The following is a 57289-nucleotide window of genomic DNA, read 5'->3' on the forward strand; positions in this document are numbered from 1 at the left end:
GAGTAGGACGCCGCCGAACACCCGCCCTTTTAGCTCAGTCGGTAGAGCGTCTCCATGGTAAGGAGAAGGTCAACGGTTCGATTCCGTTAAAGGGCTCCGAAGTAAGAAGGCCCCCGCCTCTGGCGGGGGCCTTCTTGCGTTTCCGGGGCCGGGCGGGACGAAGGGACGGACGGACGGCGATCCCCCTGGGGGGATCGCCGGCGTCGTCAGCGGTCGTCCGGTTCGCGGAGGCGCATGGCCAGGATGGCCATGTCGTCGGAGGCAGGGGCCTGGGCGAAGCGTTCCACCGCGCGGAGCACCCGGGAGGCGACCGCACCGGCCGTCAGTCCCGTACAGGTCTTGAGGACTTCGGCGAGGCCGTCGTCGCCCAGCATGCGGGTGCCCTCGCGGCGTTCCGTCACGCCGTCCGTGACGCAGAGGAGGACGTCGCCCGGGTCGAGCGTGATGGTCTCCTCGTACAGTTCGAGGTCTTCCATCACACCGAGGAGGGGCTGCGGCTCGGCCGCGGAGGTGACCGTGCCGTCCGGGCGGAGGCGCAGGGGGAGCGGGTGGCCGGCGCAGACGACCTTGAGGATCGCGGAGCCGTCCTCCTGGGGGCGCATCTCGCCGTACAGGAGGGTGAGGAAGCGGCTGCGGGCGCCCTCGTCGAGGATCGCCGCGTTCAGGCGTTCCAGGACGGCCGGGCCGCCGAAGCCCTCGCGGGCCAGCAGACGGAGGGCGTGGCGGGCCAGGCCGGTGACGGCGGCCGCCTCGGGTCCCGTACCGCAGACGTCGCCGATGGCGAAGCCGTAGGCGCCGTCGCGGATCGGGAAGAGGTCGTAGAAGTCGCCTCCGACCTCGTTGCCCTCGCCGGCCGCGCGGTAGATGACGTCGACCTCGACCCCGGGGATGTGGGGGAGGCCGGGCGGGAGGAGGCTGCGCTGCAGGGACTGGCTGATCGCCACGCGCTCCGAGTACAGCCGGGCGTTGTCCAGGGCCAGGGCGGCCCGGCGCGAGAGGTCCTCGGCGAGCTCCAGGATCTCCTGGCGGAAGTGGTCCTCCGAGGGACGGCCCAGGGTCAGCATGCCGATGACCCGGTTGCGGGCGACCAGCGGCAGGACGACCGTCTCGCCCGCGACCGCGCTCGCGGTCGCCAGGGTGGTGTCGATGCCGGAGGAGAGCGGGCTCGTGGGGTGGTCGAGGGCGCGGACCGAGGCGCTCAAGGCCGCGCGGTGGGCGGCGTCGCCCGGTGCGGTCCAGACGCGGGCGCCGGGGGTCGGCACCGGGTCGGGCGGGGAGATGGAGGACAGCAGGTCCTTGAGGCCGTCGATGCGGTCCTCGTCCTCGTGGAGCACGTACGAGAGGTACGGGTCGGAGGACTGGTCGGCGATCGTGTAGACCGCGCACCAGGTGGCGAGGGTCGGGACCGTCATCTGGGCCATCAGGGCCAGGGTCTGGTCCCGGTCGAGCGTGCCCGCGAGCAGGTCGGAGGCCTCGACGAGGAAGCTGAGGGAGCCGCGGCGGAGGCGTTCCAGTTCGCCGAGGCGGGCGGACTCGACGGCCAGGGCGATGCGGTCGGCGGCGAACTGGAGGCGGAGGGCCTCCTCGTTCGAGTAGCGGTTCGCGGCCTCGGCGGCCACGCCGAGCGAGCCGGTGAGCCGGCCCTCTACCTTGAGGGGGACGGTGACGACCGAGCGCATGCCGGTGCCTTCGAGGAGGGGTACGGCGCCGGGAACGGCGGCCAGGTCCTCGTGCACGGCGGGCATGCGGGCGGAGCCGTAGCGGCTGGCGCCGGTCTCCACGGGGACGCGGGCGAAGCGCTGGCGGGCTGCCGGGAGGCCGGTGGTCGCCCGTACCTCGAGTTCCGTCTCGTCGTCCGTGGCGAGGAGCAGGAAGGCGGCGTCGCCGTCGAGCATGTCGCGGGCGCGTTCGACCGTGCGCTGGAGCAGGCCGTCGAGGTCGTCGGGGGCCGGGGAGCCGATGAAGACCTCGAAGGGGTCGGCGGCGCGGCTCTCGGAGCCCGGCTCGGAGGCGGGGCGCTGCGGGGTCTGCAGGATCGCGCGCTCGTGCTCGCGCACCAGGAGGCAGACGGTGGAGGGCTCGCCCTCGGCGTCGCGGACGCGGAGGTGGGCGGCGTAGACGGGGATGACGCGGCCGTCGGCGCAGCGGATGCCGTAGCTGCCCTCCCAGCGGGAGAGGCGGAGTGCCTCGGCGAGGCCGGTGCCGATGCCGGGGGTGTGGGGCCAGGCCGCGAGGTCGCCCAGGGGTTTGCCGGTGACCTGCTCGGAGGCGTATCCGAAGAGTTCCTCCGCGTCGTCGTTCCAGGCGGAGACGGCGCCGGCGCGGTCGATCTGGACGACGGCGACGCGGGCGCGGCTGTCGGTGACCGGGAGGAGCGCGTCGGGCAGGACGGGGCCCGCGGAGCGGGTGCCGACCGGGCGCTGGGCGAGGTCGAGGTGGAACCAGACGTGCTTGCGCGTCGGCGTGTAGTCGACGCCCCAGCGGTGGGCGAGGGCGGCGCAGAGCAGCAGGCCGCGGCCGTTCTCCCGGTCGGGGCTGCCGAGGGTGCGGCCGCTCTGGACGGGGATCTCGCGCTCGGGGTACCGGTCGGCGACCTCGACGCGGATGCTGTCGTCGGAGCGGAGGCAGAGCACCTCGGCCGCGGTGCCGGCGTGGATGACGGCGTTGGTGACGAGCTCGCTGGTCAGGACGACGGCGTCGTCGACGAGCTCGGGGTGTCCCCAGCCCTGGAGGGTGTCCCGGACGAAGGCGCGGGCGGCCGCGACGGACCGCCCGACGGGCTCGAAGCTGGCAGTCGCCCGCGCGGTGATCACAGAACTCCTCGTACGCGTCTCGACGCCCGGCTCTGCCATGCTCGGTCTGTCCCTCCCGCTGCCCGGTGGTCGTACGCGCACCACGCCGCCCCTGCCGGGCGGACCGGGGCGGTTGGACAGTCGGAAGCCAGGTTACTTACCTTCACCGTCCGAGCGGATGCCGGTCATCGCTGAATCCGTCCCCAGGGGGTAGGGACGGATGTGCGAAGCTGCCGAACTGTTATCGCCTGGTTCGGTGGCGGTGAAACACTGGGCAGGCTACCGGCGAAAGCCGGAGCGGAACGGTCGACCCCTTTCGGGAGGGACACGGTGGAACCTGGCACGGCAGCGCGGCGCGGCGGAGGCAGCGGTACGCGCGCGAGGGGCGGGCGTTCCCGTGGGGGGACGGTGCAGGTGGACGCGGCGGCGCTGGAGCGGCTGCTCGCCGCACTGGTGTCCATGCGGGACGGAAACCTCCGCAGGCGGCTCACGGTGTCCGGCGACGGGGTCATGGCGGAGATCTCCGCCGTGTTCAACGAGGTCGCGGACCGGCAGATGCACGTGACGGGAGAGCTGTCCCGGGTCCGCCGCGTGGTGGGTCGCGAGGGCAAGCTGTCCGAGCGCCTGGAGGCGGGGGCCGGTGAGGGGGCGTGGGCGGCGGCGATCGAGGCCGCGAACGCCCTCGTCGACGATCTGGCCCGGCCGGTGTCCGAGGTGGGACGGGTGCTCTCGGCGGTCGCCGAGGGTGATCTGGACCAGCGGATGGACCTGCGTTCGGAGGGTGCCGACGGGGCGGTGAGGCCGCTGCGCGGGGAGTTCCTGAAGGTCGCCCGTACCGCGAACAACCTCGTCGACCAGCTGTCGGTGTTCGCCTCCGAGGTGACCAGGGTCGCCGTCGAGGTGGGTACGGACGGCAAGCTGGGCGGCCAGGCGCAGGTGCGCGGGGTGTCCGGTTCGTGGAAGGACCTCACGGACTCGGTCAACACGATGGCGAACCGGCTGACGGCCCAGGTGCGGGACATCGCGCTGGTGACGACGGCGGTCGCGGACGGTGACCTGTCGCAGAAGGTCACGGCGAACGTGGCCGGCGAGATGCTGGAGCTGAAGAACACCGTCAACCGGATGGTCGATCAGCTGTCGTCGTTCTCCTCCGAGGTGACCCGGGTCGCCCGTGAGGTGGGTACGGAGGGCGAGCTCGGCGGTCAGGCAGAGGTGGCCGGGGTCGCCGGTGTGTGGAAGGACCTCACGGACTCCGTCAACACGATGGCGGGCAACCTGACCAACCAGGTGCGCGGTATCGCGGAGGTCACCACGGCGGTCGCCAACGGTGACCTGTCGCAGAAGGTGCGGGTGTCGGCGCGCGGTGAGATCGCGCAGCTGGCGGACACCATCAACCAGATGACGAAGACCCTGCGGATCTTCGCCGACGAGGTGACCCGGGTGTCGGGCGAGGTCGGCGCCGAGGGCCTGCTCGGTGGGCAGGCGCAGGTGCCGGGGGCGGCGGGGACGTGGAAGGACCTCACGGACTCGGTCAACACCGTCTTCCGGAACATCACTACGCAGGTGCGTGACATCGCGCAGGTGACGACGGCGGTGGCCAACGGCGACCTGTCGCAGAAGGTCACCGTGGACGTGGCCGGCGAGATGCTGGAGCTGAAGAACACCGTCAACACGATGGTGGACCAGCTGTCGGCCTTCGGTTCCGAGGTGACCCGGGTGGCCCGGGAGGTCGGTGTCGAGGGTCTGCTCGGCGGCCAGGCCGAGGTGAAGGGTGCGGCGGGGACGTGGAAGGACCTCACCGATTCGGTGAACACGGCCTTCCGGAACCTGACGGGTCAGGTGCGTGACATCGCGCAGGTGACGACGGCGGTGGCCAACGGCGACCTGTCGCAGAAGGTCACCGTGGACGTGGCCGGCGAGATGCTGGAGCTGAAGAACACCGTCAACACGATGGTGTCGCAGCTGTCGTCGTTCGCGGACCAGGTGACGCGGATGGCGCGGGACGTGGGCACCGAGGGCCGTCTGGGCGGCCAGGCGCGGGTGGACGGCGTGTCGGGGCGCTGGCGGGAGCTCACCGACTCGGTGAACTTCATGGCCGGGAACCTGACGTCGCAGGTGCGGCAGATCGCGCAGGTGACGACGGCGGTGGCGCGGGGCGACCTGTCGCAGAAGATCGACGTGGACGCGCGCGGCGAGATCCTGGAGCTGAAGAACACCATCAACACGATGGTCGACCAGCTCTCCGCGTTCGCGGACCAGGTGACCCGGGTGGCCCGTGAGGTGGGCACCGACGGGCGTCTCGGCGGGCAGGCGCAGGTGCCGGGTGTGGCCGGTGTGTGGCGTGATCTGACGGATTCGGTGAACGGCATGGCCGGAAACCTGACGACGCAGGTCCGCAACATCGCTCAGGTCGCCACGGCGGTGGCGCGCGGTGACCTGTCGCAGAAGATCGACGTGGACGCGCGCGGCGAGATCCTGGAGCTGAAGAACACCCTCAACACGATGGTGGACCAGCTGTCGAACTTCGCCGAGCAGGTGACGCGGGTGGCCCGCGAGGTGGGCACCGAGGGCATCCTGGGCGGTCAGGCCGAGGTGCAGGGGGTCTCCGGCACCTGGAAGGACCTCACCCAGTCCGTGAACTTCATGGCGAACAACCTCACCATCCAGGTGCGGAACATCGCCGAGGTCACCACGGCGGTCGCCAAGGGCGACCTGTCGAAGAAGATCACCGTCGACGCCCGGGGCGAGATCCTGGAGCTGGTGACGACCGTCAACACCATGGTGGACCAGCTGTCGAACTTCGCCGACGAGGTCACCCGCGTGGCCCGCGAGGTGGGCACGGAGGGCATCCTGGGCGGTCAGGCGCGGGTCCGGGGCGTCACCGGCACCTGGAAGGACCTGAGCGACAACGTCAACCTGATGGCCAACAACCTGACGAGCCAGGTGCGGAACATCTCGCGGGTCTCGGCGGCCGTCGCCAACGGCGATCTGACGAAGAAGGTGACGGTCGAGGCGCGCGGCGAGGTCGCCGAGCTCGCCGACACCGTCAACACCATGGTGACGACCCTGTCGTCGTTCGCCGACGAGGTCACCCGCGTGGCCCGTGAGGTGGGTACGGAGGGCGAGCTGGGCGGCCAGGCCCGGGTGCCGGGCGTCTCGGGCACCTGGAAGGACCTGACCGAGTCGGTGAACTCGATGGCCTCCAACCTCACCGGTCAGGTGCGCCAGATCGCGGCCGTCACCACGGCCATCGCCAAGGGCGACCTCACCAAGAAGATCGACATCGACGCGCGCGGCGAGATCCAGGAGCTGAAGAGCACCATCAACACGATGGTCGACCAGCTGTCGAACTTCGCCGAGGAGGTCACGCGCGTGGCCCGTGAGGTGGGTACGGACGGGCAGCTGGGCGGTCAGGCCCGGGTGCGTGACGTGGACGGCACCTGGCGGGACCTGACGGAGTCCGTGAACGAGATGGCCGGGAACCTGACCCGGCAGGTGCGGGCGATCGCCGCCGTCGCCACGGCGGTGACGCGGGGCGACCTGAACCTGAAGATCGACGGTGTCGACGCGGCGGGCGAGATCCAGGCCCTCCAGGAGAACATCAACACCATGATCGCCAACCTGCGTGACACCACCCTCGCCAACGAGGAGCAGGACTGGCTGAAGGGCAACCTGGCCCGTATCTCCGGCCTCATGCAGGGCCGGCGGGACCTGGACGACGTCGCCTCGCTCATCATGAGCGAGCTGACGCCGGTGGTCTCGGCCCAGCACGGTGCCTTCTTCGTGGCGATGCCGACCGGCTCCGCCCACAGCGACGCCGAACTCGTCGGTGAGGGAGAGGGCTCGTACGAGCTGCGGATGCGCGGGAGTTACGGCTACTCCGCCGGGTCCATGCCGACCTCGTTCCGGCCCGGCGAGACGCTCATCGGGACGGCGGCCGAGGAGAAGCGGACCATCCAGGTCAACGTTCCGCCCGGCTATCTGAAGATCTCCTCCGGGCTCGGGGAGGCCTCTCCGGCGCATGTGATCGTGCTTCCGGTGCTCTTCGAGGGCAAGGTGCTCGGTGTGATCGAGCTGGCCTCCTTCCAGCCGTTCACGCAGATCCAGCGGGACTTCCTCAACCAGCTCGCCGAGCTGATCGCCACCACGGTCAACACGATCAGCGTCAACACCAAGACCGAGGTGCTGCTCCAGCAGTCGCAGGAGCTCACCGAGCAGCTCAAGGAGCGTTCGGCGGAGCTGGAGCACCGGCAGAAGGAACTCCAGGGCTCCAACGCCGAACTGGAGGAGAAGGCCGAGCTGCTCGCCCGGCAGAACCGCGACATCGAGGTGAAGAACACCGAGATCGAGGAGGCCCGGCAGGTCCTGGAGGAGCGGGCCGAACAGCTCGCCGTCTCCATGCGGTACAAGTCCGAGTTCCTGGCGAACATGTCGCACGAGCTGCGCACCCCGCTCAACTCGCTGCTGATCCTGGCCAAGTTGCTCGCGGACAACGCCGAGACCAATCTGACGCCGAAGCAGGTCGAGTTCGCTGAGACCATCCACGGTGCCGGTTCGGACCTGCTCCAGCTGATCAACGACATCCTCGACCTGTCGAAGGTCGAGGCGGGCAAGATGGACGTGTCGCCGACCCGGATCGCGCTGGTCCAGCTCGTCGACTACGTGGAGGCGACGTTCCGGCCGCTCACGGCGGAGAAGGGGCTCGACTTCTCGGTGCGGGTCTCGCCCGAGCTGCCGGCCACGCTCCACACCGACGAGCAGCGGCTGCTCCAGGTGCTCCGCAACCTCCTCTCCAACGCGGTGAAGTTCACCGACACGGGAGCGGTGGAGCTGGTGATCCGGCCCGCCGGGGCGGATGTGCCGCAGTCGATCCGCGAACAGCTCCTGGAGGCCGGTTCGCTGCGCGATCCGGAGGCCGATCTGATCGCCTTCTCCGTCACGGACACCGGGATCGGGATCGCGGCGAGCAAGATGCGGGTCATCTTCGAGGCGTTCAAGCAGGCGGACGGCACGACCAGCCGGAAGTACGGCGGTACGGGTCTGGGGCTCTCGATCAGCCGGGAGATCGCGCGGCTGCTCGGCGGCGAGATCTTCGCGGCGAGCGAGCCGGGCCGGGGCTCGACGTTCACCCTCTATCTGCCGCTGAACCCGACGGAGCTGCCGGCCGGCTACGGGCAGGGGGCGGCCGACGACCCGCAGCAGGGCGTCGAGGAGGGGGCCGCCGGGGCCGCCGGGGCCGTTCATCCGTTCCCGCACTTCCCGCCGCCGCCGGTGCGGACGGAGGCGCGGTCCGGGGCGGGCGCACTCTTCCGGCACCGGCGGAAGGCGGCCGCGGAGGCGACCGGGGCGCGGACGGCGTCGCCGGGGCAGTCCGGGCAGCAGATCGCCGTCGACCGGGCGGAGCAGGAGGTGGAGGCCGAGCCGCGCCGCACGTTCGGCTTCTCCGGCGAGAAGGTGCTCATCGTCGACGACGACATCCGCAACGTCTTCGCGCTGACCAGCGTCCTGGAGCAGCACGGACTCGCGGTGCTGTACGCGGAGAACGGGCGGGAGGGCATCGAAGTCCTGGAGCAGCACGACGATGTGACGATCGTCCTGATGGACATCATGATGCCGGAGATGGACGGATACGCGACGACGACCGCGATCCGGCGCATGCCGCAGTTCGCGGGGCTGCCGATCATCGCGCTGACGGCGAAGGCGATGAAGGGCGACCGGGAGAAGGCGATCGAGTCCGGCGCCTCGGACTATGTGACCAAGCCGGTCGATCCCGACCACCTGCTGTCCGTGATGGAGCAGTGGATGCAGGGGGAGTGACGCGGGCGGGGCCCGTGGCGCGGGGGAGTGCCCCCGCGCCACGGGTGTGCCGCGGGTCCGGCGACCGGGCGCGGCCCGGGCCTCGCGCCCGTCGTCGACGGGCTGTCGCCAGGGGGTGTGAGAGGCCGGGATACGGGGAACCTTCTGGTCTCCCACCGCGTTTCAGGTACGTGCACAGTGACATCGCGGTGACAGGGTGTGGCGACGGGCGGGGTGCGGCTACGATGACCGGCACAAGGACGGACGGCGTTAGGGAGTCGTCTTCTGGGGCGGCGCCCGGTGCTTCCCCCGGTTCGGGGAGCCGGGGAGAGACGTTGCCGGGGCGAGGAGGACGGGGCATGGTGCAGAAGGCCAAGATCCTCCTGGTCGATGACCGGCCGGAGAATCTGCTGGCGCTGGAGGCCATTCTCTCCGCGCTCGATCAGACGCTGGTGCGGGCATCGTCCGGGGAGGAAGCGCTCAAGGCGCTGTTGACGGACGACTTCGCGGTCATCCTGCTCGACGTGCAGATGCCGGGCATGGACGGCTTCGAGACCGCCGCGCACATCAAGCGGCGGGAGCGGACCCGGGACATCCCGATCATCTTCCTCACCGCCATCAACCACGGCCCCCACCACACGTTCCGTGGGTACGCGGCCGGGGCGGTCGACTACATCTCGAAGCCGTTCGACCCGTGGGTGCTGCGCGCCAAGGTCTCGGTCTTCGTCGAGCTGTACATGAAGAACTGCAAGCTGCGCGAGCAGGCAGCGCTGCTGCGGCTCCAGCTGGAGGGCGGCGGCGAGGCCGGTCACGGCAAGGAGGCTGCGGGTCTGCTCGCCGAGCTCTCGGCCCGTCTCGCGGCCGTCGAGGAGCAGGCGGAGGCGCTGTCCAAGCAGCTCGACGACGACTCCGCCGACGCGGCGGCCGTCGCCACGGCCGCGCATCTGGAGCGCAAGCTCACCGGGTTGCGCCGGGCCCTGGACGCGCTGGAGCCGGGCACGGGCGCCGCGCCGTCGCTGCCGGCCCAGGGCTGACGCACCGTCACCAGGGTGCCGGATGCCCGGCGTCCCGCGTGATGCGGCGTCAGCTTCGCGGCGCGGTGGGAGCGACACGAACGGGTGAGGCGGACAGCAGGTCGTCACACCGGTAACCTCGGCATCATGGCTTCACGTACGTCCGGCAAGGGTTCCCAGGGCACGGCGGGCACCGCAAAGCCGCGCGCCGGCCGTACGACGGGCGCCGCGAAGAAAGCGGCACCCGCGAAGTCCCCCGCGAAGCCGCCCGCCAAGAAGGCGGCGGCCAAGAAGGCCGCGCCCGCCAAGCGTGCACCCGCGCGGAAGACTGCGGCGAAGAAGGCGGCTCCGCGCCCCGCGCCGTCCCCCACCGGGGGCGTCTACCGGCTCGCGCGCGGCGCCTGGCTCGGTCTCGCGCACGGCGTGGGGGCGGTGTTCCGGGGGATAGGGCGCGGCGCCAAGGGCCTCGACCCGGCCCATCGCAAGGACGGGCTCGCCCTGCTGCTCCTCGGCCTCGCGCTGATCGTCGCCGCGGGCACCTGGTCCAACCTCCGCGGCCCCGTCGGCGACCTCGTCGAGATGCTGGTCACCGGTTCCTTCGGGCGGCTCGACCTGCTCGTTCCGCTGCTGCTCGGCGCGATCGGCGTGCGGCTCATCCTCTTCCCGGAGAGGCCCGAGGCCAACGGCCGGATCAGCATCGGCCTCTCCGCCCTCGTCATCGGCATCCTCGGCCAGGTCCACATCGCCTGCGGCTCACCCGGCCGCGGCGACGGCAGCGAGGCCATGCAGGACGCCGGCGGCCTCATCGGCTGGGCGGCGTCCCAGCCGCTCGTCTTCATGATGGGCGAGGTCCTCGCCGTCCCCATGCTGGTCCTGCTCACGCTCTTCGGACTGCTCGTCGTCACCGCCACGCCGGTCAACGCGATCCCGCAGCGGCTGCGTGCCCTCGGCGCCAGGCTCGGCATCGTCGAGCCCGCCCACGACCCCGCGGAGGACCAGCCCGAGGGCCGCGGAGGCCCCGCCGGGGAGTACGACGAGTACGACGAGGAGTGGCGCGAGGCCCGGCCGCAGCCCCGCGCCGCCCGGCCCGCGCGCCGCCGCGGCCCCGTGGACCCCTACGACGTGGAGCGGGCCGAGGCCGAGATGCTCGACCGGCGCGGCCGGTCGGCCCGCCATTCCTCCCCCGAGCCCGCCTTCGACCACGGCCTCGATCCGGTGGACGTCGCCGCGGCCGCGGCCGCCGCGCTCGACGGCGCGGTGCTCAACGGCATGCCGCCCTCCCCGATCGTCGCCGACCTCACCAGGGACGTCACCGCCGACCGCAAGGCCGCCGTGGACGCCGCCGCGAAGGCGGCGGCCAAGGCCGCGGAGAAGGCGGCTCCGGCCGCTCCCGTACCGCCGGCCCGTGGCGGGGACCCGCGGTCCGGCGGAGGCGTACCGGACCTGACCAAGCCGGCGCCCGAGCCGACCGATCTGCCGCCCCGGGCCGAGCAGCTCCAGCTGGCCGGCGACATCACGTACTCCCTGCCCTCGCTCGACCTCCTGGAGCGGGGCGGGCCCGGCAAGACGCGCAGCGCCGCCAACGACGCCGTGGTGGACTCGCTCTCCAACGTCTTCACCGAGTTCAAGGTCGACGCCGCGGTCACCGGCTTCACCCGGGGACCGACGGTCACGCGGTACGAGGTCGAGCTCGGCCCCGCCGTGAAGGTCGAGAAGATCACGGCCCTGACCAAGAACATCGCGTACGCCGTGGCCTCCCCGGACGTACGGATCATCTCGCCGATCCCCGGCAAGTCCGCGGTCGGCATCGAGATCCCCAACAGCGACCGGGAGATGGTCAACCTCGGCGACGTCCTGCGGCTCGCCGCCGCGGCGGAGGACGACCATCCGATGCTCGTGGCGCTCGGCAAGAACGTCGAGGGCGGCTACGAGATGGCCAACCTGGCGAAGATGCCGCACGTCCTGGTCGCCGGTGCCACCGGCTCGGGAAAGTCCTCCTGCATCAACTGCCTGATCACTTCGATCATGATAAGAGCGACCCCCGAGGACGTCCGGATGGTCCTCGTCGACCCCAAGCGGGTCGAGCTCACCGCGTACGAGGGCATCCCGCACCTCATCACCCCGATCATCACCAACCCCAAGCGGGCCGCCGAGGCCCTCCAGTGGGTGGTGAAGGAGATGGACCTCCGGTACGACGACCTGGCGGCCTTCGGCTACCGGCACATCGACGACTTCAACCAGGCGATCCGGGACGGCAAGATCAAGCTGCCCGAGGGCAGCGAGCGGGAGCTCAACCCGTACCCGTACCTGCTCGTCATCGTCGACGAGCTCGCCGACCTGATGATGGTGGCGCCGCGGGACGTCGAGGACTCGATCGTCCGCATCACGCAGCTCGCGCGCGCCGCCGGCATCCACCTGGTGCTCGCCACCCAGCGGCCGTCCGTCGACGTCGTCACCGGCCTCATCAAGGCCAACGTGCCCTCCCGGCTCGCGTTCGCGACCTCCTCGCTCGCCGACAGCCGGGTCATCCTCGACCAGCCGGGCGCCGAGAAGCTCATCGGAAAGGGTGACGGACTGTTCCTGCCGATGGGTGCCAACAAGCCCGTCCGCATGCAGGGCGCCTTCGTCACCGAGCACGAGGTCGCGGCCGTCGTGCAGCACTGCAAGGACCAGATGACCCCGGTCTTCCGGGAGGACGTCACCGTCGGGACCCGGCAGAAGAAGGAGATCGACGAGGACATCGGCGACGACCTCGACCTGCTGTGCCAGGCCGCCGAGCTGGTCGTCTCCACGCAGTTCGGCTCCACGTCGATGCTCCAGCGGAAGCTGCGCGTCGGTTTCGCGAAGGCCGGGCGGCTGATGGACCTCATGGAGTCGCGGAACATCGTCGGGCCGAGCGAGGGCTCCAAGGCACGCGACGTGCTGGTCAAGCCCGACGAGTTGGACGCGGTGCTGGACGTGATCCGGGGGCAGTCGGGGGAGTAGCCCGGAGCGCGTAGCCCGATCGGAGCAGGGCGTGGCGCCGGCCGGAGTGCGCGGGTGGGGAGCGGGTACGCGATCGAGACCGGGTCGAGACTCACTCGTAAGGGAAGGGAGGGCAACCGTTTCCCCTGGCCGTACGTCAAGTTGAGCGGAGGGACAGAAGGATGTCCCAGCCTCATGGCGTACAAACAGCACCCGCCCGGTTGCCCCACCCTTTCGTACCACCCATAGACTGAACGTCCAGCAGGTGGCTACACGCTCGAAAGGCGCTCTCGTGTCCATCGGCAACTCCCCCGAAGACGACCGGATCTTCCCGGCAGACGACCGGGACTCGATCGGTCGCGCTCTCCAGCAGACCCGCATCGCCGCCGGTCTCACCGTCGAAGAGGTCAGTGCCTCCACCCGTGTCCGGATTCCGATCGTCCAGGCGATCGAGGAGGACGACTTCTCCCGCTGCGGCGGCGACGTCTACGCCCGCGGCCACATCCGCACGCTCGCGCGTGCCGTCGGCCTCGATCCGGCCCCGCTGATCGAGCAGTACGACGCCGAGCACGGCGGCCGCCCCGCGCCCACCCCCGCCGCCCCGCTGTTCGAGGCGGAACGCATCCGCCCCGAGCCGCGCCGGCCCAACTGGACCGCCGCGATGGTCGCGGCCATCGTCGCCGTCGTCGGTTTCGTCGGCTTCACGATGTTCAACGGCAACGAGGCGCCCAAGGGCACCACCGCCGCGGACGGCGGACCGGCGCCCGCGCCGGAGAAGGCCACGTCCGCCGGCAAGCCGAAGCCGGTCAAGCCCGCGCCGCCGAAGCCCACCGAGAGCGCGATCGCCGCGGTCCCGCAGGACAAGGTGACGGTGAAGATGACCGCCACCGACGGCAAGAGCTGGATCTCGGCGAAGGACGCCAACGGCAAGCTGCTCTTCGACGGCCTCCTCATGGACGGCGAGTCCAAGACCTTCCAGGACGACGAGCGCGTCGACCTGGTCCTCGGCAACGCCGGAGCGATCGAGCTCTACGTGAACGGCAAGAAGATCGACGACAAGTTCGAATCCGGCCAGGTCGAGCGGCTGACCTACACCAAGGGCGACCCCGAGGCCGGCTGAGCCGCCCCTCCAGGCCCCTGATGTGGCCCCTGTCGCGCAGGTGAACCCTGCGCGACGGGGGAACGGCCGGGACGAAGTAGTCTTGAGTCCATGCCCGAACGCCGTACCGTCGCCCTTGTCACTCTTGGCTGCGCCCGTAACGAGGTGGACTCGGAGGAGCTCGCAGGCCGCTTGGCAGCGGACGGCTGGGAGCTCGTCGAGAACGCCGAGGACGCGGATGTCGCCGTCGTCAACACCTGTGGATTCGTCGAAGCCGCCAAGAAGGACTCCGTCGACGCCCTCCTCGAAGCCAATGATCTGAAGGACCACGGCCGCACCCAGGCCGTGGTCGCCGTCGGCTGCATGGCCGAGCGCTACGGCAAGGAACTCGCCGAGGCCCTCCCGGAAGCCGACGGCGTCCTGGGCTTCGACGACTACTCCGACATCTCCAACCGCCTCCAGACCATCCTCAGCGGTGGCAGTGTCGAGGCGCACACCCCGCGTGACCGGCGCAAGCTGCTGCCGCTCTCGCCGGTGGAGCGCCAGGCGGCCGCCGCCGCGGTCGCCCTCCCCGGCCACGGCGCCGTGGACGCGCCCGCTCCCGCCGCCCCGGCCACCGCGCCCGAGGACGTGCCGAGCGACCTGCCGGAGGGCCTCGCGCCCGCCTCCGGGCCGCGCGCCCCGCTCCGCCGGCGCCTGGACGCCAGCCCCGTCGCCTCCGTGAAGCTGGCCTCCGGCTGCGACCGTCGCTGCTCCTTCTGCGCCATCCCCTCCTTCCGCGGCTCCTTCGTCTCGCGCCGTCCCTCGGACGTGCTGAACGAGACGCGCTGGCTCGCCGAGCAGGGTGTGAAGGAGGTCATGCTGGTCTCCGAGAACAACACCTCGTACGGCAAGGACCTCGGCGACATCCGGCTCCTGGAGAGCCTGCTGCCCGAGCTCGCCGCGGTCGACGGCATCGAGCGCGTCCGCGTCAGCTACCTCCAGCCCGCCGAGATGCGCCCCGGCCTGATCGACGTCCTCACGTCGACCGACAAGGTCGTGCCGTACTTCGACCTGTCCTTCCAGCACAGCGCGCCCGACGTGCTGCGGGCCATGCGCCGCTTCGGCGACACCGACCGGTTCCTGGAGCTCCTGGAGACCATCCGGAGCAAGGCCCCGACCGCCGGCGCCCGCTCCAACTTCATCGTCGGCTTCCCCGGCGAGACCGAGGCCGACTTCGCCGAGCTGGAACGCTTCGTCACCCACGCCCGGCTCGACGCCATCGGCGTCTTCGGATACTCCGACGAGGACGGCACCGAGGCCGCCACGTACGAGCACAAGCTCGACCAGGACGTCGTCGACGCCCGCCTCGCCCACCTCTCCCGGCTCGCCGAGGAGCTCACCGCGCAGCGCGCGGAGGAGCGGATCGGAGAGACCCTTGAAGTGCTCGTCGAGTCCGTGGACGAGGAGGACGGCGTGATCGGCCGTGCCGCCCACCAGGCGCCCGAGACCGATGGGCAGGTGGTCCTCACCACAGCCGCCGGTACGAGCCCCGACCTGGCCCCGGGCCGTATGGTCGTGGCGAAGGTCGTCGGCACGGAGGGCGTCGACCTGGTGGCCGAGTGTCTTTTCGAGGAGGCAGGCAGATGACCGGAGTCCCGGCATCCGCGACGGGCGGGACCGGTAGGCCGGCGCCCCGCGGCAAGCTGGGCACGGCGGCCGTCAACCAGGCCAGCCTGTGGAACATCGCCAACATCCTGACCATGATCCGGCTCGTGCTCGTGCCGGCCTTCGTGCTGCTGCTCTTCCAGGACGGTGGCCACGACCCCGCATGGCGGGCCTGGGCCTGGGCGGCGTTCGCCGTCGCCATGATCACGGACGTCTTCGACGGGCACCTCGCCCGTGCGTACAACCTGGTCACGGACTTCGGGAAGATCGCCGACCCGATCGCCGACAAGGCGATCATGGCGGCCGGACTCGTCTCGCTGTCCCTGCTCGGGGACCTGCCCTGGTGGGTGACCGGCGTCATCCTGGCCCGCGAGCTGGGGATCACCCTCATGCGGTTCTGGGTGATCCGCCACGGGGTCATCCCGGCCAGCCGCGGCGGCAAGATGAAGACGCTCGCCCAGGGCACGGCGGTCGGCATGTACGTGCTGATGCTCACCGGGCCGCTCGCCACCCTGCGCTTCTGGGTGATGGCGGTGGCCGTGGTGCTGACGGTCGTCACCGGACTGGACTACGTCCGCCAGGCGGTCGTGCTGCGCCGCAAGGGGCTCGCCGCCGAGCGGGCCGCCGCGCGGCCGGAGACGGCGACGCGATGACCGAGGCCGCCCGGGTGCTGGCGCTGCTCGCGGAGCGTGGTCACACGCTCGCCGCGGCGGAGTCGCTCACGGGCGGACTGGTGGCCGCGGAGCTCACCGGGGTGCCCGGTGCCTCGGTCTCCTTCCGGGGGGCCGTCACGGCCTACGCCACGGACCTCAAGCAGGAGCTGCTCGGCGTCGACGCGGGCCTGCTCGCCGAGTGCGGAGCGGTGGATCCCGAGGTCGCGCTGCAGATGGCGGCCGGTGCGCGGGCCCGGCTCGGCGCCGACTGGGGGATCTCGACGACCGGGGTGGCCGGTCCCGATCCGCAGGACGGACAGCCGGTCGGAACCGTCTACGTGGCGGTCGCGGGACCCGCCGCGACGGGCGCCCGCGCCGGGAAAGTGGTCTCGTTGAGATTGAACGGCGACCGCGCGGACATCCGTAGAGAGAGTGTGCGGAGCGTGCTGGAACTGCTCCTTGAGGAACTCTCGGGAAATGCGCGGGCACAGGATACGGAACACAACGGGGGGGATTGATGTTTGCAGCCCTGAGTGAACACGACATCGCTCCCCGCACGGCCGCAGCGCGAGGCGGTACGGTGGGGCGTGAAGGATGCGGCTACGCGGTCCGAGGAGGGAGCCACCGATGATTCTGCTCCGTCGCCTGTTGGGTGACGTGCTGCGTCGGCAGCGCCAGCGCCAAGGCCGTACTCTGCGCGAAGTCTCCTCGTCCGCCCGAGTCTCGCTCGGCTATCTCTCCGAGGTGGAGCGGGGGCAGAAGGAGGCTTCCTCCGAACTGCTCTCCGCGATCTGCGACGCGCTGGACGTACGGATGTCCGAGCTCATGCGTGAAGTGAGCGACGAGCTGTCACTGGCCGAACTGGCCGAGTCGGCAGCGGCGAGCGAACCGGTGCCGACGCCGGTACGCCCGATGCTCAATTCGGTGTCGGTGACCTCGGTGGGCCGCGTGCCCACCGAGCGGGTGACCATCAAGGCGCCCGCGGAAGCGGTGGACGTCGTCGCCGCCTAGTCATCGCCGTACGAAGCGATACGGGTCGAGCCCCGGTCCGCGCCCCTCAGGGGGCGCCGGCCGGGGCTTTTCCCATGCCTCCGCGAGGTCGCGGGGAACTGTCCGAGATGCCGGTTTCTGGTGCCGCGTGCCATGGTGGGGGGAACGTACGACTGGGCCGTGTGCGCCGGGTTTGCCTCCGGTGCGCCCTCCCGCAGGGTGATCCTGCCGGTCTAGCGTCGACGGCAGGAGGCGGCCATGGTACGGCGACGGGTGCCGCCGGCGACGCTCGCGCTGGTCGCGATCGGGCTGGCGGCCGGAGGGCTCTGGTGGTGGGCGGTGCTGCGCCTGCTCCTGGTGCCGGGGGAGACCGGCGCGGTCGAGGGGGCGGTGGCCGCGGGAGGCTGGGGGCTGAGCCTGCTGCCGGTGCACGTGGCCGCCTCGTCGGGACGGCCGGGCGCCCTCGCCCGGCGGATCACCAGGGCATCGCGACGCCGCCGTTGGGGCGCAGGATCTGGCCTGTCGTGAACGCGGACGCGTCGGAGGCGAGGTGCAGGACGGCGTGCGCGATGTCCTCCGCCTCCCCGACCCTGCCCAGCGGTGAACGGCGGATCATCGCGGCCTCCGCCTGCTCCTGGGCGGCCGGCTCGTGCCGGTCCGTCATGGGGGTGCGGATCCAGCCCGGGGCGACGGCGTTGACCCGGATGCCGTGCCGGCCCGCCTCCGTCGCCAGCGTCTTCGTCAGCTGGACGACGGCCGCCTTGGTGACGCTGTAGCAGAGCAGGCCGGGGCCGGCGGTGTCCATCGCGCCCGAGGCCATCGTGATGATCGAGCCGGGGACGCCGGCCGCGATCATCGAGCGGGCCGCCTCCTGGCAGGCGTAGAGCACGCCCTTGAAATTGACGGCGAGGACGCGGTCCAGGTCCTCGTCGCGGGTCTCCAGGACCGAGCTCGTGTGCATGATCCCGGCGATGGCCGCCATGACGTGGAGGGGGCCGGCCGCGCGGACGGCGGCGGCGACGGCGGCGCGGTCGGTGACGTCCAGGGGGTGCGCGTGCGCGGTGCCGCCCGCCCGGGCGACGAGGGTCACCGTCTCCTTGAGGCCGGGCTCGTCGCGGTCCGCGCAGTGCACGGCGGCACCCGCCTGGGCCAGGAGGACGGCGGTGGCGCGGCCGATGCCGCTCGCGGCCCCGGTGACGAAGGCCGTGCGATGGGTGAGGTCGTAGGCGCGGAGGGGCGTCGTCATGGTCGGACCGTACGACTGGATCTGACGGACCGTCAATTGGTGGGTTCGGCTGGATCTGCTGGAGCGGTTGGTTGTGGTGGATCTGCTTGCCGTGGTGGATGTGGTTGTTCTGCCGGTTCTGGTGCCGGAGGGGTGTCGGTGGGGCCGCGCTGGCAGCCGGGGCACCAGTACGTGACGCGGTCGCCCAGCTCCGCCTTGCGGATCGGGGCCCCGCAGCGGAGGCAGGGACGCCCCGCGCGGCCGTAGACGTGCAGCGGGGTGCCCGGGCGGCGGGTGGTCGTGGTGCGGCGGTCGGGGCGCTCCTTGTTCGCGTCCAGGAGGCGGTGGGCGGTCGCGACCAGGCGGGCGGGGACGTCGGTGTCGAGGTCCCCGACCGGGAGCCAGGGCGTCACACCGGCCAGGAAGGCCAGCTCCGACTTGTACACGTTGCCGATGCCGGCCAGGTTCCGCTGGTCGAGCAGGGCCTCGCCGAGTGTGCGGGTGGGGTCCGCCGTCAGCCGCCGGGTCGCCTCCCCTGCGGCCGTCGCCCCCCAGTCGGGGCCCAGCAGATCCGGGCCCAGATGGCCCACCACGTCCGGCTCGTCCGCGGTGCGGATCAGCTCCAGCACGGGGAGCCGGTAGCCGTACGCGGTGTGGTCGGCGTTTCCGAGGATCGCCCGGATCTGGTGCTCCGGGCCGCCGTGCGGGCGCGCCCCGGTGGCGTACACGCGCCAGGCGCCGTCCATCCGCAGGTGGGAGTGGAGAGTGAGGCCGCCCTCGATGCGGGCGAGGAGGTGCTTGCCGCGAGGGGTGACGTCGAGGAGCGTCCGGCCGGTCAGGTCGGCGGTGGCGAAACGGGGGACTCGGAGGTCCGCGCGGGTCAGCGGCCGGCCTGCCAGGGCGGTGTGGAGGCGGTGGGCGGTCTGCCAGACGGTGTCTCCTTCGGGCACGGTTCCATGATGCCGGGTGGGCGGGTTGGGTGGGGGGTGCCGGTGCCGGTGCCGGTGCCGATGCCGGTGCCGTGCCGAGGTCGGGTGCTGGTGCTGGTGCTGGTGCTGGGCGCCGTGCCGTGGCCGGGTGCCGGCGCGCGCGTCAGGTCGGGGGCGGGTGCGGGTGAGCCGTTTACGCGCGGAGGCGGAGGCCTCTCGGGGTAGCGACGAAGCCCGCCTTCTCCAGGGGGGCCGCCAGGGGGGACGTCAGGGACGTGGCGCCGTTGACGCGCTCCACCGTGACCGTGCCCAGGGTGCCCGACTTCGCGGAGGTCGCCAGGGCTTCCGCCGCTGCCTTCAGGGACGGGTCGTCCGGGTCCGTCGGCCAGCACAGGAGCGTCTTGCCTCCGCGCTCCATGTACAGCGTGAGCTCGCCGTCGACCAGGACCACCAGGGCGCCCGCCTTGCGCCCCGGCTTGTGGCCGGCGCCGGTCGGGGGCTCGGGCCAGGACAGGGCCGCTCCGTAGGCGTTCGCCGGGTCGGCCGCCGCGAGGACCAGCGCGCGCGGGCCCGCCGCCGCCTCCGCGCCGCGGTCGCGGGCTGTCGACGCGGCCCGGAGGCGGTCCACCGCCCCGTCCATCGCGAACTGGGCCGCGCCGAGCCCCTCGACGACATAGCCGCGCCGGGCCTGCCCGCTGTCCTCGAAGGCCGCCAGGATCCGGTACGTGGCGGAGAAGCCGCCCTCCACCCCCTCGGCCGCCACCGCGCCGCGGGTGACCACGCCGTGCCGGTCGAGGAGGGTGCGGGCGAGGGCGTGCGCCCGGTGGGTCGGTTCCGGCTCCGGAGGGGGGAGCAGGGACCAGCGCCCGGAGACCGTGGGCGGGCCGGTGCGGGAGGCTGTGCGGGCGGCCGCGGTCAGCGTGCCGTACCGGCCGCGCGGGACCGTGCGGCGCGCGCGGTGCGCGGTGGAGCCGGCCGTACGGCCCGAGCCGAGGAGCGCGCGCAGCGGGGCCAGGGTGTCGTTGGTCAGGCGGCCGGACCAGGCCAGGTCCCAGAGGGCGTCCGCCAGCTGCGGGTCGGTGGCGTCCGGGTGGGTGGTGGCCCGGATCTGGTCGGCGATCTGCCGGAAGAACAGGCCGTACCCGCCGGAGAGGGCCGTCAGCACCGACTCGTGCAGCGCGGACAGCTCCAGGGGGTGCGGCTGCGGAAGGAGCAGCGGTGCCGCGTCCGCCAGGTACAGCGAGACCCAGCCGTCCTTGCCGGGCAGCGCGCCGGCGCCCGCCCAGACGACCTCGCCGGTGGTCGTCAGCTCGTCCAGGAGCGCGGGGGAGTAGTCGCGGACCCGGGACGGCAGGATCAGCTTCTCCAGGGCGGAGGCGGGCACGGGTGCGCCCTGGAGCTGCTCGATGGCGCGGGCGAGGCCGTCGATGCCTCGGAGGCTGTTGCTGCCCAGGTGCTGCCATTGCGGCAGGAAGGTGGCGAGCGCCGCCGGGGGAACCGGCTCCAGCTCATGGCGCAGCGCGGCGAGGGAGCGGCGGCGCAGTCGGCGCAGGACGGTGGCGTCGCACCACTCCTGGCCGATGCCGGAGGGGTGGAACTCGCCCTGGACGACGCGGCCCGAGGCGGCGAGCCGCTGGAGGGCGCCGTCGGTGACGGCCGCGCCGAGACCGAAGCGGGCGGCGGCCTGGGACGAGGTGAAGGGGCCGTGCGTCCGCGCGTACCGCGCGAGGAGGTCGCCCAGCGGGTCCTTCACCGGCTCGGTGAAGGCCTCCGGTACGCCGACGGGCAGGGCCGTGCCCAGGGCGTCCCGCAGCCGGCCGGCGTCCTCGACGGCCGCCCAGTGCTCCCGGCCGCCTATCCGCACCTGGATCGCCCGGCGCGCCGCCCCGAGCTCGGGCGCCCAGCCCGCCTCGGCGCCGCGCTCGGCCAGCTCGGCGTCGGTCAGCGGGCCCAGCACGCGCAGCAGGTCGGCGACGCCCTCCTCGTCCTTGACGCGGCGGTCGTCCGCCAGCCACTGGAGCTCCCGCTCCAGCTCCGTCAGGACGTCGGGGTCGAGCAGCTCGCGCAGCTCCGCCTGACCGAGCAGCTCGGCGAGCAGCCGGGAGTCCAGGGAGAGCGCGGCCGCCCGCCGCTCGGCGAGCGGGGAGTCGCCCTCGTACAGGAACTGCGCCACGTACCCGAAGAGGAGTGAGCGGGCGAACGGGGACGGTTCGGGGGTGGTGACCTCGACCAGGCGGACCCGGCGGGCCTCGATGTCCCCCATCAGCTCCGTCAGACCGGGGAGGTCGAAGACGTCCTGGAGGCACTCGCGGACGGCTTCGAGGACGATCGGGAACGAGCCGAACTCGCTCGCCACCTGGAGGAGCTGGGCGGCGCGCTGGCGCTGCTGCCAGAGCGGGGTGCGCTTGCCGGGGTTGCGCTTGGGCAGCAGCAGGGCGCGCGCGGCGCACTCGCGGAACCGGGACGCGAACAGCGCGGAGCCGCCGACCTGGTCGGTGACGATCTGACCGATCTCGCCCTTGTCGAACAGGGCGTCGGCCGCGCCGACGGGCGCCTTGTCGGCGTCGAACGCCGTGTCGAGGTGCCGTCCGGGGTCGACCGGTTCGTGGTCGAGGAGGTCCAGGCCCATGTCCAGGCCCATCAGGTCGGCGTCCGGGAGGCGCAGCACGATCCCGTCGTCCGCGTGCATCACCTGCGCGTCCATGCCGTACCGCTCGGTGAGCCGCGCGCCGAGCGCCAGCGCCCACGGGGCGTGCACCTGGGCGCCGAACGGCGAGTGGATGACGACCCGCCAGTCGCCGAGCTCGTCCCGGAAGCGCTCGACCAGGATCGTCCGGTCGTCGGGCACGTGGCCGCAGGCCTCGCGCTGCTCCTTGAGATACGCCAGGACGTTGTCCGCGGCCCAGGCGTCCAGGCCGGCGGCGAACAGCCGCAGCCGCCCGTCCTCCTCCGACAGGGCGCCGACCTCGCGGAGGAACGCGCCCACCGCCCGGCCCAGTTCGAGCGGCCGGCCCAGCTGGTCGCCCTTCCAGAAGGGCAGCCTGCCCGGCACCCCGGGCGCCGGTGTGACGAGCACCCGGTCCCGGGTGATGTCCTCGATCCGCCACGACGTGGTGCCGAGGGTGAACACGTCGCCGACCCGGGACTCGTACACCATCTCCTCGTCGAGCTCGCCGACCCTGCCCCCGCCCTTCTTGGGGTCGGAGCCGACGAGGAACACTCCGAAGAGGCCCCGGTCGGGGATCGTGCCGCCCGAGGTGACGGCGAGCCGCTGCGCGCCCGGCCGTCCCGTGACCGTGCCCGCGACCCGGTCCCAGACCACGCGCGGGCGCAGCTCGGCGAAGGCGTCCGACGGATAGCGGCCGGCGAGCATGTCGAGGACGCCCGTGAACGCCGACTCGGGCAGCGAGGCGAACGGCGCCGCCCGGCGCACCAGGGCGAGCAGGTCGTCCACCTGCCAGGTGTCGAGCGCGACGACGGCCACCAGCTGCTGGGCCAGGACGTCCAGCGGGTTGGCGGGGATCCGCAGGGACTCGATCGCGCCCGCGCGCATCCGCTCGGTGACCACGGCCGCCTGCACGAGGTCGCCGCGGTACTTGGGGAAGACCACACCCGTCGACACGGCGCCGACCTGGTGTCCTGCGCGGCCCACGCGCTGGAGCCCGGAGGCCACCGAGGGCGGCGACTCGACCTGCACGACCAGGTCGACCGCGCCCATGTCGATGCCCAGCTCCAGGCTGGACGTGGCCACCACGGCGGGCAGCCGGCCCGCCTTGAGGTCTTCCTCCACCTGGGCCCGCTGCTCCTTCGACACCGAGCCGTGGTGGGCGCGGGCGAGCAGCGGCGGGGCGCCCTGGGCGGCGCCGGACTGGGCCATGATCTCGGCCGGCGGAGACCCCTCGGGCAGGGGTTCGCCGGTGGCCCGCTCGTACGCGATCTCGTTCAGCCGGTTGCACAGGCGCTCGGCGAGCCGGCGGGAGTTGGCGAACACGATCGTGGACCGGTGGGCCTGGACGAGGTCGGCGATCCGCTCCTCGACCTGCGGCCAGATCGACGGCTTGTCGCCGCCGTCCTTCCCCTCGGAGGCGGGGGAGCCCCCCAGCTCGCCCATGTCCTCGACGGGGACGACGACGGAGAGGTCGAACTCCTTGCCCGAACGCGGCTGCACGATCTCCACGGCACGCCCTGGCGACAGGTACCGGGCCACCTCGTCCACCGGGCGGACCGTGGCCGACAGGCCGATCCGGCGCGCGGGGCGCGGCAGCAGCTCGTCGAGGCGCTCCAGGGAGAGGGCCAGGTGCGCGCCGCGCTTGGTGCCCGCGACCGCGTGGACCTCGTCGAGGATGACCGTCTCCACCCCCGCGAGGGCCTCGCGGGCGGCGGAGGTCAGCATCAGGAACAGCGACTCGGGTGTGGTGATCAGGATGTCCGGCGGGCGGGTCGCGAGCGACCGGCGCTCGGCCGGCGGGGTGTCGCCGGAGCGGATGCCGACCCGGATGTCCGGCTCGGGAATCCCGAGCCGCACCGACTCCTGCCGGATTCCGGTCAGCGGCGACCGCAGGTTCCGCTCGACGTCCACGGCGAGGGCCTTGAGCGGCGACACGTACAGCACACGGCAGCGCTTCTTCGGCTCGGCCGGCGCCGGAGCGGAGGCGAGCCGGTCGAGGGAGGCGAGGAAGGCGGCCAGGGTCTTGCCGGAGCCGGTCGGAGCGACGACGAGCACGTCGGAACCCGCCCCGATGGCGGTCCAGGCGCCCTCCTGCGCCGCCGTGGGCGCGGTGAAGGCCCCGGTGAACCAGCTGCGGGTCGCGGGGGAGAACGAGTCGAGCGCGGACCTGACCATGCCCCCCATCGTGCACCCCGGCACTGACAACCGCTCGGACCTGGGGATATCCGGACCGGGATGTCCGCACGCACCGCGGCGGGTCCCCCGGGCCTGCCGCAGAATGGAGACATGGCGAGCGGGGAGCGGGCACGGTACTGGCAGTACTCCGAGCTGCCCGGGGTCGACCTGCTGCACGCCCACTACATCCACAAGGCCTTCGCCCGGCACACCCACGAGACCTTCGTCTTCGCCGCGATCACCGAGGGCGTCGAGGCCTTCCACTACCGCGACGACCTCGTCCACGCGGGCCCCGGACAGATCGCCCTGGTGAACCCCGACACCCCGCACACCGGGCACGCGGGCGTGCCCGAGGGCTGGACGTACCGGACGATCTACCCCGACGCGGAGATCGTGCGGGCCATCGCCGCCGACACCCTCGCCCTGCGCGGCTCCGTCGGCTTCACCTCACCCGTCGTGGACGACCCGTACGCCGCCCGGCTCATCGTCGGCGTCCACCGGGCCGCCGAGGAGGGCAACGCCCTCGCGGCCGACAGCCTGCTCCGGCTGGTCACCGCCCGGATGCTGCGCAGCCACGGCGGGATCGTCGCCCCGCTCCCGCCCCGCTCGGCCGGCGCCCGGAACGCGGCACGCGCGCGTGCCGTCCTGGAGGACCGCATGACCGAGCCGCCGACCCTGGAGCGGCTCGCCACGGACCTCGGCACCAGCCCCTTCGCCCTCCTCCGGGCCTTCCGGGACGCGTACGGCATGCCGCCGCACACCTGGCTGACCGACGCGCGCGTACGCCGGGCCAGACAGCTGCTCGACACGGGGACGCCGCCGGCGGAGGCGGCCGCGGCCGTCGGCTTCACCGACCAGTCGCACCTCCACCGGCACTTCACCCGCAGCGTCGGGGTGCCGCCGGGGGCGTACCAGCGCGCAAGAACGTACAAGACCGGGCCGCCGGAGCTGCCGTAGCGTCCCTGACGTGGCAGAACAGACAGCACCTCCCGTCATACGCGACGGCGCACCGACCAAACCCGACGCGGCCGTCGTCCGCGACGCCCTCGGGGTCGGCGTCGCCGTCGGGCTCTCCGGCTTCGCCTTCGGCGTCACCTCGGCGGGCTCCGGACTCAGCGTCCTGCAGACCTGTGTCCTCAGCCTGCTCGTCTTCACCGGCGCCTCGCAGTTCGCCCTGGTCGGAGCGCTCGCCGCGGGCGGCAACCCCTTCACGGCAGCCGCCGGGGCCTTCTTCCTCGGCACCAGGAACGCCTTCTACGGGCTGCGGCTCTCCCAGCTGCTCGCCGTGCCGAAGGCCGTCAGGCCGTTCGCCGCGCACTGGGTGATCGACGAGACCACGGCCGTCTCCCTCGCGCAGCCGACCCGCCGGGCCGCCCGCATCGGCTTCACCGTCACCGGACTCACGCTCTACGTCCTGTGGAACGCCACCACCCTCCTCGGGGCGCTCGGCGCCGAGGCCATCGGCGACACCGCGGCCTGGGGGCTCGACGCGGCCGGACCGGCCGTCTTCCTGGCCCTGCTCGCGCCCATGCTGAAGTCCGCGACCGAGCGGGCCACCGCCGCCATCGCCGTCCTGCTGGGCCTCGGGCTGCTGCCCGTGCTGCCCGCCGGCGTCCCGGTCCTCGCGGCCGCCCTCGCCGCGCCCCTGGTGCTCTGGTTCCAGGGCCGCCGGATGGGCCCCGCCGGACGAGAGAAGGACTCCCGATGAACGTCTGGATCGCGATCGCCCTGACCGCCGCCGGGTGCTACCTGGTGAAGCTGGTGGGCCTGCTCGTACCCGCCGGAGCCCTGGAGCGCCCGCTCGTCCAGCGGCTCGCCGCCCTGCTCCCCGTGGCGCTGCTCGCCGCCCTCACCGCGCAGCAGACGTTCGGCGCGGGCGGCACCGTCGTCCTGGACGCCCGCGCCGCCGGCCTCGCGGCGGCGGCGGTCGCCCTCGTCCTGCGCGCGCCGTTCCTGGTCGTGGTGGGCGCGGCCGTCGCCGTGACGGCGGGTGTGCGGGCGCTCGGCTGGTGACCTCGGGCGGGAGCGGCTCCGGCCGGGGGCACGCCCCGGCCGGGGCGTGCCCGGCACCTGAAGGGCCTGCCCGCCGCGGCCCGTGCCCGGAGCCTGAGGGGCCTGCCCGCCGCCGCCCGCGCTCGGCGTCCGAGAGGCCTGCCCGCCGCGCGCGGCCCGTGCCTGCCCGCCTCCCGAGGTCATTCGATCGGGCGGCCGTGGGCGCGGAGCGTGCGGAGGGCTTCGACCGTGATCATCGGTCGGCATTCCAGCGCCGTGCCGGGGGCCCAGGTGCGCCAGCGGATCGGCCAGCCGCCGTCCTCCTGCTGGTCGGCCGCGAGCCGGTCGAGCGAGCGGGTCATCTCCGCCTCCGTGAACCAGCGGGTCGCCAGCGAGTCCGGCACGCGCGCGTAGTCGTGCGGGAAATGCAGCTCCCCCGGCGCGTACCCGTCCGCCACCGGGTAGTCCTCCTCCCGGTCCGGGTCCAGGACGGCGAGCCGCTGCTCCCGGACCATCCGGCCGAGGCGGTCGGCGGCGGCCTCCGCACGCGCGCGGTCCGGGGCCCCGTCGAGGAAGGCGACGGCCGCCTGCACCTCGTACGGATGGGACTTCTCCAGGGACTCCACCGCCGACCAGCAGAACTCCGTCGCCCGGAAGAGCCACGCGTGCCAGACCTGGTTGCGGTGCAGCACCCCGACCACCGGGCCGGTCGTGAGCAGCGCGCTCGGCGGTGAGTCGACGACCGGGACGAACGGTGCGGAGGGGTAGCCGCGCTGCGACGGGTGGATCGCCGGCAGCGCGCCCTCGTGGGTGGACACGTCCGTGAGGTAGCGGCAGATCCGCTCCACGCGCAGCCCGCCGCAGCGGCCGATGGAGTCCAGCACCCGCAGCGCGTGCGCGGTGTGCAGGGGCTGGCTGACCGGCCCGCGGAGATCGGGTTCGAGCGCGTGGCCGTAGCCGCCGTCGTCGTTGAGGTACGCCGCGAGGGCCGTCTCCACCTGATCCGCGCCACCGCGCAGGAAGTGGTAGGCGAACCGGCGCTGTTCCAGGACGCGGGCCGTCAGCCAGACGAAGTGCTCGGCGCGGGCCAAGGGGGTCGCTGACGGGGAGGAGAGTGGTTTTTCGGCCATGCTCCGAACCGTAGGGCGGAAAGTCGCGGTGACAAGGGCTACGGAGCGGTCTGCACTCTTGGGAGCGTGATACTGGGGTCATGCGGTTGACGATTTTCTGGGAACGGATGGCGGACCACTTCGGTGCGTCGTACGCCGAGTCCTTCGCGCGTGACCACGTGATGGCCGAGCTCGGGGGCCGGACGGTGCACGAGGCGCTGGATTCCGGCTGGGAGGCCAAGGACGTGTGGCGGGCCGTCTGCGCGGCCGTCGACGTACCCGCCGACAAGCGCTGACGGCGGCGGTCACCGCGGGTCACCGAGGGGGATGTGGGGGGTCCGGGGTGGAATGTCCGCGCGGTGCGCGAGACTGGCGGGGTGGCTCCTCCGACTGACGACATCGACGGCTCCGATGGCACCGACAGCACCGATAGCACTGACGTCTCCGACAGCTCTGACGGCTCTGACAGCACCGACCTGACCGCATCGACGGATCCGACCGCCCCGAGTGGGTCGGACGGACCGGCCGGATCCGCCGGCCCCGTCGAGGCGGCGGGTGGCAGAGGCGGTGACGGCGGCCCCGCGGCCGTGTCCGTCGCCGGGGCGGCCCGGATGCCGCGGTGGCTGCCGCGGGCGATCGTCCTGGCCCTCGCGCTCTACTCCGTGTTCCTCCTCGGCAGCTGGGCCTTCCACCAGCTGGTCGGCCTCCTCGTCAACATCCTGCTCGCCTTCTTCCTCGCCCTCGCCATCGAACCGGCGGTCGGGCGCATGGCGGCGCGCGGGATGCGCCGGGGGCTCGCCACCTTCCTCGTGTCCTTCGCCGTCCTGATCTTCAGCATCGGCTTCGTCGTCCTCCTGGGGTCGATGCTCGCCGGCCAGATCGTGGACATGGTCGAGAACTTCCCCCAGTACCTCGACTCGCTGATCAACTGGATCAACCAGACCTTCCACACGGACCTGTCGCGGGTCGAGGTGCAGGACAGCGTCCTGAGCTCCGACTGGCTGCAGAAGTACGTCCAGAACAGCGCGTCGGGCGTCCTCGACGTCTCCGCCACCGTCCTCGGCGGCCTGTTCCGGCTGCTGACGATCTTCCTGTTCGCGTTCTACTTCGCTGCCGACGGGCCCCGGCTGCGGCGCGCGCTCTGCTCCGTCCTGCCGCCCGCCCGGCAGACCGAGGTGCTGCGGGCCTGGGAGATCGCGGTCGACAAGACCGGCGGCTACCTGTACTCGCGCGGACTCATGGCCCTCATCTCCGGTGTCGCGCACTTCGTGCTCTTCGAGATCCTCGGGGTGCCGTACGCGCCCGCGCTCGCGGTGTGGGTCGGCCTGGTCTCGCAGTTCATCCCGACCATCGGCACGTATCTGGCGGGCGCGCTGCCGATGCTGATCGCCTTCACCGTGAACCCCTGGTACGCGCTGTGGGTGCTCGGTTTCGTCGTGGTGTACCAGCAGTTCGAGAACTACCTGCTCCAGCCGAAGCTCACGTCGAAGACGGTGGACATCCATCCGGCGGTGGCCTTCGGTTCGGTCATCGCGGGGACGGCGCTGCTCGGCGTCGTCGGCGCGCTGATCGCCATCCCGGCCGTGGCCACCCTCCAGGCCTTCCTCGGCGCCTATGTGAAGCGGTACGACGTGACGGACGACCCGCGCGTCCACGGTCACCGGCGGTACGGGGAGGCCGTGGTCGCCCGGTTGCAGAAGGCCCTTCACCACAAGAAGGAGAAGGAGAGGGCGGCCGCCGAGGATTCTTCGGCCGAGTAGTCCGGGCGGGAGCGGTCCGGGCGGGAGTAGCCAGGGCCTGGGTTCCGGGAGCGAGCGGCTCGGGCCCGGGCGTCAGGGCCCGGGGACTCCTGAACCCGCGCCTCAGAGGTACGACGGCCCGGTGACCCGGTGCCGGAAGGTGTGCCAGATCCACGCCTGGACCGCCACGAGCAGGGGCGTCACGACCAGCAGGGCGGGCACGAGCAGGGCGAGCGTGACGGGGGACGCCGCCCGGTCGGTCAGCGGCAGCGCGGTGCCCGCCCAGAGCGGCAGCCCGCCCATCAGGACCGCGGTGAGCGCGAAGGACTGCCAGGGGCGCCCGGCGCGTCCGACGAGCCTGCGGGCCCGCTCGTACGGCAGTCCCGTGAGCCGGAGGGTGACGAAACCGAGCCCGTGCGCGGCGAACAGCGCGGCCACGGCGAGCGCGGTGAGCAGGGCCGTCGCGCCGGTCGCGGGTGTGTAGGGGCGCCCGGTGAGCAGGGCCGCGAGCAGCCACCCCCAGGACAGGGCGACGGTCCAGCTCCCGCAGGTCACCGCCGTGTCGCAGCCGGCTCGCCAGCGCGGCCCCGGACCGCGGCCGCGGGACCAGAGGCCCGCGTCGCGGACGATCCAGCCGGTCAGCAGCGCCACGAAGACCGGGAACTGGCCGCTCAGGAGCTCGCCTTCGAGGGTGGGGAAACAGCCGACGAGGACGCCGGCGGTGGCCACCAGCCAGACCTCGTTGCCCAGGAAGAACGGGGCGAAGGAGGCGAGGACCAGCCGCCGCTCGCGGTCGCTCCGGCCGAGCCAGGGCATGAGCATGCCGGTGCCGATGTCCGCTCCCGCGAGGACGAACCAGCCCGCCGCGAAGAAGGCGAGCAGGGCGATGGCCAGGGTCTCCACGGGGCTCCTCGGGCTTTCCTGGGGGCGGGACGGGGTGAGGTCAGTGAGGTGAGGTGAGGTGAGAGGAAGGGAGGGGAAGTGAGGGGAAGGGGGATGCGGACGGTTCAGTAGCGGGGGGCCGGGAGGTTGTCGGCCGGGTCGGGGGTTCCGCCTGCGCCGCCGTTCCCGCCCGCGCCGCCGTTCCCGCCTGCGCCGCCGTTCCCGCCCCGCTCTCCGTCCCCGCCCCCGGTGGGCCGTTCGTCGTGGCCGAGGCCGGCGTCGACCGGGCCCCGGCGGGCGTGGCGGGTGAGGAGCCAGGCGTTGAGGGCGGCGAGCAGGACGAAGACCGTGGTGAAGACGGCGAGGGAGAGGCGCATCGTGCCGGGGGAGAGGTCCGAGACCGCGTCCTCCGTCCTCAGCAGTCCGTAGACGACCCAGGGCTGCCGTCCGGACTCCCGGAACACCCAGCCGCTGAGCATCGCGATGTACGGCAGGGGGACCGCCGCCATCAGGACGAGATGCCACGGGCGGAACCGGAAGACGGCCTTCCTGAAGGCGGCCAGGACCACCCCGGCGAAGCACAGGTACATCATCAGCGCGAAGCAGATCAGCATCACCAGCGCGCCGCCCCGGGTCCACGCCTCCGACGGCACGTAGTCACCGGGCCCGAAACGTTCCGTCAGCTCTGCCTGGACCCGCGCGATCTCGGCGGTCTTCCCCTTGAACACGGCGGACTTCATCGGCTGGAAGGCGTCGAGGACGGCCAACTGCACCCCGCCGAACACGGCGGTCACCATCAGCGCGGGCGCCGAGAGGAACACCCCGATCCGCAGGCTGCGGCCGAAGAACTCCCACTCCGGGGTGCGACGGAACAGGTGGTACGCGCTCACCCCGGCCATGAAGAACCCCGCGGTGAGCAGCGCGCCCGCCACGACGTGACCGAAGGCGAGCAGCGCGGAGGGGTTGGTCAGCACCGCGACCGGGTCGTCGAGGACGAGCTCGCCGTTCTCGGAGCCGTACCCCACGGGGTGGTTGAGGAAGCCGTTGGAGACGAGGATCCAGTACGCCGAGACGTAGGCGGTCAGGACGACGATCCAGATCGCCGCCAGGTGGGCCCAGCGGTTGAGCCGGTTCCAGCCGAAGATCCACAGGCCGAGGAAGGTCGACTCGACGAAGAACGCCACGATCGTCTCGACGGCGAGCGAGGCCCCGAGGATGTTGCCCGCCTCGTGGGTGAGCCCGCTCCACGCCATGCCGAACTGGAACTCCATCACCAGACCGGTGACGATGCCGACCGCGTAGTTGATCACGTACAGCTGGCCCCAGAACCGCACCATGCGCGCGTCCAGCGGCTTCCGGCTGAACGTGGCCCGTGTCTGGAGCACGGCCACGACCGTCGCGAGCCCCAGGGTGAGGGCGACGAAGAGGAAGTGGCCGCCCGCCGTGAGGGCGAACTGCAGCCGCGCGAGATCGAGTACGTCCTGGTTCACCCGATCAGCGTCGGCGTACGGTCAGGGGCCCGGCGTCACCCCCGGGTGGACAGTGGCCGTACCCCGGTGGTTGTGCCCGCCCACGCGCGCGTACCCCCTGAGTTGTGCCGGGCGGTTCCCGCCGGCGAGGCTCGGGGTGCCGCGGCCGAGCCGGCCGGCCCTCCGTCAGGCAAGCCAGCCCGGCGTGATCATCCCCGACTCGTACGCCAGGATCACCAGCTGCGCGCGGTCCCGGACGGCCAGCTTGGTCATGATCCTGCTGACGTGGGTCTTCGCGGTCGCGGGGGACAGGACGAGGCGGCCGGCGATCTCGTCGTTCGAGAGCCCGGCGCCCACCAGACCGAGGACCTCGCGCTCCCGCTCGGTGAGGGCGTTGAGCCGGGGACTCGGATCCGGCTGCCGGTCGGCCCGGCCCGCGAACTCGGCGATCAGACGGCGCGTCACGGCCGGGGCGATCAGGGCGTCGCCGCGCGCCACGACCCGTACCGCGTGCAGCAGCTCCATCGGCTCGGTGTCCTTCACCAGGAAGCCCGACGCGCCCGCGCGGAGCGCCCCGTACACATGGTCGTCCGCGTCGAAGGTGGTCAGGATGACTACCCGTACCCCTTCGAGCCGTTCGTCGGAGGTGATGCGGCGAGTGGCCTCGAGGCCGTCGAGGACCGGCATGCGGATGTCCATCAGGACCACGTCCGGGCGCAGTTCGCGGGCGAGCGCGATCGCCCGCTCCCCGTCCCCGGCCTCCCCGACGACCTGGAGGTCCTCCTCGTCGGAGAGGATCGACCGGAAGCCGGCCCGGACCAGGGTCTGGTCGTCGGCGAGCACGACACGGATCATCGGGGGTCCCTCTCGGACGCGTCGCTGTCGGACGCGGTGGGTGCGGGTGTGGTGGGTCTGAGGTTGGGCTTGGCTGTACCGGGGCCCGCCGCGCCTGGCTCGGTCGTGCCCGGGTCGGTCGAGCCCGGGTCGGTCGAGCCCGGGTCGGTCGTGCCGGGTCGGGAGAGCGGCAGTCGGGCGGCCACCAGGAATCCGCCGTCGTCGCCGTTCCGGGCGGTCAGTTCGCCGCCGAACGCGCGGGCCCGCTCGGCCATGCCCCGGATTCCGCTGCCGAGGGGGCGACCTTCCGGCGCGCCCTCGCCGTCGTCCGCGATACGCAACCGCACCGCGTCCGTGCCCCAGTCGAGGGTGATGCGGACGGTCCTCGCGCCCGCGTGGCGGGTGACGTTCGTCAGTGACTCCTGCACGATCCGGTACGCGGCGAGGTCGACGGGCGGCGGAAGGGGCACGGGCGTGCCCGTGACGTCCGTACGGACATCGAGACCGGCGCTCCGCGCGCGTGCCGCGAGATCGCCAAGGAGCGCGAGACCCGAGGCCGACGGGGCCGTGGGAGTCGGCTCGTCGGCGCCGCGCAGCACCCTGAGGGTGGCCCGCAGCTCGCGCAGCGCGTCCTTGCTGGTGGCCTTCACCGCCTCCAGGGCCTCGGTGGCGGTGGCGAGCCCGGCCTCCGGGGCGGGCCCCTTGCCGAGGCGGTGGAGCGCGGCACCCGACTGGACGTTGATCAGCGAGATGCTGTGGCCGAGCACGTCGTGCACCTCCCGGGCGATCCGCAGCCGCTCCTCGGTGGCACTCTGCCGGGCCCTGGCCTCTTGCTCCCGCTCGGCGGCCAGTGCCCGCTGCTCCACCTCGTGCAGATAGGCGATCCGGGTGCGCTGGGCCCGGCCCACGGCGACGAGGCTGATCAGCCAGCCGGCCAGCATGACGAGCGAGGTGTCGTCGATCTGCCGGTGCCCCGGCCGCTGCCGGATCTCGCCGAGTCCGACCGCGAGGAGGGTGACCGCGGCCAGTGCGACGGCTGCGGCGAAGCGGCCCTCCGCGGCGGTCGTGTACAGCGCCAGCGCGAAGACGATCATCAGCGGGCCGTCCTGGGCGGACAGCGGGTAGTAGACGACGCAGGCCAGCAGGGTGACGACGGAGACGGCGACCGGGTGCAGCCGCCGGAAGTACAGGGCTCCGCACCCGATCAGGATGAGCACCCAGCCGAGCACCGTACGCAGGGCGGGCTCGCTCGCGTACCGCGCGGAGACGAGCGTCCAGACGGCGACGACGAGCAGGACGACACCCGCCACGACGGCATCGGCGGCCCGCGGCGAAAGACGCCCGCCGCCCGGGGAACGGAGGGGGAGGGGCATGCGTCGAAGGATAGGCGGGGGACGGTTCGTGGGGCGGCGGCGGTAGCGGCGGTGTGCGGGCCGGGGGGCTCGGCGGGCGTGGACGGCGTGGACGGCTTGGAGGGCTCGGGGGGGGGCTTCGATGATGTTCGGGTACTCGGACGAGTGGTGGGCGTTGCTGTTCGTTCCTGTGGTGCTGTGGGTGCCGTTCGGGCCCTTCGTCATGGGAGGCATGGGGGTGTGGTGCGCCCGGCGGCCCGGGTGGTGGCCGCGGGTGTGGTCGGTGCTGCTGCCGCTGGTGCCGGTCGCGGTCTCGGCGGTGGCGATCATCCTGCCCGTGGACAGCTGGGACGACCCCCGGCACGGCGAGGACGTGCTCGGTTACCTCCTCGTGTACGTCCTGGGGATCACCGTGCTGCCCTGGCTGCTGGGGTACGGGATCACCCGGGTGGTTCGGGCGGTGCGGAGTCCTAGGCGGTCATGAGGGGGTTGGGCACCGGGAGGTAGTGGGGTGCGGTGCCCTCCGCGCGGAGCCAGCGGGAGAGCAGATTGGCCTTGCCGGGGACGGTGGGGGAGTCGAGCAGAGTCTTGACGTCGGGGAGCGAGGGCAGCCGGCCACCGCGCGCGAACTCGGCGCGGGCCATCGCCCAGAGCGCGGGGGCGGAACCCGGGAAGCGGTGGGCGAGGGCGCCGGCGATCTCGGAGAGGTTGTTGACGAGGAGGCAGTAGACGAGCCTCCGCCAGGCCGCCGTACGGGGCATCTCGGGGATCGTCTTGGCGCCCTCCGCGTCGCGGAACACGGACCGGACGGGGGTGCCGTGGGAGTCCACGGCGATAAGGGTGTTCTGCAGATGGCACTCCACGACGACGCCGAAGCGGGCGAACGCCTCCGGGACCGGCGCCACGACGCACCGCAGGTACGCCGCCCACCAGGGCCGGGGATCGGCGATCTGGTCGAGGGGGTTCCCCGGGAAGCCTCCGCGAGCGCGGCGGTCAGCACGGCGGTCGAGCCGGGGGCCAGATGCCGGTCGAGACCGTCCCGTACGAGGACGGCGCAGGTCTCGAAGAGGCCGTCCACTGTGCGGTAGCCCCGGTCGCTGAGCCAGGACGCCGGGCCGTCCATGGCGGCGAAGGCGGCGGCGACGACGGGGTCGGTGCGGCGGACCTGGAGCAGTTCGTGGCGTCGCATCCGGCGGATGCTTGGCCGACGCGCGACCGCCTGGCCGGCGCCCGGGCTCCTCAGCGGGCGGGTGACTCCCCGACCGACGCCACTTCGGCGTGCTCGGCGTGCTCGCTGTGCTCTGCGGCCTCGGTGGCGCTGTAGGAGGAGGCGAAGGTGAACGCCCGCGGTGACGGGCCGTTCGCCCGCAGGTCCGCCAGCCGCTCCAGGGCCTCGGTGACGCTCGGGACGTGCCCTGCGGGGACCCACCACAGCACCAGGTGCGACTCGACGTGCCGGGCGAACCAATCGCGGCGCCGCCGCATCACCTCCAGGTGCCCGCTGCGGTACGCGAAGTCCCACAGGGCCTCCTGGGTCTCCCAGACCGACAGGTTGACGATGACGTCCTCGCCCGCGGGGCGCAGGGCGGTGGCGTCGGTCGCGCCGTCCTCCACCAGCCGCCACACGAAGCCGGGGGTGCCGTCGGCAGCGGCGTTGACCGGGTCGAGCTGCTCGACGAACGGCGCCAGGCGCGGGTCGTCGAGAGGGTGGAGGAGCGTGGCGACGTTGAGCTGGGCGAGGTGGGCGGCGGCGTGCGGGGATGCGGTCATGGCCTCATCCCAGCATGGCGTCGATTTCTATGTCAATGAATGTTGTTTTTAGAAGTCTCGACCACGACGCAGCACTCGCCCGGCCGGGCGTCCATGCGGGCGCGTACGGCGCCGTCCGCACCCAGGAGGCCCTCCAGGAGTGCGAGGTTCATGCCGCAGACGAGGGGCGGGAAGCGTTCGGCGACGGCATGGAAGGGGCAGTTGCGCATGCGCAGGGTCGGGGTCGCGTTGGCTGCGTCCTCGGCGCGCGCGGCGTCCTCGTCGTGCCCGGGATGGTCGGCGTGCTCGGCGGCTTCCAGGTGCGGCTCGTAGCCGCGTGCCGCCAGCGTCCTCATGGCCTCGTCCAGGTCGCCGCAGGGCGGCGCGGAGTCGCGCAGCTCCTCGCCCCGGCGGCGCGCGGCCGCGAACAGTCCGGCGTCGAGCCCGGCCTGCTCGGCGGCCTCGGCGAGCAGCTCGGCGGCGGTGCGGTAGTCGCGGGCCGGCAGGGACACCGATCGCTCGGCACGCGCCCGCGTGTAGACCTTGGCGGGGCGGCCGGCGCCCGGCCCCGAGCGGCCCGTCAGGCGGCGGCTGCCGCTCTCCAGGAGCCCGGCGCCGGCCAGTTTGTCCAGGTGGTGCGCGGCGAGCGTCCGCGCCACCCCGATGGCCTCGGCGGCCTCGTTGCGCCCGACCTCGCGGCCCTGTGCCACCACGTACTCGTACAGGCGGCGCCGTACCGGGTCCTGCAGCATGGCGATAGCGTCGATGTCCTGCGTGTCCTCCATCCGGTCATTCTAGGAACAACGCGGATTGGAGATAGAAGCCGGACGGAAGGGCGCGCGGGGCGGCTACGACCCCCCGGAGTCGGAGTCGGAGTCGGAGTCGGAGTCGGGTTCGGTGTCGGGGCCGGGGTCTAGATCTGGGGCCGGCTCACGGTCCGCGCCAGATGTTGGCGAAGGCGGTGTTCTCGATGGTCCGCCTCTGGCGTACGGCTTCGAGTTCCATCACCGCGTCGTGGACGACGGCGACCACGGTCGTGACCGCCTCGTCGCCGAGGTCGGACTCTTCGCCGAGGCCGGACTTCTCGTCGGGGCGTCCGCTGTCGATGCCCACGGCTGAGGCGAGGGCTGCCAGGACGGGTTCGTTCTCCTCCCAGCGGTCGGCGGCCCGGCGGGTCGCGGGCGTGTCGGCCGGTTCCACGTGCTCCGGCCCGAAGGGCAGCAGGCCGCTCCGCTTCCGCTTCAGTTCGCCGGCGCCCTCCAGCGCGGTCCGGTACGCGGCCGAGAGCTCGCGGCCCCGGCGCCACAGCCAGTCCTCGACGAGCTCGTACGGCTCCTCGCGGGAGAGCGCCGCCGCGGCCTCGCCGAGGAGCCGGTCGTCCGGCGTCGACGGCTCGCCCGGCACGATGCGGTCGTCGTCCACCGTGACGGCCCCGGCGCCGAGGAGGTCGATCAGCTCGGCTCCCGCGAGTGCGAGCGACAGGTCCCCCTGGCCCACGGAACGCTCCGGCCTCGGGTCCATGGCGATGATGAACAGGTCTTTCGCCGTGGTCATGAAGGCTCCCCTCGGAACATCGACAAAGGTGCGTGCGCCCGCCCTCGTCCGGCCCGGCCCGGCCCTGTCCGGACCGGTCGGGTGCGAGGCGGCTGCCACGATCAGTATCGCCCCCGGCCCGCACCTCCGAAGCCCCGCCGCGGGGAGGGGAGTTCCGCCCGGCGGTCGTCGGGTGAGGGGGCGGGCGGGTCGAGGGCCCGGGCGAACCCGCCGCTCCCCCCACCCGCGACGGGACGGTGGCGAAGGGACCGCCGCCGTGTCGCGACACGGCGGCGTGTCACCCGCGAGTGTGCTTGACACTGAAATCGAACATCCATTCTCATGGAAGCCCGGCCCTTGGAATCTCGGGCTTCCCGCCGAGTTGTCCACAGGCTGGAGGGGACGTCGGGGCCCATTGTCAGTGGCAGGGGTTAGCGTCTTTCACATGAAGCGATCGACTCAAGCAAACCGGGTGGAACCCATGGCAGGAACCGACCGCGAGAAGGCGCTCGACGCCGCGCTCGCACAGATTGAACGCCAATTCGGCAAGGGCGCCGTGATGCGCATGGGCGACCGCACCCAGGAGCCGATCGAGGTGATCCCGACCGGATCGACCGCCCTCGACATCGCCCTCGGTGTCGGCGGCCTGCCGCGCGGCCGTGTCGTGGAGGTCTACGGCCCGGAGTCCTCCGGCAAGACGACCCTGACCCTGCACGCGGTGGCCAACGCGCAGAAGGCCGGCGGCCAGGTGGCGTTCGTGGACGCCGAGCACGCCCTCGACCCCGAGTACGCCAAGAAGCTCGGCGTCGACATCGACAACCTCATCCTGTCCCAGCCGGACAACGGCGAGCAGGCCCTCGAGATCGTCGACATGCTGGTCCGCTCCGGCGCGCTCGACCTGATCGTCATCGACTCCGTCGCCGCGCTCGTCCCGCGCGCGGAGATCGAGGGCGAGATGGGCGACTCCCACGTCGGTCTCCAGGCCCGACTGATGAGCCAGGCGCTCCGGAAGATCACCAGTGCGCTCAACCAGTCCAAGACCACCGCGATCTTCATCAACCAGCTCCGCGAGAAGATCGGCGTCATGTTCGGCTCGCCGGAGACCACGACCGGTGGCCGCGCCCTGAAGTTCTACGCCTCGGTGCGCCTCGACATCCGCCGCATCGAGACCCTCAAGGACGGCACGGACGCGGTCGGCAACCGTACGCGCGTCAAGGTCGTCAAGAACAAGGTCGCGCCCCCCTTCAAGCAGGCCGAGTTCGACATCCTCTACGGCCAGGGCATCAGCCGTGAGGGCGGTCTGATCGACATGGGCGTGGAGCACGGCTTCGTCCGCAAGGCCGGTGCCTGGTACACGTACGAGGGCGACCAGCTCGGCCAGGGCAAGGAGAACGCCCGCAACTTCCTGAAGGACAACCCCGACCTCGCCGACGAGATCGAGAAGAAGATCAAGGAGAAGCTGGGCGTCGGCGTCCGGCCCGAGGCCGCCACGGCCGAGACGGCGACGGACGCGGCCGCCGCCGCGGACACCGCCGGCACGGACGACGCCGCCAAGAGCGTCCCGGCACCCGCGAGCAAGACCGCGAAGGCGACCAAGGCCACCGCGGCCAAGAGCTGAACCAGTGACCGGTCGCACCGAATGGCCGGGTGACAGTCCCGACTCGTCGAGGGCCGAGAAGGAGCTGTCACCCCAGGACCCGGCTGAGCGGGCGCGGGCGATCTGCCTGCGCCTGCTCACCGGGAACCCCCGCACGCGCAAGCAGCTCGCCGACGCACTGCGCAAGCGGGAGATCCCCGACGAGGTGGCCGAGGAGGTCCTCTCCCGCTTCGAGGACGTCGGGCTGATCGACGACGCCGCTTTCGCGGGGGCCTGGGTGGAGTCCCGCCACCACGGCCGGGGGCTCGCCCGCCGGGCCCTCGCCCGCGAGCTGCGGACCAAGGGCGTCGAGCCGGCGCTCATCCAGGAGGCGGTGGAGCAGCTCGACTCCGACCAGGAGGAGGCCACCGCGCGGGAGCTCGTCGCCCGCAAGCTGCGCGCCACCCGCGGTCTCGACCGCGACCGGCGCCTGAGACGGCTCGCCGGGATGCTCGCCCGCAAGGGCTATCCCGAGGGCATGGCCCTCCGCGTCGTCCGCCAGGCGCTGGAGGCCGAGGGCGAGGACACGGACGGGCTCGACGAGTCCTTCTGATCCCCGGGGGAGATCAGAAGGACGCGTCCCGTCCGGGCTCAGCCCGCTGTCGTCGGCAGCAGGACCGGGAGGCCCGCCGCCTTCCAGGCCTGGAAGCCGCCGATCAGATCGGTCGCCCGGTGCAGGCCCAGGCGGCGCAGGGACTCGGCCGCGAGGGAGGAGGCGTAGCCCTCGTTGCAGAGCACCACCACCAGCAGGTCGTGGCCGGTCGCCTCGGGGGCGCGGTGGCTGCCCTGCGGGTCCAGCCGCCATTCGAGTTCGTTGCGCTCCACCACCAGCGCGCCCGGGATCAGACCGTCCCGCTCGCGCAGGGCCGCGTAGCGGGTGTCGACCAGGAGCGCCTCGCCGGCCTCGTACGCCTCGTAGGCGGTACGCGGCTCGATCCGGTCGAGGCCGGACCTGACCTGCTCCAGGAGCTCGTCGATGCCGACGCGGTCGCGGTCGTTGTCGCCGTCGATGTTGCTCACTGCCAGTCCTCCGGGCGTTCGACCTGCTCGAGACGGAGTACCGCTCCCGTCCGGCTGAAGCGGCGGATCAGCGGGAGCGGCGGGTAGTAGGCGTGCACCGAGACGGCGTGGGTGTCGGGCGACTCGTTGAGCACCTCGTGCACATGGTGTCGGCCGAAGGCACGGCCGCTGCCCTCCCCGAGCCGACGGGAGCGGTCGAGGCCGTCGGCCAGTTCCAGGGTCTTCCAGCCGCTCGCCGGCAGCCGGACCGCCAGCGCGTTCTCGGTGAGGGTGCCGCGCGCGGTGGCGAAGGCGCCCAGCGACTCGGCGTGGTCGTGCCAGCCGGTGCCCGTGCCGGGCGGCCAGCCGATGAGCCAGGCCTCGCTGCCGCCGGGGCCTTCGAGGCGTACCCAGGTGCGGCCCTCGGGGTCGAGCGGCAGGGAGTCGACCAGCTCCCGGTCCGCCGCCGTACGGCGGACGAAGTCGAGCAGATCGGCCGCCGTCGGGGCGCCGGAGGGCGGGGCGGCGTGCGCGCCGGAGGAGTCGGCGGAGGCGCCCGCCGAGACGTCGGGGGACGCGTCGGCGGAAGCGCTCAGGGGGCGTGCGGGGGCGGGGTGGGACACGGGTGACCGTCCTGGGTTCGCTGAGAGCGCGCGACGGCAGCACGGCACACGGACGTACCGGGAGGTACGGCGATGGCGGGGCGCGCGCGGGGAAGGGGCGAGATCAGCAGGACGGGCGACACACGCAGCCCGCATAGCGGACGAGGTCCATATGGACCCTCCGCCACAGGCGCACATCGGTGTCGGTCACGCTCCGGAGTACACCATGTGCGCCGAGGGGAATCAATGCATGTCCGCTGTGCGGTCACTCCCCGTGGACACTCCGGCGGCCCCCACCTTCGCCGCGGCCTTCTTTCCGGACTTCGCGCCCGCCTTCCCGCCCGCCTTCCCGCCCGCCTTCGCGCCCGCCTTCGTCCCGGCCTTCGAACCGGTCTCCGGCTCGTCCTCCGGGACGTCCTCGGGGTCGTCGGCCGGCGAGCCGCCGCGGGCCGCGTCCGCCGCCGCGTACAGCTCCTTCGGGTGGACCCCGGCGAAGGCCGCGACGAGATGCCCGTCGGGCCGTACCAGCAGGACGGCGTGGGCGGGGGCGCCCGGGTAGGCCTCCGCGACCAGGACCTCGGCCTTCGCCGGGAGGGCGGCGACCGCCTCCTCCAGCCGCGGCATCACCCCGGCACCGCGCCAGTGCCGCCGGTCCCACACCCCGGTGCCGGGGGCGACCAGGAGGACGAGGAGGCGGCCCTGACCCAACCGGTCCCGGAGCCGTACGGTCGTGCCGTCCGGGGCGGTCACGCGGACGTCCTCGACCGGGGCGCCCTCCGGGGTGCCGACCGGGGTCCGGCCCTCGGTGTACGGAGGCGCGAGGGGGGAGTGGGGGTACGCCGGGGGCGCGCCGAGCGGGCCGCGCCCCACATGGCCGTCGGTGAGGAGGGCGTCATGACCGCGCGCCGCCCCCGGAAGGTACGTCCGCAGGCCGCCGCCGCCCCGCAGCACCGGCAGTGACTGGTCGGCGCCGCGCAGCCGGTGGGCGACGGCCGCGCGCCGCTCGCTCTGGTAGCTGTCGAGGAGCCGCTCGGAGGCTCCGTGGTGCCAGGTGTGGGCGAGTTTCCAGGCGAGGTTGTCGACGTCCCGCAGGCCCTCGTCGAGGCCCTGGGTGCCGACCGCGCCCAGCAGGTGCGCCGCGTCCCCGGCGAGGAGGACGCGGTCGACCCGCCAGCGCCGGGCGAGCCGGTGGTGGAGGGTGTGGACGCCGGTGTCGATGAGTTCGTACGGAGGAGTCACGCCGTCGCACCAGCCGGCCAGCGTCTCGCGGATCCGGGCGATCAGCGCGTCGGGGGTGACGAGGTCGCCCCGGGGCGGCAGCAGCCAGTCGATCCGCCAGACCCCGTCGGGCAGCGGGCGGGCGGTGATCTCGTCGGCGGCGCCGCGCCATGGCGGCTGACGGTGCAGCAGGGCCTCGCCGGGCCACGGGAGTTCGGTGCGGAGCGCGGCGACCGCGTGCCGTTCCACGGCCGTACGGCCCGGGAAGCGGATGCCGAGGAGCTTGCGTACGGTCGAGCGGGCGCCGTCGCAGCCGACGAGGTGGCTGCCGCGCCACCAGGTGCCCGCCGGGCCCCGGGTGTGGGCGACGACGCCGTCGCGGTCCTGCTCGATGGTGTCGAGGCGGGCCTCGGGGACGAGCCGGATCAGCTTCTGGTGGGAGATGGCGGCCCGCAGCCCGCGGGCGAGGGCGTGCTGCGGGATGTGCAGCGGCGCGGCCGGGGCGGAGGGCGCGGCGGGGTCCTCGGACCACTCCTCCGTGCCGCCGAGTCCCAGGTCGAGGGTGAGGTGGCGGACCAGCTGGCGGCGGCGCATGCCGCGCCAGCCGACCCAGCGGACACCCTCGTCACGGAGGGTGGTGCAGCCGAGCCGCTCGACCATCGCGGCCATGTCGGCGCGCAGCACGACACTGCGCGCGGGGCGTGGTTCGTCCTTGCCCGCGCCCTCGTCGAGGACGACGCTGGGCACGCCCTGCGCGGCGAGCGCGAGGGAGAGCGCGAGGCCGACCGGCCCCGCGCCCACGATGATCACCGGGTCCACGGCGCGGCTCCTGAAGGCCGGAAAGTCATGGGGGCAGCACATCTGAGTGTGGCACGAGCCCGGTGCTTGATCACAGACCGTATGCAACCCACTGAGGGTGCTTGCGTCAAGCGACGGGGTGGGCGCGGTGCGGCTGACCTGAAGTCAGTACCGCTCCGGCCCACCCCTGTTGTCCCACGGACCCCTGGCGGGGTCAGGCGCCGCTGACGGCGTCGCTCTTCACCTCGGCCGGTCCGCCCTGCGCGGGGATGGCCGGCCCGGCGGACTTCTTGCCCTGGCGCAGGCGCTTCTCCAGGCGTCCGGCGAGGGCGGTGACGATCGCGTTGAGGGCGATGTAGATCAGCGCGATGACGGTGAAGGTGGCGATCGTGTTGGCGCCGTAGTTGGCGGTGATCTGCCGGTTCTGGCTGAGCAGCTCCGTGAAGCCGAGCAGCGCGCCGCCGAGCGCCGTGTCCTTGACGATCACGACGAGCTGGCTGACCAGGGCGGGGAGCATGACGGTGACGGCCTGCGGGAGCAGGACGTACATCATGGTCTGGCCCTTGCGCATGCCGAGCGCCTCGGCCGCGTCGCCCTGGCCGCGCGGCAGCGAGAGCACACCGGCCCGGACGATCTCGGCGATCACCGAGGCGTTGTAGAGCACGAGGCCGGTGACGACCGCGTAGAGCGGGCGGAAGTCGGAGCTGACGGTCGTGAACTCCCGGTAGAGGGCGTTCGCGAACACCATCAGGAGCAGCACCGGGATGGCGCGGAAGAACTCCACGACGGCGCCGACGGGGACCCGCACCCAGCGGTGGTCGGAGAGCCGGCCGATGCCGAGGAGGGCACCGAGCGGCAGCGCGATCAGGATCGCGAGGCCGGCCGCCTTGAGGGTCTCCGTCAGACCGGGCAGCAGATAGGTCGTCCAGACCCGGGAGTCGGTGACGAACGGACTCCACTTGTCGGCGGCCAGCTGGTTCTTGTCGTTGAGGGCCGCCAGGACCCACCACGCCGCCAGGGCGAGGACCGCGAGGAACCCNTCGTGAAGAGCAGGTTGCGCCGCTTGGCACGCGGTCCGGGGGTGTCGTACAGGACGGAGCTCATCGCTTCACCGCCAGTCGCTTGGCCGCCCAGCCGAAGAACAGGCCGGTCGGAAGGGTGAGGACGATGAAGCCGAAGGCGAAGACGGCGAAGACGGCGAAGAGCGCGTCGGCCTCGTTCTCGATCATCTCCCTCATCAGGAGGGCCGCTTCGGCGGCGCCGATGGCCGCCGCCACGGTGGTGTTCTTCGTGAGGGCGATGAGGACGTTGGCGAGTGGGGCCACCGCCGCGCGGAACGCCTGGGGGAGGACCACCAGGGTCAGGACCTGGAAGAAGCTCAGCCCCAGCGCACGGGCGGCCTCGGCCTGCCCGGCCGGCACGGTGTTGATGCCCGAGCGCAGCGCCTCGCAGACGAAGGTGCCGGTGTAGGCGATGAGTCCGAGGATCGCGAGCCGGAAGCCGATGTCCTCGGAGCGGTCCGCGCCGAGCGTGATCCCGAGCGTCTGGTCGAGGCCGAACGAGCAGGCCACGATGACGACGGTCAGCGGGGTGTTCCGGACGAGGTTCACGTACGTGGTGCCGAAGCCCCGCATGAGGGGTACCGGGCTGACTCGCATGGCGGCGAGGGCGGTGCCCCAGATCAGGGAGCCGATCGCCGAGTAGAGGGCGAGCTTCGCCGTCACCCAGAAGGCGCCGAGCAGGTCGTACTGCCCGGAATCAAGAAAGTCGAACACGATGCCCCGCGCTCTCCCCTGGTGGTCGGTCGGTGTGGAGGCCGGTGCGTGGGCAGCGGCCGGTGCCGGTGTGACGGCCGCCGCCGAGCGGGGCGGCCGTCATGGACCGGGCGGGGTGGTTCAGCCGGCGATCTTCGGCGCGGGGTCGTTCTTGTAGCCCGAGGGACCGAAGTGCTGCTTCACGAGCTTGTCCCAGGTGCCGTCGGAGACCAGCTTCTCCAGGGCCTTGTTGATCTTGCCCTTGAGCTCGCTGTCGCCCTTCTTGAGGCCGATGCCGTAGTTCTCGTCGCTCATGGAGAGACCGGCGAGCTTGAACTTGCCCTGGTGCTCCTTCTGCGAGGCGTAGCCCGCGAGGATGGAGGCGTCCGTGGTCAGGGCGTCGACCCGCTTGTTCTCCAGGCCGGTCAGGCACTCGGAGTAGCCGCCGAGCTGCTGGAGGTCGGCCTTGGGGGCGAGCTTCTCCTTGACGTTCTGCGCGGAGGTCGAGCCGGTGACCGAGCAGAGCTTCTTGGAGTTGAGGTCGTCGACCTTGGTGATCGAGGAGTCGTCGGCGCGCACCAGCAGGTCCTGGTGGGTCACGAAGTACGGACCGGCGAAGTCGACCTCCTTGAGGCGCTTCTCGTTGATCGAGTAGCTGGCGACGACGAACTTCACGTCACCGTTCTTGATCAGGTTCTCGCGCTCGGCGCTCGGCGCCTGCTTCCAGTTGATCTTGTCCTCGGCGAAGCCGAGCTCCTTGGCGACGTACTTGGCGACGTCGACGTCGAAGCCGGCGTACGTGCCGTCCGGGGTCTTCAGGCCGAGGCCCGGCTGGTCGAACTTGATGCCGATGGTGATCTTGTCACCGTTGCTGCCCGAGTCCGACCCGGTGCCACAGGCGGTGGCGGTCAGCGCGAGGACGACGGCGGCCGCGGCGGCGGCAGGGGTGCGACGAAGCTTCATCGAGGAATGTCCCTTGGTCTAGAAGTGAGTTGGGAAGGATAGGCCCGAACTCGTTCAGTGGTGAAGGATCTTGGAGAGGAAGTCCTTGGCCCGGTCACTGCGCGGGTTGCTGAAGAACTCCTCGGGCGTCGCCTGCTCGACGATGCGGCCGTCCGCCATGAAGACGACCCGGTTGGCGGCGGAGCGCGCGAAGCCCATCTCGTGGGTCACGACGACCATCGTCATGCCGTCCCGCGCCAGTTGCTGCATGACCTCGAGGACCTCGTTGATCATCTCGGGGTCGAGCGCGGAGGTCGGCTCGTCGAACAGCATGACCTTCGGGCCCATCGCCAGCGCGCGGGCGATCGCCACACGCTGCTGCTGGCCGCCGGACAGCTGCGCCGGGTACTTGTCCGCCTGGCTGCCGACCCCGACCCGGTCGAGCAGGGCGCGGGCCTTCTCCTCGGCGGCCTTCTTCTCCGTCTTCCGGACCTTGATCTGGCCCAGCATCACGTTCTCGAGCACCGTCTTGTGCGCGAAGAGGTTGAACGACTGGAAGACCATGCCGACGTCGGAACGCAGGCGCGCGAGCTCCCTGCCCTCCGCCGGCAGCGGCTTGCCGTCGATGGTGATGGTGCCGGAGTCGACGCTCTCCAGCCGGTTGATCGTGCGGCACAGCGTCGACTTGCCGGACCCGGAGGGTCCGATGACGACCACGACTTCGCCGCGGCTGATCGTCAGATCGATGTCCTGGAGGACATGCAGTGCGCCGAAGTGCTTGTTCACGCCGGACAGTACGACCAGGTCGCCGTCCGTGGCGCGGGGGGTGTCCTCGAGACCCTTGGACACTGACTCTCCGCTCATCGGGCTCTAGCTCCGTCCTCCTCGGTTGGGGAGGACACTAGAGACCCGATGTGACGACCGTCATCAGATCTGAGCGGAAATTGAGGATAACGATCCGGCCGCAACCGGACACAGTGTGTGAAGGGGGCACCCCGGGCCGTACCGGCTGCATAACGGAAACGCCGCCGTCACCGGGGGACACTTGACTGTGACACCGATCATCGGTGTTCATGCCTTGGTACCACCTGGTACACAGAGAACCGATATCGGGACCGCGACCACGGAGGAGGTACGTATGCGACTGCTGCTCGTCGAGGACGACGATCATGTCGCCGCCGCCCTCTCCGCGATCCTCGCCAAGCACGGCTTCACGGTGACCCACGCCCGCAACGGTGAGGAGGCGCTCCAGGCCGTGCTGCCCACGGCACAGGGCGAGCGTCCCTCGTACGGGGTGATCCTGCTCGACCTCGGTCTGCCCGACCAGGACGGCTACCAGGTCTGCGGCCGCATCCGGAAGCTCACCACCACCCCGGTGATCATGGTGACCGCGCGCGGCGACGTACGCTCCCGGATCCACGGGCTCAACCTCGGCGCCGACGACTACGTCGTCAAGCCGTACGACCCCGGCGAGCTCCTCGCCCGGATCCACGCCGTCAGCCGGCGCAACGCCGGCCCGGAGGAGACCACGGGCGGCGGCGCGGCCGCCGACGGGACCCAGCTGCGACTCGGCCCGGTCACCATCGAGCTGCCCACCCGCCGGGTCAGCGTCGACGGCGAGAGCGTGCCCCTCACCCGCAAGGAGTTCGACCTCCTCGCGCTCCTCGCGCAGCGCCCCGGAGTCGTCTTCCGCCGCGAACAGATCATCAGCGAGGTCTGGCGCACCAGTTGGGAGGGGACCGGCCGCACCCTGGAGGTGCACGTCGCCTCCCTGCGCTCCAAGCTCCGGATGCCCGCCCTGATCGAGACCGTGCGGGGCGTCGGCTACCGCCTGGTCGCCCCCGCCGTATAACCGTCGGACGGCCCCTCCGTGCGCACCCGCCTCCTTCCGCTGCTCATCGTGCTGATGGCCGGCGTCCTGCTCGCCCTCGGCTTCCCGCTGGCCGCCAGCCTCGCCGCCTCCGAGCAGCAGCGCGTCGTCGTCGACCGCCTCGACGACGCCGCCCGGTTCGCCGCGCTCGCCCAGTTCGTCAGCCCGACCAGCCCCGGCACCGACGAGCGCAGCACCACGCTCGGCGGTGAACTCGCCAGCTACCACGACGTGTACGACATCCGTGCCGGGATCTTCTACCGCGACAACCAGTCCATGGCCGCCGCCCCCGAGGACTGGGTGGTCCCCTACGAAGGGGAGGGCCGCCGCGCCTTCAACGAGTCGCTGCTCGGCCGCCGCAGCCACGACCCGCCCCAGGTGTGGCCCTGGCAGGCCCACGCCCGGCTGATCATCGCCTCGCCGGTCGTCCGCGACGGCGACGTCGTCGCGGTCGTCGTCACCGACTCGCCGACCGGGCAGCTCCGCATGCGCATCCTGCGCGGCTGGCTGCTGATCTTCGCGGGCGAGTCCCTGGCCATGCTGGTCGCCGTCGGCGCCGCGTTCCGGCTCACCGGCTGGGTCCTGCGGCCGGTCCGCGTCCTCGACTCCGTCACCCACGACATCGCCACCGGCCGGATGAACTCCCGGGTCGCCGCGACCGGCGGACCGCCCGAGCTCCGCCGTCTCGCGCTCTCGTTCAACGAGATGGCCGACAACGTCGAGGAGGCGCTCGAACAGCAGCGGGCCTTCGTCGCCGACGCCTCCCACCAGCTGCGCAACCCGCTGGCCGCGCTGCTCCTGCGGATCGAGCTGCTCGCCATGGAGCTCCCCGAGGGGAACGAGGAGATCGCCTCCGTACGGACCGAGGGCAAGCGCCTCTCGCAGGTCCTCGACGACCTCCTCGACCTGGCGCTCGCCGAACACACGGCGGCCGAGCTGCGGCTCACCGACGTGGGCGCGCTCACCGCCGAGCGGGTCGCGTCCTGGCGGCCGGTCGCCGACGACAAGGGCGTCGTGCTCACCGGGGAGTGCGGGGCGGTCACGGCCTGGGCGGACCCGGTGGCGCTCTCCAGCGCGCTGGACGCGGTGATCGACAACGCGCTGAAGTTCACCCCGGCCGGGGAGGAGGTCACCGTGACGGCCAAGGTCCAGCCCGGCGGGGAGAGCGTCGCCGTGGTGGTGGCCGACCACGGGCCCGGTCTCACGGACGAGGAGCTGGGCCGGGTCGGCGACCGCTTCTGGCGCGCGGGCCGGCACCAGAACGTCAAGGGCTCGGGCCTCGGCCTCTCGATCACCCGCGTCCTGCTCACGGCGGGCGGCGGCGGCATCGCGTTCGCGCCGAACGAGCCCCACGGACTGCGCGTGACGGTCACCGTGCCGCGGAACCGGCCGGTGGCACGACCGGGGGACCGGTGGACGCCGGAGGAGCGGTGGACGCCGGAGGGGCGGTAGGACGGCGGGGCGGTAGGGCGGGGAGCGGGCGGGGCAGTTCCACGGCGAGTGGTCAGGCCCAGGCCGGTCAGGGGCGGGGCCCGTTCGGGAGGCTCAGGGCTTTACCGAGCGGTAGTAGCGGCGCGCTCCGTCGTGGAGGGTCAGCGGCTCGGTGTAGACGGCGGTCCTGAGGTCCACCAGCTGGGCCGGGTGGACCTTGCGGCCGATCCGGTCCCGGCTCCCGATCACCGTACGCGTGAAGCCCTCGACCAGGTCGTCGTCGGCCTCCTCGGTGGTGACCAGCAGGTTCGCCACCGCGAGCGTCTCTATCTGCCGGCCGTCCTGCGCCTTGGAGTACGCGTCGGCCGGGATCACCGCGGACCGGTAGTGGCGGGTCGAGCCGCCGACGTCGTGGAGCCGGTCGACGAGGGCCGCGTCGAGCGGCAGCAGCCGGACCGGGAAGCGTTCGGACAGCGTCTGCACCGGCAGCGTGGGCAGGCCGCCCGACCAGAAGAAGGCGTCAAGCTCGCCCCGCTCCAGGAGGTCCGGCATGGTGTCGATGCCCGCCGAGACCGGCACGATGTCCCGGTCAGGGGTGAGGCCCGCCGCCGCGAGGACCCGGTCGGCGACCAGCCGTACGCCGGACCTGTTCTGGCCGACGCCGACCCGGAGGCCGCGCAGGTCCTGCACCTTCTGCAGCGAGGAGCCCTTGCGCACCACGATCTGCACGTAGTCGTCGTAGAGCCGGGCGCAGCCCCGCAGCCGCTCCCAGCCGGGCCTGCGCTCCCGCTGGTACTGGGCGACGGCGTCGGCCGTCGCGACGGTGAAGTCGGCCTCGCCGGTGGCCACCCGCTGCACGTTCTGCTGGGAGCCCTCGCTCTCCTTCAGCGTTATCGACACCTCGGGCAGGTCCTCCGAGAGGTCCTGCTTGAGGAGGTCCCCGTACCGCTGGTAGACGCCGGTGGAGACGCCCGTGCTGAAGGTGACCGAGCCGCTCGGAACAGGGGAACCGAAGGGCATCAGCCACCACACCAGCACCCCGCACACCGCGAGCAGCGCGGTCGCGCCCGCCAGGACACGGCGGCGGGCGGCACGGGAGAGGGAGGCGAACATGCACGCGATCCTGCCAGGCCGCGGGCGTGTCTGGCCAGGTTCGATCGGGTGAGGGCCCCTGGCCGGAGCCGGAGTGGTCCCTCACCCGCCGGGGGCGGAGCGCGAGCGTCCGGTACGCGGCCCGGGCGTCCGGTACGGAGCGTGAGTAGCCGGTACGAAGCGTGAGCGGCCGGTACGGAGCGGGGGCGGCCCGCGTGCGGCCGCGCGGGCCCGGCGGGGGGTCCGCGCGGCCGTGCCGCTCAGTAGGCGAAGGCGGACTTGCCCGTCACGGTGGTGGCGACGTGGGTGATGCCACTGTTGGGCGGCAGCGCCGTCACCGTCGAGGTCCCGGTCGTACCGCTCGTCGTACCGTCGCCGAGCTGGGCGGCCGCGTTGGCACCCCAGCCGATCACCGAACCGTCGTCCAGCGCGGCCACGGTGAAGTCCGCGCCGCCCGAGATGCTCTGGACGCCCTTGAGGTGGTCCAGGACGACCGGGGTGGTGCGGTTGGCGTTCGTGCCGTCGCCGAGCTGCCGGTCGGTGTTCTTGCCCCAGCCGGCCAGGCTGCCGTCGTCGAGGACGGCGAAGCCGGACGCGGAGGTGGCGAAGACTCTGGCCACGGCGTCGAGGTAGGCGACGTCCACCGGCTTGCTGCTGTCGGCGGTGGAGTCGTTGCCGAGCTGGCCCTCGGCGCCCTTGCCCCAGGACTTGACCACGCCGTCGGCGGTGAGCGCGAGGACGTGGTCGCAGCCGACGGCCACCGACTCGACGTCGACCAGGTCGGGCACCTTCTGCGGGGTCTCGCGGGTCGTGTTGTTGCCGGTGCCCAGGCGCCCGTTGTCGCCCTTGCCCCAGGTCCAGACCGTGCCGTCCTGCCGGAGGGCCACGCTGAAGTCGCAGCCCGCGCCGACGTCCTTGACCTTGTCCAGGCTCTGTACGGGGATCGGGGCCCGGTACGGGTTGGTGGTGTCCTGGCCGGTGCCGAGCTGCTTGGAGGCGTTGCTGCCCCAGGCGAGGACCCGGCCACCCTTGACGGCGAGGGCGTGGTTGAGGCCCGCGGAGACTTCGCTCACGCCGGAGAGTCCGGCGACGGTCGCGGGGAAGGACTGGGCGACGAGGGTGCCGTTGCCCAGCTGGCCGGTGGCGTTGGAGCCCCAGCTCTTCACGGTGCCGTCCTTGAGGAGGGCGACGGCGAAGGGGTTGGCGGCCGCCGCGGCACCGCCGCCGCCTCCGGAGAGCTCGCGCACGTCGTCGCGGGTGATGCCGAGGACGGCCGCGGGGGTCTGCTGGGCCAGGACGCTGCCGTTGCCGAGCTGGCCCTGGGTGTTCTCGCCCCAGGCGCGCACCCAGGGGTCGGTGCCGGCGGAGGCGGGGAGGGTGGAGGCGGTGAGGGCCGCGAGGGACAGCGCGGCGAGGAGGGTGAGACGCAGGGGTGGGGTCATCTGCGTGCCTTTCGATGCGTGAGGGTCGTGGGAGTGTGCGTGAGCTGCCCGAGTCGTCGGAGTCACCCGAGTCACCTGAGTCGTCGGAGTGGTCCGGGTCACCTGGGTCGTCGGAGTCGCCCGAGTCGTCGGGAGCCGTCGGAGCTCAGTAGGCGTAGCTGGACTTGTTCGCGACCGAGGCGGCGACGCGGGTGATGCCGCTGCCGGCCGGCAGGGCCGTGACCGGGGTGGGGGACGAGTCGGTCGTGCCGTTGCCGAGCTGGCCGTTGCTGTTGTTGCCCCAGGCGAGGACGGACTGGTCGGAGCGGACGGCGAGGGTGTGCTGCCAGCCGCCGGCCATGTCCTGGACGTCGCTCAGGCCGGGGACGGGAACGGGTGTGGTCCGGGGGACGGTGCTGCCGTCGCCGAGCTGGCCCTGGCCGTTCCAGCCCCAGGCGCGCACGGTGCCGTCGTCGAGCACCGCGTAGCTCTGGTAGGCGCCCGCGAAGATCTTGGTGACGCCGTCCAGATGCTGTACGTCGACGGGCACCCTGCGGTGCTCGGTGCTGTCGTCGCCGAGCTGGCCGTTGGTGTTGTGGCCCCAGGCCTTCACCGTGCCCCCGGCCGTCAGGGCGAGGGTGTGGAGGCAGCCGGCGGTGACGGCCACGACGTCGTCGAGGCCGGGCACCTTCTGCGGCGTGTTCCGGTCGGCGTCGCCGCCGTTGCCGAGCTGGCCGAACTGGTTCCTGCCCCAGGTCCAGACGGTGCCGTCCTCCCGGAGGGCGACGGAGTGCTCGCAGCCGCCCGAGACGTCCTTGACCTTGGTCAGGCTCTGGACGGCGACGGGGCGGGTCGCCGGGCCGGACGCGTCGGGGGTGGTGAGGCCGTTGCCGAGCTGCCCGTAGGCGTTGGTGCCCCAGGCGAGGACGCGTCCGCCGCGTACCGCGAGGGCGAACGGCCCGCCCGCCGCGGCGATCGAGGACACCCCGGAGAGTCCGGCGACCGCCGCGGGGAAGCCCCGCTGCGTGGTGGTGCCGTCGCCGAGCTGGCCCGAGGTGTTGCCGCCCCAGGACAGGACCGTGCCGTCGCCGAGGAGGGCGAGGGCGAAGGAGAGGTTGCTGTTGAAGCCTCCGGCGGAGAGCTCGCGGACGTCGCCGCGGGCCACTCCGGGGACGGAGCCCGGGGTCGTCTGGTCGAGCGTGGTGCCGTTGCCGAGCTGGGACCCGATGTTCAGCCCCCAGGACCGTACCCACGGATCACGCGGTTCGGCCTGCACGGGTGTCGGTGCGGCCGCCAGGGCGGTCAGTGCGACGGCCGCGGCGAGCGCGGTCCGTACGGACGACGGGTACGACATGCCGTTCACCGGCCTCAGTACGCGTACGTCGTGTTGCCGCCCAGCGAGACGGCCACCGCCTTGATCGCCGAACCCTCGTTGAGGATCTTCACCGACTCGTAGCGGGCGACCGTCGTGCCGTTGCCGAGCTGGCCCTCGCCGTTGTGGCCCCAGGTGAAGACCTCGTCGGCCGTGACGGCGACGCCGTGCCGGGCGCCGGCCGCGAGGTGCTGGACGCCTTCCAGGCGGGGGATCTCGACGGGTGCGGTGCGGTTGGTGCGGGAGACGTTGGAGTCGAAGGCCTCGTCACCCTCCAGGAGCTGGCCGTACTGGTTGTTGCCCCAGCCCCAGACGTGGCTGTCGCTCGTCTTGACGTAGTTGTGGAAGGCGCCGGCCTCGATGTCGGAGACGCCCTCGATCCAGTCCACGTCGACGGGGAGCGTGGCGGACTTGGTGGAGGAGTTGCCGAGCTGGCCGTAGAGGTTGTAGCCCCAGGCCTTGACGGTGTCGTCGGCGGTCAGCGCGAGCGCGTGGTGGCAGCCGGCGTCGACCTCGACGATGTTCTCCAGACCGAGCACCTGCCGGGGTACGGAGCTGGTGGCGCGGTTTCCGGTGCCGAGCTGGCCGTGGATGCCGCGGCCCCAGGCGTACACCTTGCCGTTCTCCAGGAGCGCGAGGCTGAAGTCGCAGCCGGCCGAGATCTGCTTGACCTTGGGCATGCCCTGGACGCGGTCGGGGACCGTACGGCTGTCGCCGGTGCGGTTGTTGCCGAGCTGGCCGTAGGAGTTGTCGCCCCAGGAGTACACCTGGCCGCCGGTGTCGAGGGCGAGGCCGTGCTTCCCGCCGGCGGCGACGTCCTTGATCTGGGTGAGGCGGGGGACGGTGGTGGGCACGGCCTGGTTGGTGTTGCCGCCGTTGCCGAGCTGCCCCGAGGAGTTGTGGCCCCAGGACTTGACCGTCTTGTCGGTGCGGGCGAGGGCGAACGAGTCGGCGGACGAGGTGCCCCCGGCCGACATCTGGTCGACGTCCCCACGGAAGAGGCTGGTGACCGAGGACGGGCTGAGGCTGTCGGCGAGGGTGCCGTTGCCGAGCTGGCCGGTGCGGCCCGCACCCCAGCTGAGCACAGTCGGGTTGCCCTCGTTGGCGTGCACCGCGGGGGCGAGGGCCGGTACGGCGGTGAGGGCCGCCGAGGCGAGGGCGGCGGCGGCGAGGCGCCGGGCGCGCGCTGTGGTGCGCGAGGGACTGCGTCGTGAACGGGACATGGCTCTGCTCTCCTTCGACGGGGACATACGGGAGCGCGGCGCCCGGCCGATGGCGTCCGCCGGGGGCGGGGTCGCGCACGGGCCGGTCGCGGGTCATGCGAACACGTCGTGCCGAGGCCTCGGGCATGGGGTGACCACGGCCTCGTGCGGCGGCCGGGACGGGCCGCCGGGCACATCAGCAGACTGACCGAAAACGATCACCAGGGCGCGCTGGAGCGGCCGAAACACCCGTTTGTCGGCCCTCCGTTCGGGGCCGCGTCGCGGGGGCGCATTCACCCCCGCCGCGAACGGCGAGCGGGGCGCGGACGGCGCCCCTGGCGGGCGGCCGAACGGCGGCGGCCGGGTGAGTGAGAAGCCCCGCCGGACACGCGCGCCCGCTCGTGCGTCCCTCCCGCCGAATCCCTACGAACGGGTGGACCACCGGCCCGGGGTACGGGTCCGCCGGCACCCGGGATCCGGCCTTTCGGAGCGGCCCCGTGCGCGCTCCGCCGAAGTGGTGAGCGGCCTCCGGGGTGCGCGCCGCGCCGTGTGTCCTGCCGGGGTGCCGAGGCCCCGACGGTTAGCGTCTGGAAGCGCTCGGTGATCTTGAGGGCAGTCCCCTGTCCGCCCCTGGCGTCCCCAGCCGAGCCCACCAAATCACCCCTGTCCCAAGGGAGTTCCCATGCCCGTGTGCAAGACGTCGGTACGCAGCCTGCTGCGGTCCGCAGTCCTCGTCGCCGCCCTCGCCCTTCCCGTCGCCGGCCCCCTCGCCCCCGTCGCGTACGGCGCCGAGTGCCAGCCCGACGACCAGGAGTGCAAGGACAAGGAGGGCAACGCCGAAGCGGCCAAGAAGATCGAGGGCGACCAGAAGAAGACCCAGGAGGCGGCCGCCAAGGCCGGCAAGGACATCGAGGCGGCGGGCAAGAAGCTGGAGGAGTGCCCGCCCGGCTCGGCCTCCTGCATGGAGAAGCTGGCCGGCAAGGGCGGCCGCGAGGAGGACGGCTTCAAGGACATGGGCGCGACCCTCTCCGCCTATGAGCCGGAGCCCTCCGACAACGCGGCGAAGACCGTCGAGACCACCTGCGACGCCTTCCCCGCCTCGCTGCCGCAGGGCTCGACCGACCCGGGGCAGTCCCCCTTCCCGGCCTCCCAGCTCTGCTCCCTGCTCGGCCCCTGACGCGGCCCGGCCCACCCCTGGCCGGCCCGTTCCGCCGTCCTGCCTCGGCCGGCCCGTTCTGCCGTCCTCCCCTCGGCCGGCCCGTGCAGCTGTCCTACCCCCGGCCGGCCCGTTCCGCCGTCCCACGCTTGATCCGCTCCTCTCTCCCCCCAGTCAGTCCCCTGTCCCTCGTCCCGAAGGGTTCCTTCGTCATGTCCTCGCGCCGTCCCTGCGCCGTCCCGCCCCTGGCCCGCCCCCTCACCCTCGTCCTGAGTCTGGGACTCACCGCACCCCTCGCCCTGCTCGCCCCGCCCGCCGCCGCCGGCTCCGTCGAGGAGGGGCCGGGCGAGACGCCGGTCGCCCGCGCCGTCACCGCGGACGGCCGCGCCGCGAAGATCGCCGACGTCCTGGAGTACTGCGGGACCAAGCGCACGGCCTGCTCGTTCACGATCGACCCGAAGCAGGACCGCGAGTACGCGACCGCCGTCAAGTCCCTCGGCAACGCCGTCGTCAACTGCACCGTCAGCGACATGGGCGTCGACCGGGCCGTCACCCTCAAGACCAGCAGCACCGACAACATCGGCGGCGAGATCTCCGGGAAGATCACCGCCGAGGGCACGGTCACCGCCTCCGGCGAGGTCACCACCAACCTCAGCAACGAGATCAACAGCAACCACAAGATGCCCAACCTGAAGGACGGGCCCACCTCCGAGATCGGCACGAAGACCAATGTCGCGGGCGGCGCGAAGGTGGCCGGCTCGCTGAGCGCCAAACTCGCCTTCGAGGCCGCCTTCAAGGCCACGTACTCCAAGTCCTGGACGATCGAGAACACCGAGTCGACCACCTACAAGACCACCGTGAAGCCCTACGACATGCTGGTCTTCGGCGCGAGCGCCGCCATGCGGCGCGTCGTCGGGAGCCTCGTCGCGGACAACGGGAAGAAGATCCTCGGCGTGGTGGTGGACAGCCCCTCGATGGTCAACACCAGTTCCTTCGTGGCCCAGACGTACGCCGTCCCCGACAAGCTCTGCGGCCGCAAGCGCCCCGTCGGGGACACCCAGCCCGACGGGGACAACAGCCCCACCGGGCCCGGCCTCCGCACCGCGGCACGGGAGGTGCCCGCCGCGCGGGCCGTGCCGCCGGGCGCCGATCCCAAGCGCGAAGTCGTCCTGCCGTCCCACGCCCACTGACCCGGAGGAGTACCCCGCCATGAACCGCTCCGTCCCGGCACTCACCGTCCTCGGGGCCGCAGGACTGCTGCTGCCTCTCGTCCCCCTGTCCTCCCTCTCTCCCTTCTCGTCCCTCGCCTCGGCGGCCGTCGCCGAGCAGGCCGTCCCCGTCCTCAACGGCGACTTCGCCGACCCCGTGATGAAGGGCGACGGCCCCACGACCGTCGGCATCGACCACTGGACCGGCCTCAACCAGCGCTACTCGCCCACCGCTTCGGGCCGCACCGACGGCTCGCACGGCGTCGCCCTCCAGAAGGACGGCAACACCCTCCAGCAGCGGCTGCGCGGAGTCCGCGCGGGGGCCAGGGTCACCGTGAGGTACGAGGACAGCCCCGCCGTCTCCAAGGAGTGCACCGGAGAACAGGTCGTCGCGGGCCAGCCCTATGCCGTCGTCGGCTCAGGCGGCCCGGTGCAGGAGCTCACCACCGCCGGCGACCCCGACCGGGTGAAGGGCACTCCGGGCAAGGGACGTTGGACCGGCCGCGGCTACGTCTTCACCGCGAGCGAGAACGATCCGCTGCTCACCTTCAGCTCACGCGTCACCGACTCCCGCACGCATGTGACCTGTTCGCCGATGATCGCCCGCATCCGCGCGGTCGAGGTGCCGCCGGCCGTCGACAAGACCGTGAGCAAGACCGCGCTCGGAACCTCGGAGGCGTACAAGGGCAACGAACGCGAGAGCACCCTCCACAACGCCGCCGCCGCGTGCAACGGCGAGAACGCCTGCACCTTCCGGCCCGACACCCGCACCTCCTTCCGCTACTACGACCGCGCGCGGATCGTCGGCGAGGCCTTCGTCAACTGCACCCGGAACGCGCTGGAGCACTCCCGGCTCCTCTCGTACTCCGAGCGCGCGCACGACAGCGTCTCCCAGACCTACGCCGACGCCGGTCTCGCGCTCAACGAGGTGGCCAGGCTGCCCACGTCGGGCGACCGGACGGAGGACGAGAAGCGCCTCAAGGAGCGGCCGATGGCCGCCCAGTTCGCCCTCGCGTACGAGAAGGTCTGGCAGCGGCCCTGGCAGTGGTTCAGCAGCGACCAGCGCACGGTCGTGGAGAAGATCCAGCCCGGTGAGGTGAGCTGGGTCGAGATGCAGCCGAGCCGCGAGCGGGTCGAGGGCTGGTTCGTGAGCAAGAAGGACGACTACCGGCTGCACGCCGTCGTCGACGGGCCCTCACGGGCCGTGCCCGACCGGCTGCTCCAGCGCACCGGCCCCATGTCGGAGACCGAGAAGCAGCGCTGCGCGGCCGCCCGGCCCATGACCACCACCCCGGTCGGCGCGGACGCGCCCGCGAGCTCCAGCGACAAGGGCCTCCTCAAGAGCCCGGCGTCGAGGGCCGCGGACGTCCGGGCCGGGATCCGGAGCGTGCCGCTGGACTGACGCGAACCGGTACGCGTGACCGGACCGATGCGAGCGCGCGCCGCCTCACCCCGCCACGGCGGTGAGGCGGCGCAGCACCTCGTCCCTGCCCAGCGCCCGGGCCACGGCGAACAGGTCGGGGCTGCGGGTGGCGCCGGTGAGCGCCACCCGGACCACGTTCGCGACCTCGCTGGGCGGGCCCGCCCAGCGCGCCGGGTCCCGCCGCCAGGAGGCCGTGTCGGGGGCGTAGCCCTGCCGCTCCGCCAGCGCGCGGAGCGCGCCGTACCACTCCTCCGGCGTGGCGGTCCCACCTCCCACGGTGGGATCGGCGGCGAACGTGGCGGCGAACTCGCCGGCGATCCGCCGCACGAGCGCCGGGGCCAGGCCGCCGTAGCGGTCGTCGTCGGCCGCCGGGGGCGGGCCGAAGAGCTCCGCGAAGAAGAAGCCGTAGCGGTCGCGGAAGCAGGACCAGCGGTCCAGGTCCTTCCGGGCGGGCGCGCCCTCCGGCCGGCCGGCCGCCACCGCGGCGAGGGCGAGACCCCGCCGCCGGGCGAGGACGGACCCGAGCTCCGGGTCGTACTCCTCGGCCCAGGCGAG

The 57289-nt window shown here is 72.5% G+C and carries 48 protein-coding genes and 1 tRNA gene (1 of these 49 cut by a window edge); 23 read left to right on the forward strand and 26 right to left on the reverse strand.

From position 1 onward, the window contains the following. Positions 1-23 precede the first annotated feature (23 nt). Positions 24-96 (forward strand) — tRNA-Thr (locus tag AMK27_RS13055). A gap of 110 nt (positions 97-206) precedes the next feature. On the opposite strand, the gene AMK27_RS13060 is transcribed toward AMK27_RS13055, so the two are convergent. Beyond that, the gene (locus AMK27_RS13060; RefSeq protein WP_073906132.1) at positions 207-2852 is read right to left on the reverse strand and encodes a SpoIIE family protein phosphatase; all 2646 of its coding nucleotides are present in this window, start codon (positions 2850-2852) and stop codon (positions 207-209) included. A 270-nt stretch (positions 2853-3122) separates the two neighbouring features. Between AMK27_RS13060 and AMK27_RS13065 the strand changes: the two genes are divergently transcribed. The 9 genes from AMK27_RS13065 (at position 3123) to AMK27_RS13105 (ending at position 17482) form a co-directional block, all read left to right on the forward strand. Further along, positions 3123-8609, forward strand: a complete 5487-nt coding sequence (locus AMK27_RS13065) for a HAMP domain-containing protein (RefSeq protein WP_198955860.1) — start codon at positions 3123-3125, stop codon at positions 8607-8609. A gap of 338 nt (positions 8610-8947) precedes the next feature. After that, positions 8948-9622 carry a response regulator gene (locus tag AMK27_RS13070; RefSeq protein ID WP_073906138.1) on the forward strand — a complete coding sequence of 225 codons (675 nt, stop codon included), beginning with the start codon at positions 8948-8950 and terminating at the stop codon, positions 9620-9622. A 126-nt stretch (positions 9623-9748) separates the two neighbouring features. Next, positions 9749-12586: a DNA translocase FtsK gene (locus AMK27_RS13075; RefSeq protein ID WP_073906140.1), complete on the forward strand. Its 2838-nt coding sequence runs from the start codon at positions 9749-9751 to the stop codon at positions 12584-12586. A gap of 271 nt (positions 12587-12857) precedes the next feature. After that, the gene (locus AMK27_RS13080) at positions 12858-13685 is read left to right on the forward strand and encodes a helix-turn-helix domain-containing protein (protein ID WP_073906143.1); all 828 of its coding nucleotides are present in this window, start codon (positions 12858-12860) and stop codon (positions 13683-13685) included. A 90-nt stretch (positions 13686-13775) separates the two neighbouring features. Beyond that, positions 13776-15293 carry a 30S ribosomal protein S12 methylthiotransferase RimO gene (gene rimO / locus AMK27_RS13085; RefSeq protein ID WP_073906146.1) on the forward strand — a complete coding sequence of 506 codons (1518 nt, stop codon included), beginning with the start codon at positions 13776-13778 and terminating at the stop codon, positions 15291-15293. Then, positions 15290-15964, forward strand: coding sequence for a CDP-diacylglycerol--glycerol-3-phosphate 3-phosphatidyltransferase (gene pgsA / locus AMK27_RS13090; protein WP_073906148.1), 675 nt, complete (start codon positions 15290-15292; stop codon positions 15962-15964). The genes rimO and pgsA overlap by 4 nt, the downstream gene beginning before the upstream one ends. Then, a complete protein-coding gene (locus AMK27_RS13095) occupies positions 15961-16482 on the forward strand; it encodes a CinA family protein (protein ID WP_073906149.1) in 522 nt (173 codons plus the stop codon). Before pgsA ends, AMK27_RS13095 begins: the two co-directional genes overlap by 4 nt. A 109-nt stretch (positions 16483-16591) precedes the next feature. After that, positions 16592-16975 carry a helix-turn-helix domain-containing protein gene (locus AMK27_RS13100; protein ID WP_030326330.1) on the forward strand — a complete coding sequence of 128 codons (384 nt, stop codon included), beginning with the start codon at positions 16592-16594 and terminating at the stop codon, positions 16973-16975. Positions 16976-17212: 237 nt separating this feature from the next. Continuing rightward, on the forward strand, positions 17213-17482 hold the full coding sequence (locus tag AMK27_RS13105) for a hypothetical protein (protein ID WP_073906164.1): 270 nt from the start codon (positions 17213-17215) through the stop codon (positions 17480-17482). Here AMK27_RS13105 and AMK27_RS13110 read toward each other — a convergent pair. The 3 genes from AMK27_RS13110 to AMK27_RS13120 all read right to left on the reverse strand — a co-directional run bounded on the left by AMK27_RS13110 (position 17430) and on the right by AMK27_RS13120 (position 23951). After that, positions 17430-18200 carry an SDR family NAD(P)-dependent oxidoreductase gene (locus AMK27_RS13110; protein WP_073906166.1) on the reverse strand — a complete coding sequence of 257 codons (771 nt, stop codon included), beginning with the start codon at positions 18198-18200 and terminating at the stop codon, positions 17430-17432. The two genes, AMK27_RS13105 and AMK27_RS13110, sit on opposite strands and share 53 nt — an antisense overlap. 32 nt (positions 18201-18232) lie before the next feature. Continuing rightward, positions 18233-19129: a DNA-formamidopyrimidine glycosylase family protein gene (locus AMK27_RS13115; protein ID WP_241847476.1), complete on the reverse strand. Its 897-nt coding sequence runs from the start codon at positions 19127-19129 to the stop codon at positions 18233-18235. Between the two features lie 172 nt (positions 19130-19301). After that, on the reverse strand, positions 19302-23951 hold the full coding sequence (locus AMK27_RS13120; RefSeq protein ID WP_073906168.1) for an Lhr family ATP-dependent helicase: 4650 nt from the start codon (positions 23949-23951) through the stop codon (positions 19302-19304). 111 nt (positions 23952-24062) lie between these two features. Between AMK27_RS13120 and AMK27_RS13125 the strand changes: the two genes are divergently transcribed. From AMK27_RS13125 to AMK27_RS13135, 3 genes are read left to right on the forward strand one after another with little or no spacing between them, the layout of a single operon-like run. Next, positions 24063-24908, forward strand: coding sequence for an AraC family transcriptional regulator (locus AMK27_RS13125; RefSeq protein WP_073906170.1), 846 nt, complete (start codon positions 24063-24065; stop codon positions 24906-24908). Between the two features lie 10 nt (positions 24909-24918). Beyond that, positions 24919-25659, forward strand: coding sequence for an AzlC family ABC transporter permease (locus AMK27_RS13130; RefSeq protein ID WP_073906172.1), 741 nt, complete (start codon positions 24919-24921; stop codon positions 25657-25659). Further along, entirely contained in the window at positions 25656-25964 is a 309-nt protein-coding gene (locus AMK27_RS13135; RefSeq protein ID WP_073906174.1) for an AzlD domain-containing protein, read from the forward strand. The genes AMK27_RS13130 and AMK27_RS13135 overlap by 4 nt, the downstream gene beginning before the upstream one ends. A gap of 179 nt (positions 25965-26143) precedes the next feature. On the opposite strand, the gene AMK27_RS13140 is transcribed toward AMK27_RS13135, so the two are convergent. Beyond that, positions 26144-27073 (reverse strand): hypothetical protein, encoded by a 930-nt coding sequence (locus tag AMK27_RS13140; RefSeq protein WP_073906176.1) that lies wholly within the window; start codon positions 27071-27073, stop codon positions 26144-26146. Between the two features lie 80 nt (positions 27074-27153). Here AMK27_RS13140 and AMK27_RS13145 point away from each other — a divergent pair, with 80 nt between their 5' ends. Together AMK27_RS13145 and AMK27_RS13150 are read left to right on the forward strand one after the other, a co-directional pair. Continuing rightward, complete coding sequence (locus AMK27_RS13145; RefSeq protein ID WP_073906178.1) at positions 27154-27348, forward strand: DUF3046 domain-containing protein; 195 nt, start codon at positions 27154-27156, stop codon at positions 27346-27348. Between the two features lie 315 nt (positions 27349-27663). Beyond that, positions 27664-28812 carry an AI-2E family transporter gene (locus AMK27_RS13150; protein WP_073907451.1) on the forward strand — a complete coding sequence of 383 codons (1149 nt, stop codon included), beginning with the start codon at positions 27664-27666 and terminating at the stop codon, positions 28810-28812. 102 nt (positions 28813-28914) lie between these two features. Here AMK27_RS13150 and AMK27_RS13155 read toward each other — a convergent pair whose 3' ends face one another. The 4 genes from AMK27_RS13155 to AMK27_RS13170 all read right to left on the reverse strand — a co-directional run bounded on the left by AMK27_RS13155 (position 28915) and on the right by AMK27_RS13170 (position 33349). After that, on the reverse strand, positions 28915-29694 hold the full coding sequence (locus tag AMK27_RS13155; RefSeq protein WP_073906180.1) for a cytochrome d ubiquinol oxidase subunit II: 780 nt from the start codon (positions 29692-29694) through the stop codon (positions 28915-28917). A gap of 104 nt (positions 29695-29798) precedes the next feature. Beyond that, positions 29799-31163, reverse strand: coding sequence for a cytochrome ubiquinol oxidase subunit I (locus tag AMK27_RS13160; RefSeq protein ID WP_073906182.1), 1365 nt, complete (start codon positions 31161-31163; stop codon positions 29799-29801). 165 nt (positions 31164-31328) lie between these two features. Beyond that, positions 31329-31997, reverse strand: a complete 669-nt coding sequence (locus AMK27_RS13165) for a response regulator (RefSeq protein WP_073906184.1) — start codon at positions 31995-31997, stop codon at positions 31329-31331. Next, a complete protein-coding gene (locus tag AMK27_RS13170) occupies positions 31994-33349 on the reverse strand; it encodes a sensor histidine kinase (protein ID WP_241847477.1) in 1356 nt (451 codons plus the stop codon). The genes AMK27_RS13165 and AMK27_RS13170 overlap by 4 nt, the downstream gene beginning before the upstream one ends. A gap of 121 nt (positions 33350-33470) precedes the next feature. Here AMK27_RS13170 and AMK27_RS13175 point away from each other — a divergent pair, with 121 nt between their 5' ends. Then, positions 33471-33812, forward strand: a complete 342-nt coding sequence (locus AMK27_RS13175) for a hypothetical protein (RefSeq protein WP_073906186.1) — start codon at positions 33471-33473, stop codon at positions 33810-33812. On the opposite strand, the gene AMK27_RS44335 is transcribed toward AMK27_RS13175, so the two are convergent. The 4 genes from AMK27_RS44335 to AMK27_RS13195 form a co-directional block, all read right to left on the reverse strand. Further along, positions 33799-34233 (reverse strand): ferric iron reductase, encoded by a 435-nt coding sequence (locus tag AMK27_RS44335; RefSeq protein ID WP_338014307.1) that lies wholly within the window; start codon positions 34231-34233, stop codon positions 33799-33801. The two genes, AMK27_RS13175 and AMK27_RS44335, sit on opposite strands and share 14 nt — an antisense overlap. Positions 34234-34567: 334 nt before the next feature. After that, on the reverse strand, positions 34568-35098 hold the full coding sequence (locus AMK27_RS13185; RefSeq protein WP_073906188.1) for a DUF3291 domain-containing protein: 531 nt from the start codon (positions 35096-35098) through the stop codon (positions 34568-34570). A gap of 32 nt (positions 35099-35130) precedes the next feature. Continuing rightward, positions 35131-35862 carry a helix-turn-helix transcriptional regulator gene (locus AMK27_RS13190; RefSeq protein ID WP_073906190.1) on the reverse strand — a complete coding sequence of 244 codons (732 nt, stop codon included), beginning with the start codon at positions 35860-35862 and terminating at the stop codon, positions 35131-35133. 145 nt (positions 35863-36007) lie between these two features. Continuing rightward, complete coding sequence (locus AMK27_RS13195; RefSeq protein ID WP_073906192.1) at positions 36008-36631, reverse strand: GOLPH3/VPS74 family protein; 624 nt, start codon at positions 36629-36631, stop codon at positions 36008-36010. A gap of 460 nt (positions 36632-37091) precedes the next feature. Here AMK27_RS13195 and recA point away from each other — a divergent pair, with 460 nt between their 5' ends. Continuing rightward, on the forward strand, positions 37092-38228 hold the full coding sequence (gene recA / locus AMK27_RS13200; RefSeq protein ID WP_198955861.1) for a recombinase RecA: 1137 nt from the start codon (positions 37092-37094) through the stop codon (positions 38226-38228). 4 nt (positions 38229-38232) lie between these two features. Further along, positions 38233-38799, forward strand: a complete 567-nt coding sequence (gene recX, locus AMK27_RS13205; protein WP_030325669.1) for a recombination regulator RecX — start codon at positions 38233-38235, stop codon at positions 38797-38799. 38 nt (positions 38800-38837) lie between these two features. On the opposite strand, the gene AMK27_RS13210 is transcribed toward recX, so the two are convergent. From AMK27_RS13210 to AMK27_RS13240, 8 genes are all read right to left on the reverse strand, one after another. Next, positions 38838-39266, reverse strand: a complete 429-nt coding sequence (locus AMK27_RS13210; protein ID WP_079188415.1) for a rhodanese-like domain-containing protein — start codon at positions 39264-39266, stop codon at positions 38838-38840. Then, positions 39263-39868 carry a cysteine dioxygenase gene (locus tag AMK27_RS13215; RefSeq protein ID WP_079188416.1) on the reverse strand — a complete coding sequence of 202 codons (606 nt, stop codon included), beginning with the start codon at positions 39866-39868 and terminating at the stop codon, positions 39263-39265. The genes AMK27_RS13210 and AMK27_RS13215 overlap by 4 nt, the downstream gene beginning before the upstream one ends. A gap of 103 nt (positions 39869-39971) precedes the next feature. Next, complete coding sequence (locus AMK27_RS44535; RefSeq protein ID WP_311605579.1) at positions 39972-40058, reverse strand: putative leader peptide; 87 nt, start codon at positions 40056-40058, stop codon at positions 39972-39974. A 32-nt stretch (positions 40059-40090) separates the two neighbouring features. Beyond that, complete coding sequence (locus tag AMK27_RS13220; RefSeq protein ID WP_073906196.1) at positions 40091-41884, reverse strand: FAD-dependent monooxygenase; 1794 nt, start codon at positions 41882-41884, stop codon at positions 40091-40093. Between the two features lie 193 nt (positions 41885-42077). Beyond that, positions 42078-42902 (reverse strand): amino acid ABC transporter permease (locus AMK27_RS13225; RefSeq protein ID WP_241847478.1); only part of this gene is annotated, 825 nt, incomplete at its 5' end. A 61-nt stretch (positions 42903-42963) separates the two neighbouring features. Next, positions 42964-43638, reverse strand: a complete 675-nt coding sequence (locus AMK27_RS13230; protein WP_055603334.1) for an amino acid ABC transporter permease — start codon at positions 43636-43638, stop codon at positions 42964-42966. A 120-nt stretch (positions 43639-43758) separates the two neighbouring features. Then, a complete protein-coding gene (locus tag AMK27_RS13235; protein WP_055603333.1) occupies positions 43759-44580 on the reverse strand; it encodes a glutamate ABC transporter substrate-binding protein in 822 nt (273 codons plus the stop codon). Positions 44581-44634: 54 nt separating this feature from the next. Then, entirely contained in the window at positions 44635-45423 is a 789-nt protein-coding gene (locus tag AMK27_RS13240) for an amino acid ABC transporter ATP-binding protein (RefSeq protein WP_073906198.1), read from the reverse strand. A 274-nt stretch (positions 45424-45697) separates the two neighbouring features. Here AMK27_RS13240 and AMK27_RS13245 point away from each other — a divergent pair, with 274 nt between their 5' ends. Both AMK27_RS13245 and AMK27_RS13250 read left to right on the forward strand, forming a co-directional pair. Next, complete coding sequence (locus tag AMK27_RS13245; protein ID WP_073906200.1) at positions 45698-46411, forward strand: response regulator transcription factor; 714 nt, start codon at positions 45698-45700, stop codon at positions 46409-46411. A gap of 18 nt (positions 46412-46429) precedes the next feature. Next, a complete protein-coding gene (locus AMK27_RS13250; RefSeq protein ID WP_073906202.1) occupies positions 46430-47881 on the forward strand; it encodes a sensor histidine kinase in 1452 nt (483 codons plus the stop codon). A 93-nt stretch (positions 47882-47974) separates the two neighbouring features. On the opposite strand, the gene AMK27_RS13255 is transcribed toward AMK27_RS13250, so the two are convergent. The 4 genes from AMK27_RS13255 to AMK27_RS13270 all read right to left on the reverse strand — a co-directional run bounded on the left by AMK27_RS13255 (position 47975) and on the right by AMK27_RS13270 (position 52968). Beyond that, positions 47975-48973 (reverse strand): TAXI family TRAP transporter solute-binding subunit, encoded by a 999-nt coding sequence (locus AMK27_RS13255; RefSeq protein ID WP_073906204.1) that lies wholly within the window; start codon positions 48971-48973, stop codon positions 47975-47977. 239 nt (positions 48974-49212) lie between these two features. Beyond that, positions 49213-50394, reverse strand: a complete 1182-nt coding sequence (locus tag AMK27_RS13260; RefSeq protein WP_073906206.1) for an RCC1 domain-containing protein — start codon at positions 50392-50394, stop codon at positions 49213-49215. A gap of 145 nt (positions 50395-50539) precedes the next feature. Continuing rightward, positions 50540-51727 (reverse strand): RCC1 domain-containing protein, encoded by a 1188-nt coding sequence (locus AMK27_RS13265; RefSeq protein WP_073907458.1) that lies wholly within the window; start codon positions 51725-51727, stop codon positions 50540-50542. A gap of 14 nt (positions 51728-51741) precedes the next feature. Further along, positions 51742-52968 carry an RCC1-like domain-containing protein gene (locus AMK27_RS13270; protein ID WP_073906208.1) on the reverse strand — a complete coding sequence of 409 codons (1227 nt, stop codon included), beginning with the start codon at positions 52966-52968 and terminating at the stop codon, positions 51742-51744. Positions 52969-53629: 661 nt separating this feature from the next. Here AMK27_RS13270 and AMK27_RS13275 point away from each other — a divergent pair. The 3 genes from AMK27_RS13275 (at position 53630) to AMK27_RS13285 (ending at position 56713) form a co-directional block, all read left to right on the forward strand. Then, on the forward strand, positions 53630-54124 hold the full coding sequence (locus AMK27_RS13275) for a hypothetical protein (RefSeq protein WP_073906210.1): 495 nt from the start codon (positions 53630-53632) through the stop codon (positions 54122-54124). Positions 54125-54315: 191 nt separating this feature from the next. Further along, positions 54316-55293: a hypothetical protein gene (locus AMK27_RS13280; RefSeq protein WP_073906212.1), complete on the forward strand. Its 978-nt coding sequence runs from the start codon at positions 54316-54318 to the stop codon at positions 55291-55293. A 19-nt stretch (positions 55294-55312) separates the two neighbouring features. Further along, entirely contained in the window at positions 55313-56713 is a 1401-nt protein-coding gene (locus AMK27_RS13285; RefSeq protein WP_073906214.1) for a hypothetical protein, read from the forward strand. A gap of 45 nt (positions 56714-56758) precedes the next feature. Here AMK27_RS13285 and AMK27_RS13290 read toward each other — a convergent pair whose 3' ends face one another. Further along, a protein-coding gene (locus tag AMK27_RS13290; RefSeq protein ID WP_073906216.1) for a glutamate--tRNA ligase crosses the window boundary here: on the reverse strand, positions 56759-57289 show its 3' end. It continues 1140 nt past the right edge of the window; the window shows 531 of its 1671 coding nt (coding positions 1141-1671); its start codon lies beyond the right edge, outside the window — the gene reads right to left on this strand; the stop codon is at positions 56759-56761.

Origin of the sequence: Streptomyces sp. CB02009, assembly GCF_001905825.1 — a bacterium.
In the GTDB taxonomy this organism is placed as follows: Bacteria; Actinomycetota; Actinomycetes; order Streptomycetales; family Streptomycetaceae; genus Streptomyces.

What these genes read in the sequence shown, in the direction of transcription:
- AMK27_RS13135 (WP_073906174.1), top strand. Translation starts at nt 25,656, where the DNA reads ATGAACGTCTGGATCGCGATCGCCCTGACCGCCGCCGGGTGCTACCTG.
- AMK27_RS13175 (WP_073906186.1), top strand. Translation starts at nt 33,471, where the DNA reads ATGATGTTCGGGTACTCGGACGAGTGGTGGGCGTTGCTGTTCGTTCCT.
- recA (WP_198955861.1), top strand. Translation starts at nt 37,092, where the DNA reads ATGGCAGGAACCGACCGCGAGAAGGCGCTCGACGCCGCGCTCGCACAG.
- AMK27_RS13110 (WP_073906166.1), bottom strand. Translation starts at nt 18,200, where the DNA reads ATGACGACGCCCCTCCGCGCCTACGACCTCACCCATCGCACGGCCTTC.
- AMK27_RS13100 (WP_030326330.1), top strand. Translation starts at nt 16,592, where the DNA reads ATGATTCTGCTCCGTCGCCTGTTGGGTGACGTGCTGCGTCGGCAGCGC.
- AMK27_RS13285 (WP_073906214.1), top strand. Translation starts at nt 55,313, where the DNA reads ATGAACCGCTCCGTCCCGGCACTCACCGTCCTCGGGGCCGCAGGACTG.
- AMK27_RS13070 (WP_073906138.1), top strand. Translation starts at nt 8,948, where the DNA reads ATGGTGCAGAAGGCCAAGATCCTCCTGGTCGATGACCGGCCGGAGAAT.
- AMK27_RS13165 (WP_073906184.1), bottom strand. Translation starts at nt 31,997, where the DNA reads ATGATCCGTGTCGTGCTCGCCGACGACCAGACCCTGGTCCGGGCCGGC.
- AMK27_RS13275 (WP_073906210.1), top strand. Translation starts at nt 53,630, where the DNA reads ATGCCCGTGTGCAAGACGTCGGTACGCAGCCTGCTGCGGTCCGCAGTC.
- AMK27_RS13170 (WP_241847477.1), bottom strand. Translation starts at nt 33,349, where the DNA reads ATGCCCCTCCCCCTCCGTTCCCCGGGCGGCGGGCGTCTTTCGCCGCGG.
- AMK27_RS13120 (WP_073906168.1), bottom strand. Translation starts at nt 23,951, where the DNA reads ATGGTCAGGTCCGCGCTCGACTCGTTCTCCCCCGCGACCCGCAGCTGG.
- AMK27_RS13145 (WP_073906178.1), top strand. Translation starts at nt 27,154, where the DNA reads ATGCGGTTGACGATTTTCTGGGAACGGATGGCGGACCACTTCGGTGCG.
- AMK27_RS13270 (WP_073906208.1), bottom strand. Translation starts at nt 52,968, where the DNA reads ATGTCCCGTTCACGACGCAGTCCCTCGCGCACCACAGCGCGCGCCCGG.
- AMK27_RS13105 (WP_073906164.1), top strand. Translation starts at nt 17,213, where the DNA reads ATGGTACGGCGACGGGTGCCGCCGGCGACGCTCGCGCTGGTCGCGATC.
- AMK27_RS13195 (WP_073906192.1), bottom strand. Translation starts at nt 36,631, where the DNA reads ATGACCACGGCGAAAGACCTGTTCATCATCGCCATGGACCCGAGGCCG.
- AMK27_RS13075 (WP_073906140.1), top strand. Translation starts at nt 9,749, where the DNA reads ATGGCTTCACGTACGTCCGGCAAGGGTTCCCAGGGCACGGCGGGCACC.
- AMK27_RS13060 (WP_073906132.1), bottom strand. Translation starts at nt 2,852, where the DNA reads ATGGCAGAGCCGGGCGTCGAGACGCGTACGAGGAGTTCTGTGATCACC.
- AMK27_RS13245 (WP_073906200.1), top strand. Translation starts at nt 45,698, where the DNA reads ATGCGACTGCTGCTCGTCGAGGACGACGATCATGTCGCCGCCGCCCTC.
- AMK27_RS13260 (WP_073906206.1), bottom strand. Translation starts at nt 50,394, where the DNA reads ATGACCCCACCCCTGCGTCTCACCCTCCTCGCCGCGCTGTCCCTCGCG.
- AMK27_RS13255 (WP_073906204.1), bottom strand. Translation starts at nt 48,973, where the DNA reads ATGTTCGCCTCCCTCTCCCGTGCCGCCCGCCGCCGTGTCCTGGCGGGC.
- AMK27_RS13150 (WP_073907451.1), top strand. Translation starts at nt 27,664, where the DNA reads ATGCCGCGGTGGCTGCCGCGGGCGATCGTCCTGGCCCTCGCGCTCTAC.
- pgsA (WP_073906148.1), top strand. Translation starts at nt 15,290, where the DNA reads ATGACCGGAGTCCCGGCATCCGCGACGGGCGGGACCGGTAGGCCGGCG.
- AMK27_RS13235 (WP_055603333.1), bottom strand. Translation starts at nt 44,580, where the DNA reads ATGAAGCTTCGTCGCACCCCTGCCGCCGCCGCGGCCGCCGTCGTCCTC.
- AMK27_RS13280 (WP_073906212.1), top strand. Translation starts at nt 54,316, where the DNA reads ATGTCCTCGCGCCGTCCCTGCGCCGTCCCGCCCCTGGCCCGCCCCCTC.
- AMK27_RS13140 (WP_073906176.1), bottom strand. Translation starts at nt 27,073, where the DNA reads ATGGCCGAAAAACCACTCTCCTCCCCGTCAGCGACCCCCTTGGCCCGC.
- AMK27_RS13190 (WP_073906190.1), bottom strand. Translation starts at nt 35,862, where the DNA reads ATGGAGGACACGCAGGACATCGACGCTATCGCCATGCTGCAGGACCCG.
- AMK27_RS13185 (WP_073906188.1), bottom strand. Translation starts at nt 35,098, where the DNA reads ATGACCGCATCCCCGCACGCCGCCGCCCACCTCGCCCAGCTCAACGTC.
- AMK27_RS13265 (WP_073907458.1), bottom strand. Translation starts at nt 51,727, where the DNA reads ATGTCGTACCCGTCGTCCGTACGGACCGCGCTCGCCGCGGCCGTCGCA.
- AMK27_RS13095 (WP_073906149.1), top strand. Translation starts at nt 15,961, where the DNA reads ATGACCGAGGCCGCCCGGGTGCTGGCGCTGCTCGCGGAGCGTGGTCAC.
- AMK27_RS13240 (WP_073906198.1), bottom strand. Translation starts at nt 45,423, where the DNA reads ATGAGCGGAGAGTCAGTGTCCAAGGGTCTCGAGGACACCCCCCGCGCC.
- rimO (WP_073906146.1), top strand. Translation starts at nt 13,776, where the DNA reads ATGCCCGAACGCCGTACCGTCGCCCTTGTCACTCTTGGCTGCGCCCGT.
- AMK27_RS13125 (WP_073906170.1), top strand. Translation starts at nt 24,063, where the DNA reads ATGGCGAGCGGGGAGCGGGCACGGTACTGGCAGTACTCCGAGCTGCCC.